The 55,918-nt window shown below is 66.8% G+C and carries 55 protein-coding genes and 1 pseudogene (1 of these 56 cut by a window edge); 36 read left to right on the forward strand and 20 right to left on the reverse strand.

Translation table 11 applies throughout. The features are described 5' to 3' along the window. Both AB0313_RS15625 and AB0313_RS15630 read left to right on the forward strand, forming a co-directional pair. A pseudogene (locus AB0313_RS15625) lies at positions 1–109 on the forward strand (sugar phosphate isomerase/epimerase); the annotation flags it as partial. A 10-nt stretch (positions 110–119) separates the two neighbouring features. Continuing rightward, positions 120–986, forward strand: coding sequence for a biopolymer transporter Tol (locus AB0313_RS15630; RefSeq protein WP_366306640.1), 867 nt, complete (start codon positions 120–122; stop codon positions 984–986). Here AB0313_RS15630 and AB0313_RS15635 read toward each other — a convergent pair. From AB0313_RS15635 to AB0313_RS15645, 3 genes are all read right to left on the reverse strand, one after another. Further along, positions 983–1,855, reverse strand: a complete 873-nt coding sequence (locus tag AB0313_RS15635) for a glycosyltransferase family A protein (RefSeq protein ID WP_366306642.1) — start codon at positions 1,853–1,855, stop codon at positions 983–985. The genes AB0313_RS15630 and AB0313_RS15635 overlap by 4 nt on opposite strands. A 224-nt stretch (positions 1,856–2,079) precedes the next feature. Then, the gene (locus tag AB0313_RS15640; protein ID WP_307305306.1) at positions 2,080–2,445 is read right to left on the reverse strand and encodes a hypothetical protein; all 366 of its coding nucleotides are present in this window, start codon (positions 2,443–2,445) and stop codon (positions 2,080–2,082) included. 69 nt (positions 2,446–2,514) lie between these two features. Continuing rightward, positions 2,515–3,414, reverse strand: coding sequence for an SDR family oxidoreductase (locus AB0313_RS15645; protein ID WP_366306644.1), 900 nt, complete (start codon positions 3,412–3,414; stop codon positions 2,515–2,517). Between the two features lie 225 nt (positions 3,415–3,639). On the opposite strand from AB0313_RS15645, the gene AB0313_RS15650 reads away from it, so the two are divergent. Next, entirely contained in the window at positions 3,640–4,161 is a 522-nt protein-coding gene (locus AB0313_RS15650) for a DUF6328 family protein (RefSeq protein WP_307305300.1), read from the forward strand. Between the two features lie 225 nt (positions 4,162–4,386). On the opposite strand, the gene AB0313_RS15655 is transcribed toward AB0313_RS15650, so the two are convergent. The 4 genes from AB0313_RS15655 to AB0313_RS15670 all read right to left on the reverse strand — a co-directional run bounded on the left by AB0313_RS15655 (position 4,387) and on the right by AB0313_RS15670 (position 8,037). Then, positions 4,387–5,511 (reverse strand): glycerate kinase, encoded by a 1,125-nt coding sequence (locus AB0313_RS15655; protein ID WP_141944567.1) that lies wholly within the window; start codon positions 5,509–5,511, stop codon positions 4,387–4,389. 100 nt (positions 5,512–5,611) lie between these two features. Beyond that, entirely contained in the window at positions 5,612–6,421 is an 810-nt protein-coding gene (locus tag AB0313_RS15660; protein WP_366306647.1) for an SDR family oxidoreductase, read from the reverse strand. An 18-nt stretch (positions 6,422–6,439) separates the two neighbouring features. Continuing rightward, positions 6,440–6,880 (reverse strand): hypothetical protein, encoded by a 441-nt coding sequence (locus tag AB0313_RS15665; protein WP_366306649.1) that lies wholly within the window; start codon positions 6,878–6,880, stop codon positions 6,440–6,442. 380 nt (positions 6,881–7,260) lie between these two features. Beyond that, the gene (locus AB0313_RS15670) at positions 7,261–8,037 is read right to left on the reverse strand and encodes a class I SAM-dependent methyltransferase (protein WP_366306733.1); all 777 of its coding nucleotides are present in this window, start codon (positions 8,035–8,037) and stop codon (positions 7,261–7,263) included. A 183-nt stretch (positions 8,038–8,220) separates the two neighbouring features. On the opposite strand from AB0313_RS15670, the gene AB0313_RS15675 reads away from it, so the two are divergent. From AB0313_RS15675 to AB0313_RS15685, 3 genes are all read left to right on the forward strand, one after another. After that, positions 8,221–9,894: an ATP-binding protein gene (locus AB0313_RS15675; RefSeq protein WP_366306651.1), complete on the forward strand. Its 1,674-nt coding sequence runs from the start codon at positions 8,221–8,223 to the stop codon at positions 9,892–9,894. 20 nt (positions 9,895–9,914) lie between these two features. Continuing rightward, positions 9,915–11,465 carry an EAL domain-containing protein gene (locus AB0313_RS15680; protein ID WP_141944575.1) on the forward strand — a complete coding sequence of 517 codons (1,551 nt, stop codon included), beginning with the start codon at positions 9,915–9,917 and terminating at the stop codon, positions 11,463–11,465. Between the two features lie 171 nt (positions 11,466–11,636). Continuing rightward, positions 11,637–12,698, forward strand: coding sequence for an EAL domain-containing protein (locus AB0313_RS15685; protein ID WP_366306653.1), 1,062 nt, complete (start codon positions 11,637–11,639; stop codon positions 12,696–12,698). A 68-nt stretch (positions 12,699–12,766) separates the two neighbouring features. Here AB0313_RS15685 and AB0313_RS15690 read toward each other — a convergent pair whose 3' ends face one another. Continuing rightward, positions 12,767–13,003, reverse strand: a complete 237-nt coding sequence (locus AB0313_RS15690; protein WP_141944578.1) for a DUF6480 family protein — start codon at positions 13,001–13,003, stop codon at positions 12,767–12,769. A 137-nt stretch (positions 13,004–13,140) separates the two neighbouring features. Here AB0313_RS15690 and AB0313_RS15695 point away from each other — a divergent pair, with 137 nt between their 5' ends. After that, the gene (locus AB0313_RS15695; protein ID WP_366306655.1) at positions 13,141–13,578 is read left to right on the forward strand and encodes a hypothetical protein; all 438 of its coding nucleotides are present in this window, start codon (positions 13,141–13,143) and stop codon (positions 13,576–13,578) included. Here AB0313_RS15695 and AB0313_RS15700 read toward each other — a convergent pair. The 3 genes from AB0313_RS15700 to AB0313_RS15710 form a co-directional block, all read right to left on the reverse strand. After that, complete coding sequence (locus tag AB0313_RS15700; protein WP_307305278.1) at positions 13,575–14,387, reverse strand: glycerophosphodiester phosphodiesterase; 813 nt, start codon at positions 14,385–14,387, stop codon at positions 13,575–13,577. The genes AB0313_RS15695 and AB0313_RS15700 overlap by 4 nt on opposite strands. Positions 14,388–14,427: 40 nt before the next feature. After that, positions 14,428–14,691, reverse strand: coding sequence for a hypothetical protein (locus AB0313_RS15705; RefSeq protein WP_141944586.1), 264 nt, complete (start codon positions 14,689–14,691; stop codon positions 14,428–14,430). A gap of 118 nt (positions 14,692–14,809) precedes the next feature. Beyond that, a complete protein-coding gene (locus AB0313_RS15710; protein ID WP_366306657.1) occupies positions 14,810–15,628 on the reverse strand; it encodes an HAD family hydrolase in 819 nt (272 codons plus the stop codon). A 117-nt stretch (positions 15,629–15,745) separates the two neighbouring features. On the opposite strand from AB0313_RS15710, the gene umuD reads away from it, so the two are divergent. Both umuD and AB0313_RS15720 read left to right on the forward strand, forming a co-directional pair. After that, positions 15,746–16,177, forward strand: coding sequence for a translesion error-prone DNA polymerase V autoproteolytic subunit (gene umuD / locus AB0313_RS15715; RefSeq protein WP_366306659.1), 432 nt, complete (start codon positions 15,746–15,748; stop codon positions 16,175–16,177). Between the two features lie 44 nt (positions 16,178–16,221). Continuing rightward, the gene (locus AB0313_RS15720; protein ID WP_366306735.1) at positions 16,222–17,502 is read left to right on the forward strand and encodes a Y-family DNA polymerase; all 1,281 of its coding nucleotides are present in this window, start codon (positions 16,222–16,224) and stop codon (positions 17,500–17,502) included. An 82-nt stretch (positions 17,503–17,584) separates the two neighbouring features. Here AB0313_RS15720 and AB0313_RS15725 read toward each other — a convergent pair whose 3' ends face one another. Next, on the reverse strand, positions 17,585–17,731 hold the full coding sequence (locus AB0313_RS15725; protein ID WP_141944604.1) for a lmo0937 family membrane protein: 147 nt from the start codon (positions 17,729–17,731) through the stop codon (positions 17,585–17,587). Between the two features lie 287 nt (positions 17,732–18,018). Here AB0313_RS15725 and AB0313_RS15730 point away from each other — a divergent pair, with 287 nt between their 5' ends. Beyond that, positions 18,019–19,197: an ABC transporter substrate-binding protein gene (locus tag AB0313_RS15730; RefSeq protein ID WP_141944606.1), complete on the forward strand. Its 1,179-nt coding sequence runs from the start codon at positions 18,019–18,021 to the stop codon at positions 19,195–19,197. Between the two features lie 132 nt (positions 19,198–19,329). Here the strand turns inward: AB0313_RS15730 and AB0313_RS15735 are convergent, their stop codons facing one another. Further along, positions 19,330–20,298, reverse strand: a complete 969-nt coding sequence (locus AB0313_RS15735) for a carbohydrate kinase (RefSeq protein ID WP_366306737.1) — start codon at positions 20,296–20,298, stop codon at positions 19,330–19,332. 15 nt (positions 20,299–20,313) lie between these two features. Continuing rightward, on the reverse strand, positions 20,314–21,111 hold the full coding sequence (locus AB0313_RS15740) for an alpha/beta hydrolase (protein ID WP_366306661.1): 798 nt from the start codon (positions 21,109–21,111) through the stop codon (positions 20,314–20,316). Positions 21,112–21,279: 168 nt separating this feature from the next. On the opposite strand from AB0313_RS15740, the gene AB0313_RS15745 reads away from it, so the two are divergent. The 8 genes from AB0313_RS15745 to AB0313_RS15780 all read left to right on the forward strand — a co-directional run bounded on the left by AB0313_RS15745 (position 21,280) and on the right by AB0313_RS15780 (position 29,637). Continuing rightward, positions 21,280–21,927, forward strand: coding sequence for a cyclodeaminase/cyclohydrolase family protein (locus tag AB0313_RS15745; RefSeq protein ID WP_366306663.1), 648 nt, complete (start codon positions 21,280–21,282; stop codon positions 21,925–21,927). Between the two features lie 232 nt (positions 21,928–22,159). Then, entirely contained in the window at positions 22,160–23,425 is a 1,266-nt protein-coding gene (locus AB0313_RS15750) for an ABC transporter substrate-binding protein (RefSeq protein ID WP_307305261.1), read from the forward strand. Continuing rightward, on the forward strand, positions 23,425–24,318 hold the full coding sequence (locus tag AB0313_RS15755; RefSeq protein WP_366306666.1) for a sugar ABC transporter permease: 894 nt from the start codon (positions 23,425–23,427) through the stop codon (positions 24,316–24,318). Before AB0313_RS15750 ends, AB0313_RS15755 begins: the two co-directional genes overlap by 1 nt. After that, positions 24,315–25,154: a carbohydrate ABC transporter permease gene (locus AB0313_RS15760; RefSeq protein WP_366306668.1), complete on the forward strand. Its 840-nt coding sequence runs from the start codon at positions 24,315–24,317 to the stop codon at positions 25,152–25,154. Before AB0313_RS15755 ends, AB0313_RS15760 begins: the two co-directional genes overlap by 4 nt. A 41-nt stretch (positions 25,155–25,195) precedes the next feature. Beyond that, on the forward strand, positions 25,196–26,278 hold the full coding sequence (locus AB0313_RS15765; protein WP_307305254.1) for an ABC transporter ATP-binding protein: 1,083 nt from the start codon (positions 25,196–25,198) through the stop codon (positions 26,276–26,278). Next, positions 26,275–27,633: a glycogen debranching protein gene (locus AB0313_RS15770; protein ID WP_366306670.1), complete on the forward strand. Its 1,359-nt coding sequence runs from the start codon at positions 26,275–26,277 to the stop codon at positions 27,631–27,633. Before AB0313_RS15765 ends, AB0313_RS15770 begins: the two co-directional genes overlap by 4 nt. A gap of 27 nt (positions 27,634–27,660) precedes the next feature. Further along, complete coding sequence (locus AB0313_RS15775) at positions 27,661–28,860, forward strand: ROK family transcriptional regulator (RefSeq protein ID WP_366306672.1); 1,200 nt, start codon at positions 27,661–27,663, stop codon at positions 28,858–28,860. 36 nt (positions 28,861–28,896) lie between these two features. Then, positions 28,897–29,637, forward strand: coding sequence for an SDR family NAD(P)-dependent oxidoreductase (locus AB0313_RS15780; RefSeq protein WP_366306674.1), 741 nt, complete (start codon positions 28,897–28,899; stop codon positions 29,635–29,637). A 98-nt stretch (positions 29,638–29,735) separates the two neighbouring features. Here AB0313_RS15780 and AB0313_RS15785 read toward each other — a convergent pair whose 3' ends face one another. Genes AB0313_RS15785 through AB0313_RS15795 form a run of 3 tightly spaced genes read right to left on the reverse strand, consistent with a single transcriptional unit; the run spans position 29,736 to position 33,250 of the window. Next, positions 29,736–30,701 (reverse strand): ribokinase, encoded by a 966-nt coding sequence (locus AB0313_RS15785; protein WP_141944645.1) that lies wholly within the window; start codon positions 30,699–30,701, stop codon positions 29,736–29,738. Next, positions 30,698–32,128, reverse strand: coding sequence for an MFS transporter (locus AB0313_RS15790; protein ID WP_366306676.1), 1,431 nt, complete (start codon positions 32,126–32,128; stop codon positions 30,698–30,700). Before AB0313_RS15790 ends, AB0313_RS15785 begins: the two co-directional genes overlap by 4 nt. Then, on the reverse strand, positions 32,129–33,250 hold the full coding sequence (locus AB0313_RS15795; protein WP_366306678.1) for a nucleoside hydrolase: 1,122 nt from the start codon (positions 33,248–33,250) through the stop codon (positions 32,129–32,131). A 160-nt stretch (positions 33,251–33,410) separates the two neighbouring features. Here AB0313_RS15795 and AB0313_RS15800 point away from each other — a divergent pair, with 160 nt between their 5' ends. From AB0313_RS15800 to AB0313_RS15865, 14 genes are all read left to right on the forward strand, one after another. After that, complete coding sequence (locus AB0313_RS15800; RefSeq protein WP_366306680.1) at positions 33,411–34,457, forward strand: LacI family DNA-binding transcriptional regulator; 1,047 nt, start codon at positions 33,411–33,413, stop codon at positions 34,455–34,457. Between the two features lie 47 nt (positions 34,458–34,504). Next, complete coding sequence (locus AB0313_RS15805; protein ID WP_307305230.1) at positions 34,505–35,611, forward strand: RelA/SpoT domain-containing protein; 1,107 nt, start codon at positions 34,505–34,507, stop codon at positions 35,609–35,611. A gap of 10 nt (positions 35,612–35,621) precedes the next feature. Continuing rightward, the gene (locus tag AB0313_RS15810; RefSeq protein ID WP_307305228.1) at positions 35,622–36,599 is read left to right on the forward strand and encodes a hypothetical protein; all 978 of its coding nucleotides are present in this window, start codon (positions 35,622–35,624) and stop codon (positions 36,597–36,599) included. Between the two features lie 74 nt (positions 36,600–36,673). Further along, the gene (locus AB0313_RS15815) at positions 36,674–37,726 is read left to right on the forward strand and encodes a D-2-hydroxyacid dehydrogenase (RefSeq protein ID WP_366306683.1); all 1,053 of its coding nucleotides are present in this window, start codon (positions 36,674–36,676) and stop codon (positions 37,724–37,726) included. A 17-nt stretch (positions 37,727–37,743) separates the two neighbouring features. Next, on the forward strand, positions 37,744–38,481 hold the full coding sequence (locus AB0313_RS15820) for a fumarylacetoacetate hydrolase family protein (RefSeq protein WP_366306685.1): 738 nt from the start codon (positions 37,744–37,746) through the stop codon (positions 38,479–38,481). Positions 38,482–38,575: 94 nt separating this feature from the next. Next, positions 38,576–39,373 (forward strand): IclR family transcriptional regulator, encoded by a 798-nt coding sequence (locus AB0313_RS15825; RefSeq protein WP_366306687.1) that lies wholly within the window; start codon positions 38,576–38,578, stop codon positions 39,371–39,373. A 158-nt stretch (positions 39,374–39,531) separates the two neighbouring features. Continuing rightward, complete coding sequence (locus AB0313_RS15830; RefSeq protein ID WP_141944660.1) at positions 39,532–40,881, forward strand: MFS transporter; 1,350 nt, start codon at positions 39,532–39,534, stop codon at positions 40,879–40,881. 72 nt (positions 40,882–40,953) lie between these two features. Continuing rightward, positions 40,954–41,454 carry an NAD(P)-binding domain-containing protein gene (locus tag AB0313_RS15835; RefSeq protein WP_366306689.1) on the forward strand — a complete coding sequence of 167 codons (501 nt, stop codon included), beginning with the start codon at positions 40,954–40,956 and terminating at the stop codon, positions 41,452–41,454. Between the two features lie 252 nt (positions 41,455–41,706). Next, complete coding sequence (locus AB0313_RS15840; protein ID WP_141944661.1) at positions 41,707–42,342, forward strand: ANTAR domain-containing protein; 636 nt, start codon at positions 41,707–41,709, stop codon at positions 42,340–42,342. A gap of 141 nt (positions 42,343–42,483) precedes the next feature. After that, positions 42,484–43,524 (forward strand): LLM class flavin-dependent oxidoreductase, encoded by a 1,041-nt coding sequence (locus tag AB0313_RS15845; RefSeq protein WP_366306691.1) that lies wholly within the window; start codon positions 42,484–42,486, stop codon positions 43,522–43,524. 237 nt (positions 43,525–43,761) lie between these two features. Further along, complete coding sequence (locus AB0313_RS15850) at positions 43,762–45,510, forward strand: L-lactate permease (protein WP_141944665.1); 1,749 nt, start codon at positions 43,762–43,764, stop codon at positions 45,508–45,510. Next, positions 45,507–46,952 carry an FAD-linked oxidase C-terminal domain-containing protein gene (locus tag AB0313_RS15855; protein ID WP_366306693.1) on the forward strand — a complete coding sequence of 482 codons (1,446 nt, stop codon included), beginning with the start codon at positions 45,507–45,509 and terminating at the stop codon, positions 46,950–46,952. The genes AB0313_RS15850 and AB0313_RS15855 overlap by 4 nt, the downstream gene beginning before the upstream one ends. A 93-nt stretch (positions 46,953–47,045) precedes the next feature. Next, entirely contained in the window at positions 47,046–49,229 is a 2,184-nt protein-coding gene (locus AB0313_RS15860; RefSeq protein ID WP_307305208.1) for a malate synthase G, read from the forward strand. Beyond that, complete coding sequence (locus AB0313_RS15865; protein ID WP_141944671.1) at positions 49,226–49,654, forward strand: heme-binding protein; 429 nt, start codon at positions 49,226–49,228, stop codon at positions 49,652–49,654. Before AB0313_RS15860 ends, AB0313_RS15865 begins: the two co-directional genes overlap by 4 nt. Positions 49,655–49,723: 69 nt before the next feature. Here the strand turns inward: AB0313_RS15865 and AB0313_RS15870 are convergent, their stop codons facing one another. After that, entirely contained in the window at positions 49,724–50,428 is a 705-nt protein-coding gene (locus AB0313_RS15870) for an FCD domain-containing protein (protein ID WP_141944673.1), read from the reverse strand. A 102-nt stretch (positions 50,429–50,530) separates the two neighbouring features. After that, complete coding sequence (locus AB0313_RS15875; protein WP_141944675.1) at positions 50,531–50,920, reverse strand: YgjV family protein; 390 nt, start codon at positions 50,918–50,920, stop codon at positions 50,531–50,533. Between the two features lie 224 nt (positions 50,921–51,144). On the opposite strand from AB0313_RS15875, the gene AB0313_RS15880 reads away from it, so the two are divergent. The 3 genes from AB0313_RS15880 (at position 51,145) to AB0313_RS15890 (ending at position 54,497) form a co-directional block, all read left to right on the forward strand. Then, positions 51,145–51,594 carry a helix-turn-helix transcriptional regulator gene (locus AB0313_RS15880; protein ID WP_366306696.1) on the forward strand — a complete coding sequence of 150 codons (450 nt, stop codon included), beginning with the start codon at positions 51,145–51,147 and terminating at the stop codon, positions 51,592–51,594. Then, a complete protein-coding gene (locus AB0313_RS15885; protein WP_141944679.1) occupies positions 51,591–52,010 on the forward strand; it encodes a VOC family protein in 420 nt (139 codons plus the stop codon). Before AB0313_RS15880 ends, AB0313_RS15885 begins: the two co-directional genes overlap by 4 nt. 93 nt (positions 52,011–52,103) lie before the next feature. Next, on the forward strand, positions 52,104–54,497 hold the full coding sequence (locus tag AB0313_RS15890) for an excinuclease ABC subunit UvrA (protein WP_366306698.1): 2,394 nt from the start codon (positions 52,104–52,106) through the stop codon (positions 54,495–54,497). Positions 54,498–54,509: 12 nt separating this feature from the next. On the opposite strand, the gene AB0313_RS15895 is transcribed toward AB0313_RS15890, so the two are convergent. Then, on the reverse strand, positions 54,510–55,472 hold the full coding sequence (locus AB0313_RS15895; RefSeq protein WP_366306700.1) for an alpha/beta hydrolase: 963 nt from the start codon (positions 55,470–55,472) through the stop codon (positions 54,510–54,512). Between the two features lie 61 nt (positions 55,473–55,533). Here AB0313_RS15895 and AB0313_RS15900 point away from each other — a divergent pair, with 61 nt between their 5' ends. Beyond that, on the forward strand, positions 55,534–55,918 hold the 5' portion of the coding sequence (locus tag AB0313_RS15900; RefSeq protein ID WP_366306739.1) for an MOSC domain-containing protein. Its footprint extends 188 nt past the window's final position; the window shows 385 of its 573 coding nt (coding positions 1–385); it begins with the start codon at positions 55,534–55,536; its stop codon lies off the right edge, out of view.

Consider the following 55,918-nt stretch of genomic DNA (forward strand, 5'->3'; position numbering starts at 1 on the left):
CGGCATGGACCGCCTCCACGGCGCCCCCGAAGCCCTCGCAGCCCTGAAGAAGTACGACTTCCCCGCCTCCCAAACCAGCTTCGACGCCGCCTTCAGCAGCAACGACTGAGCTCCCCGCCATGCGCAGCCTCCGCCCGGGCCAGCAATGCGAGGTGTGGATCGCTTCGGCCAACGGCCAGCGGAATCTTGTATACGCTTCAAGGAATATGCTCTTTGAAGCGCCCAACTGGACCCTTGACGGGCACGCACTGATTCTGAACGGCGGCGGCAAGCTGTGGCGGCTCAGCCTGGCGGATGGCGGCCTCGCGGAGGTTCCGCTGACCGGCGTCCCCCACCTCAACAACGACCACGTCCTCGCCCCGGACCGGAGCACCATCTTCCTGTCCGGGGAGGACGGCCACATCTACCGGGCGCCCCTTACGGGCGGTGCAGCCACGCGGATCACGGACGACGACGGGTCCTTCCACTTCCTGCATGGCATCAGTCCCGATGGTGGGCGCCTGGCGTACGTGGACATCGAGGGTGGGGACTTCACGCGGCCGGGGCGTCTGCGGACCATCCCCGCGGCCGGCGGTCCGGCCCGCAGCGTGGATGTGGGGGCCGGCCACTGCGACGGCCCCGAGTACTCGCCGGATGGAGACTGGCTGTACCTCAACACCGAATCCTTCAGCACGGCGCCCGGCCACGCGCAGCTGGCGCGCGTCCGCACGGACGGCAGCGGATTCGAGCGGCTCGCAGAGACTGCCAGTGTGGACTGGTTCCCGCACGTCTCCCCCGACGGCCGCCTGGCCAGCTACCTCCGCTTCACGGCTGGAACGCAGGGCCACCCCGCGGACCTGCCGGTTGAGGTCGTCCTCGTTTCCACCAATGACTGGACCACTCCGCTGCACACCTGGCCGGTCTTCGGCGGCCAAGGCACCCTCAACGTCAACAGCTGGTCGCCGGATTCCCAACGCTTTGCCTTCGTTGCGTACCCGCTGCGCTAGGGTGTACGGGCCGACTCCTGGCCGAGGACGACGTGGTGCGCCTCCACGCGCCGTTCTATCACCGTCGTGGGCGATTCCAGGTGGACCGCACCGGACGGCAGGATGCCCGCACCGCCGTACCGTTCCATGACCTGCCATTGGGCCACCACGTCCTCGCCGGCATGGTCGGCCGGGAGGCTGGCCCAGAAACGGAACCCCCCGGCGTCGTTCAACGCCTCTCTCCGGTACAGCACGCAGCCGCCCAGCCATGCCACATGGTAGGGGACCCATTCGCCGGGCTGCAGCGACAGTTCGGCGCTCAGGTGGCTGAGGTTGGCGGCGCTGTGCAAAGGCCACTGTTCGAATTCCCGGGTGCCCGGGCGGACGCGCTCGGGGGTCACCGGGCCGTCCCATGGCCGGAACGGTGCCGTCTGTTCCGGCCTGGGGTCACCCAGGAAGGACAGGCCCTGCGGCGCCATTCCCACAAAGCCGCACTGGAGCCGGTCGAGCGCCTGGCTCAGCCGGGCCAGGGCACCGGGCTCCAGCCAGACGTCGTCATCCAGGAAGAGGCACTGGTCCGCGGTGGACTGCTCCAGCAGGAACTGCCGGTGTTCGGCCAGGCCGCGGCGCGGGAGGTGGCGCAGCAGCGTGACGGGCCGTCCCTGCGCCTCAAGCACCCGCACCATGGCGGCGGCTGCGGGATGTTCCCAGGCGGGCTGGCCTGCCGACTGGTCGCTGATGACGACGGCGAACGTGGGCCCGGACTGCGCGGCCAGTCCCGCGAGGGTCACGGCGAGTTCGGCCGGCCGGTTGCATGTGGGAACCAGGACGTCCACGTCCACGCGGTCCGGCCGGTCCAACCGGCGCGCCCACTGCTCCGAAGATCTCATGCCACAGGCCACCTTCCCGGGGTTCGACGCCGGCGCCGACAGGCAGCATGGGGTGGCAGCTGCTGCCGGTTGCCGGCGAATTGGTTTCGCCTCTTCCGTACCCAGCCGGGCGGGATGTATGCCCTCCCCCCGGCGCAGGCAGCCGGCTGAAGCCCCGTTACAGCAGAGGCCCCCGCGTCCGCTGCCCGGGGGCAGCAGAGCGGGGGCCCGTGGGCCAGGGCGCCTTATCCGGCGTCGAAGCTTTCGTCGTCGTCGTTGGGTGACTTCTCCTGGGGAAGATCGTTGCCGCTGCCGTCCGGAATGCCGGTGGCTTCCTGCCCGGACTCGGACGACACGGGAGCCGAACCCTGGGAATCGTCGTTGGACTCATCGATTTCCGCTGCGCTGGAGGGAAGGTCCATATCGTGCGGTACGGGCTGCTGACCCGCTCCGGCCTGCGGCTCGTTGGTGTCCGCGCCGGGCGACGAAGTGCCGCCGCTGGACTGCTTGCCCTGCCCGCCATGGGTCCCCGCCGCCTCCTGCTCCGCGGTGGGGGTCCCGTAGCCGCCGGGGGCCGTCTCGGGTTCAGCCTGCTGGTTTTCCTGCGTCATGCTTCCTCCTGTTGTGCGTTGCCGATATTGCTGGTCTGGTGATGGTGCCGGATAGTCGTTCCGTCCTGCCTACAGTCCCTTGCCGCCGGTGACCGGCAGGACGGCGCCGGAGATGTAGGAGCCGTCCTCGGATGCCAGCAGTACATACGCTGCGGCGAGTTCCGCGGGCTGTCCGGCCCGCTCCAGGGGCGTGTCCTGCCCGAAGGACGGTAGCTTGTCCGGCCACTCTGTGGCGGGAATCAGGGGTGTCCAAATGGGGCCGGGCGCCACTGCGTTGACGCGGATCCCCTTAGGTCCGAGTTCCTGGGCCAGGGCTTTGGTGAACGCCACCTGGGCCGCTTTGGTCATGGCGTAGTCGATAAGCCCCGGTGAGGGGTTGAAAGCCTGGATGGAGGCGGTGGTGATGATGGAGGCCCCCGCCTTGAGGTGGGGTACGGCCGCCCTGGCCGACCATAGCAGCGAGTACAGGTTGGTGCGGAAGACCCGGTCAAATTCCTCGGTGGGAAGCGTCTCCAGGCTCTCACGGTTCTTCTGGTACGCGGCGTTCAGCACCAGGACATCGAGGCGCCCGAATTCGGAGACGGTCTCGTCCACAATGCGGGTGCTGAATTCCTCCTCGCGTCCGTCGCCGGGAAACAGGAGCACCCTGCGTCCGGCTTTCCGGATCCATTCCGCCGTGTCCTGCGCGTCGTCTTCCTCCTCCGGCAGGTAGGAGATGGCGACGTCGGCCCCTTCCCTGGCGAAGGCGATCGCCGCGGCTTTGCCGATGCCCGAGTCGCCGCCCGTGATCAGCGCGGCCTTGCCCTCGAGCTTGCCGTGCCCCTCGTAGCTCAGCTCCCCGTGGTCCGGCTTGGGGTCCATCGGTGCCGTCAGCCCGGGCTGTTTTTGTTCCTGTTCCGGAAACGGCCCCGAGTGGTAGCCGCCGCGCGGATCTCCCGGCTGGTCTTTCTGCTTTTCCGTGTCGCTCATGGTCCGCCCTGCCTGTGTCGGTTGGAAAAAGCCCGTGGGTTGGGAAGAGCACCACCGTGCTCCGGCCCTTTGAAGCTATCCCGATGTGGAGCACGTCGTCCACCACTCCGGGTAATAATCAGTAAACTTATCAAATGTTGTAGGAGGCGCAACGGCTGGCCTTGTTTCTGGGTATGGGAGGAGTAGAAAGAAGACCTGGACGGGGCCTGAAAGGGAGGAAGACCGATGTCCGAAGTCGAGGACTACACCGGCCGTACGGGACGGAATGAGACCCGTGAAGAGCAGCTGGACCGCAACTGGGCGGAACTGCTGCAGGAGCTGCGCGTGCTCCAGACCGGGGTGCAGATCCTGGCCGGCTTCCTGCTGACGCTGCCATTCCAGCAGCGGTTCGAAAAGCTCGACGACTGGGAAGTCGGCCTCTACCTGGCCAACGTAGTGATCGCCGCGTTAACCACCGCCTTCATCCTCCTCCCGGTCAGCGTGCACCGCCGGCTCTTCCGCAAACGGCTCAAGGAAATGCTGGTTTCCAGCGCCGACACCATCACCAAAATTGCCCTTGGCGGCATCGCCCTGCTCAGCGCCGGAACTGCTGCCCTGGTGTTCGACGTCGCTGCCGGACGGTCCGCCGGGGTCGTGGCGGGAGGAGCGCTCCTGGGCGTCATGGTGGTCTTGCTGGTCTTTGTCCCGCTTCGACTGAACAGACTGGCCACCGGAAGGGTCCTTCCCACGGCCGGGGAGAAGGAGTGAGGATACGTAAACGGGCCAGGGAACACGGCCTGCTGCTGGCCAACGCAGGCCTGGTCCTCGCTTTTTTCGTTGGGATGGCCACGTAGGCGGTCCTGGTGGGTGCAGCGGTCCACCTTCGGGAAAAGGGGTCCCCTGAATCGAAGCCTGTCGCTGAACCCCACTGCGGAACCGGCGCCGAAGGCGCGCCGACGCAACACCACCATCGTGGGCTGGCGACCCCGCCTGCTAGGCGCCTTCGAGTACCTGGCTTGTGGCCCAGGCCAGGTACTTGCCGGCGTTTGCCACGGCGTCTTCCGGGCTTGAGGCGACGTCCAGCAGCTGCGCCGCGCCGACCACACCGTGTCCGGCGAGATCCTCAAGGGTCACCAGGATCCTGCCCGCCACCACGATGACAGGAATGCCCCGTTCACGGGCCGCGTCGGCGAGCGCGATCGGGGCCTTTCCGGTCAGCGACTGCGAATCCATGGACCCTTCGCCGGTGATGACCAGGTCTGCCTGGTCCAACTGGCCTGCCAGACCGGTCAAGCCGGCCACCAGCGCGAAGCCGCCTTCCAGCGTGGCATTGGTAAAGGCAAGGAACGACGCCGGGAAGCCGCCGGCGGCGCCCGCACCGGGGACGTTCACGTCCCGCCCCGTTGCTTCCCGCAGCACTGATGCCCAGTTGCGAAGCCCGGCGTCGAGCATTTCCACGGCGTCCTGGTCCGCCCCCTTTTGCTGGGCGAAAACGTGCGCGGCGCCGGTTGGCCCGTACAGGGGGTTGCGTACGTCCACGGCAATGCGGAAGGTGGCGGCGGACAGCCGGGGGTCCAGGCCCGTCGTGTCGAGGGCGACCACGTCGGCCAGGGAACCACCGCCCAGGGGCACCACGTTCCCGGCGGAGTCCAGGGGTTTCAGGCCCAGGGCCCGCAGGGCGCCGCTGCCGCCGTCGGTCATGGCCGATCCGCCCAGGCCCAGGACGATTTCGGTGGCGCCGGCGTCGAGGGCGGCGGCGATGAGCTGGCCGCAGCCGTAACTGTGTGCCCGCAATGAGTTGGCCGGGGTCGGCTCCATGTCGGCCAGACCGGACGCCTGGGCTGTTTCGATAACCGCCGTGACCTTGCCGCCGCCTGCTTTGTGGATGGCCCAGGCAGCGCCGACGGGGGCCAGGATGGGTCCCACCACGGCGTTCAGCCGCTCTTCGTAGCCGGCTGCGACGGCCGCTTCCAGGGTGCCCTCGCCGCCGTCGGCAATGGGGAACTGGGTGGCAACGGCGTCCGGGTACACCCGCAGCGCGCCTTCGGCGATGGCCGCGGCAGCTTCAGCTGCGGTGAGGGACCCCTTGAACTTGTCCGGGGCGATAAGAATGCGCATGCTCTCCATCATGCCAGCCGGACCAGGGAAAGGGCTTGCCGGATCCGCGATATGGACCTGCGGCCTGGCGTCCGGACCGGAGCCAGGTTCCGGCGCCCCCCTACGCTTCGCGCCAGTCGTTGCTGGTGAGGTGCGACCCTGCCTGCGGGCCCATCTGCAGCATCCCGCCGTCCACCACCCAGGCCGCTCCGGTCACATAACTGGACGCCGGCGAGGCGAGGAACGCTATGACGTCGGCGATCTCGCGCGCGTGCCCGGGCCGTCCGAGCGGCACCCCAGGCCGCTGCGTCGTCGTGGGGTCCTGGTCCTCCTGCCCCGTCATGGGGGTGGCGATCTCGCCCGGGGCCACGGTATTCGCCGTAATGCCGTACTGCCCCAGCTCCAGTGCCAGCGTCTTCATGAGGCCGCCCAGGCCATGCTTGGACGCATCGTAGGCGGTCGATCCCACGCGGGGCTGGAACTCGTGCACGCTGGAGACGGCCACCAGCCGGCCGCCCCGTCCGGCGTTGACCATGCGGCGTGCCGCTGCCTGCAGGCAGATGAAGGCGCCATTGAGGTTCGTGTCCAGGATCTTCATCCAGTCCTCGATGCCCATATCCAGGAATCTTGTGCTTGCACCGGTGCCGGCGTTGTTCACGAAGACATCGAGGCCCCCCAGTTCCCCGGCAAGCTCGTCGATTACGCCCGCGGCCTCCCGGAGTTCGGTGGTATCCAGGCGGCGGACCACCGCTTTGCGGCCCAGGCCGCGGATTTCCTCCGCCGTACCTTCCGCACCTTCCTTGTCTGAGTGCCAGGTGACGCCAACATCCATTCCGGCGCGGGCGAGTGCCACGGCGGTGGCCTTGCCGATTCCCGAGTCGGAGGCGGTGACAATGGCGGTGGTGGGGGCAAAGTCGCTGGTGTCCGGCATGGCGGGCCTTTCGATGGGTTAGGCCGGGCGGCGGAGGTCGTCCTGGTAAGGCTCGTTTTCGGTGTCGGGAGCGGAACGGCGGACTGCCGCCTCCCCGGAAGCTTCAGGGACGGCCATCAGGGGGACTGCGAAGGTCACCACGGGGCGGCCAGCGGGGTCGTCCGCAGACCTGATGGTGAGGCTCCTGGTGCCGGGCGGCACCGACGGGGTAAACACCTGCAGGTTGCGGGACCCAAGGGTGGCCGAGTCCTGCAGCCGGTATTCAGTCCCGAAGTGGTCCTGCAGCACAAGGCGGGGTTGGGGCGCGCCGTCCGAGGGCAGGTGGATGTTGACCACCAGCCCGGAGGCCCACACCTCCACGGACAAAATGGTGAATTCGGTGGCGGAGGTGACGTGCCGCCCATAGGTGGGGGGCAGCAGCATCCGGCGGAGTGCGCCGGACGGAATGAGATTGCTCATGGTATTTCCTGAAGGTCATGCGCCTCGGCGGGGGGCTGCGGAGCCGAAGATAATTCCGGCGCCTGCCAAACGCTGGGGCGCGGGTGCGGCTTGGGCTTCTTCCGGGTTGGGGTCCTCCACCCGGAAGAAGTGGATTGGCGCCGTCGCTGCGTTGTTCCTGGTGGATGAAGTTGGGTTTTGCGGGAGTTGCCGTGTCAAACCATGTCCTCCCGTGATGTACGCGGCCCCCTCTCACCCATCAACTAGTAAGTCTACTTACCATGGAGCCTCCAGCCACGGCCCCCTGTCAAGGGGAACAAGGGTGGTCTGCGGCGTGCCTGCGGAGAGATGGGCAAAGTGTGCGGCAATGGACGGAGCCGGGTGCACCGGGCGTCTTCCGGTTAGTGGCGGGGGCGGACCACGGCGTAGTAACCGGGCACCCGGTCCTGTCCCGGGACACCGGTCATGGGGTTGGTTTCGATGGCCACCTGGCCGTCCTCAAGGAGTTCCCAGTCCGGCGCCGGGAACGCGCGTTCGCGTTCTGCCGGACCGAAGTGCCCTGGCATGGGGAGTCCTCGGATGGCCAGTTCCAACGGTGCCGGAATGCCGCGCGTGCTGGCGCCGAGGTGCGAGACATATTCCACAGGGTTGCCATGGAAGTTCGTTTCAGCCATGAAGACTGTGCCGCGGCGGCCCGCAAGCTGCAGCAGGTTTTCCACCAGCGCCACCTGGTGGGCCGGGTCAAGGACGTGCAGGACGCCCCGGATGAACACATTGCCTCCGTCGGCAGCGGCCTGGATGGATTCCGCCAGTGCCGCGCCCGCGCCCGCTGCCGTCATGTCCCGCGCTTCGTAGGTGGTGTTGCCGGTCCCCTGCGGCTCCGCGGCGGCCCTTGCAACCGCGTGGGGTGAGACATCCACGCCGATGACCCGGGGAAAGATCCCGGCGAGCGCCCGGGTGAAGCTGCCATGGCCGCAGCCTATGTCCACTACGGGAAGCGCGGGGTCAAGGTGGCGCAGCAGGGTGTCCTTGTAGCCAAGGAACTCGTGGTCGCTGCCCGAGTCCCACAGGACCTCACCGCCGGGCCCGGTAGTACTGATGCCAGCCCAGTACTTGTCCCACGCCTTGTGCCGGTCCTTCGGGGCGCGCCGCGACAGCCTGACGAGCTTGGGGATCATCAGGTATTTCTGCCAGGCGGAGGACGTTGACTTTGCTGCGGACACGGGTCAAATATATGTTCCCTCCCCGGCCGAAGCTGCACCTTGGGTTACGTTTACGGCGCGCCACATCCCGGGTTGATGCCAAGGGAGATGCCCGGCGGGTCCAACGAAGTGGACCCGCCGGGCACGCGTCCCCCTAGAATGTACTCAACTGGGAGGGAAGGGAGCACTGTGACGGCTGCGCCGAGTGACGTCCGCCTGCCCCGTACCGCTGTTGTCGCCGATCCCGACGCCGGCCGGCTCGCCGCTAACGCACAGGCGCTGCGCAACGCCGGGTACACCGTCCTCGAAGCAACCGACGACCCTGGCCTCGCTGGCCTGCTGGCCGCCGTCGAGCCTTCCGTTATCGTCGCGGACGCCAGCTTGTCCTCCGTCCGGTCCAAGGCCCCGGTTCTGGTGATGGTGGACCTGGACAACCCGAAGGAGATCGCCGCCGCCAATCCACCCGGCGTCCATGACTGCATCACCAAGCCGCCGGCCCCCAAGGAGCTGGTGCACCGGGCATCCGCCCTCATCGACCAGGTCAGGCGGCGCAGCGCCTCGCGGCAGGAGGCGGAAGGGCTTCGCGAGCAGCTGCGTGAGGTCTCCGCCGCCGTCCGCGCCACCAACGATCCGCAGGAGATCGCCAACCACGTGGTCTCCGGGTTCGGCCGGACCTTCAAGGCAGACCACGTTGTCCTGGCCACTTTCGAGGACCACAGGGTCCCGGTGATCAGGGCGGCGTGGCACAGGCGCGGCCTGGCCGCGCTGCCGCCCGAGGCCCTTCCCGGCGAGGACACGGCCCGCGCCACGGCGGACGCGCTCTGGGCAGGGACGGAAACACTCTCCGCGGACGGGACCGAGACCGGGTCCCTGGCATACGACAAGCCTGTGTCAGCGATCGCCGGCGCCGCTTCCACGCTTGCGGTGCCCATCGGTGAGGGCAATTCCTCCCTGGGCATCATCTGGATCGCTGCGATGGACCGGACCCGGACGTGGTCAAGCGCCGAGCTGGGGCTGATCCAGCACGTGGCCGGCAACGCCGCCTACGGGCTCATCCAAAGCCACCTGATCAGCAGCCAGCAGCAGGTGGTCAAGCAGCTGCGGGAACTGGACAAGGCCAAGACCGACTTCCTGGCCACGGTCAACCACGAACTGCGCACACCGCTGACCTCGATCATGGCGTACCTGGACATGATCCAGGAGAGCACTGAGCATCCGGTGTCCAGGGAAGTCCACCAAATGCTGGACATCGTGGTCCGCAACACCGAGCGGCTCCGGACCCTCATCGAGGACATGCTCAGCGTCTCGCGGGGCGGCCTGGACACCCTGGAGATGCATCTTGCGCCGGTGCGCCTTGGCCGGACCCTTGACCTGGTGGCCGCGGCCCTCCGACCCTTGGCCACGCTCCAGAACGTGACCATCGACGTGGAGCCGGTACCGGAGGATCCGGAAATCCTTGCCGACGAAGTGCAGCTGCAGCAGGTGTTCACCAACCTGGTGTCGAATGCCATCAAATTCACGCCCAGCGGGGGACGGATTGCGGTGGGCAGCGAATCCCATGCCACCCCGGACGGGTCCAAGTGGGCCACCGTGCGGATCTCCGATACCGGCATCGGCATCTCGAGCGATGAGATCAACCACGTCTTCACGAGGTTTTACCGCGCATCGAACGCCATGAACGGCGCCATCCCCGGCACCGGGCTGGGCCTCGCCATCTCCAAGGACATCGTGGACCGCCACGGCGGCCGGATCGACGTCGACTCCACCTTGGGCACAGGGACCACGGTCACCGTCAGCCTTCCCCTTGGCACCGACCGCGCCCTGGCCAACTAGGCGTCAAAGGAGGAGTGGCGGTGTTTGCCAACGACGACCCCCGGCTGTCCCAGCTGCTGGAAGGCATAGTCCGGCTTGCCTCCGGCGACCTCAACTCCCGCATTGAGGTTTCCCCTGCCCGGGATGAACTGGATGCGATCATCATGGGCACCAACCTGCTGGCCGAGGACTTGCAGGTCATCTACGAGGAACTCGAGCAGCGGGTCCAGGTGCGGACCCAACTCCTGCACGAGGCGCACCTCGAGATGCAGAAGATGGCCATGCAGGACCCGCTGACGGGGCTCGCCAACCGGTCCGCGTTGATCGAGGCCCTCCGCACTGCCCTCGGGTCCCGCTCCGGAGCGGACGGGGAACCGGGGCAGGACGGCCCGGCAATCCTGCTCATGGACCTGGATGCGTTCAAGTCCATCAACGACAGCCTGGGCCACACCGCCGGCGACCAGGTGCTGGTGACCGTAGGCGAAAGGCTGCGGACAGCGGTGCGGGTGTCCGACGTCGTGGCCCGCCTGGGCGGCGACGAATTCGCCATCGTCATGCCGTCAGCGTCGGCGGACCAGGCTGCCATCGTGGCGCACCGTATCCTTGCGTCCCTCAACGATCCCATCGAGCTGCCGGGCCGCAGCGTCCGCTGCGGCGCCAGCATCGGACTGAGCGTGGGAAGCGACGGCCAAAGCCCTGAGGACATGCTGATGGAGGCCGACGTCGCCATGTATGCCTCCAAGGCGGAAGGACAGAACAAGCTGCACCGGTTCGAGCCGGCGCTGCTGCTGATGCGGCGGCTCCGCAGCCAACTGGTCGATGACCTGCGGGCCGCCATCAGGAATGATGCGCTGAGCCTGCACTACCAGCCGGTGGTGGAGCTGGAGACCGGACGGATCGAAGGCGTCGAGGCCTTGGTCCGCTGGGACCACCCCACCCGCGGCTTCATCATGCCCGACGAGTTCATTCCCCTGGCCGAAGAGGCGGGGCTGATCTCCGAGCTCGGGCTGTGGGTGCTCAGGACGGCCGTGAAGCAGCTGCGGTCCTGGATCGACGCGTCGCTGGTGGACAGCAGCTTTTCCGTCCGCGTCAACATCTCCGCCACGGACCTGCAGAGCCTGCAGTTCATCGAGGACGTGCGGAACACCCTGCAGGAAAACGGCGTGCGGCCCCAGCAGGTTGTCCTGGAGCTGACGGAAGTGGCCATCGTCAAAGGCAACGAACTCGACCGCTATTCCCTGGGCGGCCTCCGCGGCCTGGGCGTGGGCATCGAGATTGACGACTTCGGCACCGGTTACTCCTCCATCAGCTACCTTCGCCGGCTGCCCGTTGACCGGGTCAAGGTGGACAGGTCGCTGATCACCGGCCTGGAAAGCGATCCCAGCCAGCCGGCCCTGGTGGCTGCGGTGCTGCAACTGGTGCGGGCATGCGGCCTGGAAGCCGTTTGGGAGGGCGTTGAAACGGCGGAACAGGCGGAAATCCTGCGGGACCTTGGCTGCCGCAGCGCGCAGGGCTACTACTTCAGCCGCCCCGTTCCGCCGGACCAGATCCCGGAACTGCTTGCTGACCAGCAGGAAAGCGCTGACCAGTAACGCAAAACTACTGCGCTTTTGGAGCCGCCGTTATACGATCAGCGTGCGGTGTCAGGGTTTTTCGCCGCCGCGGAATTCAGTTCTGGCAGCACCGTACTTTTATAAGGCGTTTGGAAATTTGAACATTATTGGGCCATGGGGTCATTACTTCGTCAACTGGGGGCGTCGCTAATGTCGGTTCGGGTACAGGCATGGGGAATTATCGCCGCTGTCCTGGCGGATACGGATCCTGCGGGAGCCGCCGTGCGGCAGCGGTTGAGCAACAGCCTCGACGAGAATCCGGGCGTGCCTGAACGCGCCCTGCTGGAATATCTCTTGGAGACCCGGCGCAGCGAGGCGAATACGGCGGATTCGTTGGAAACGGCACGCGACATCCGCCTTACGCCGCCCGCACTGCCGCCCCAATTCGCCGAACAGGTGGACGCGATCCGCAGTATGTCGCGGATCAGTGCCCTGCTCGAAAACCAGATGCTGATGACAGCATTCCAACCCATTTACGGGCTGGAGGGAAAAACGGTGGTCGGCGTGGAAGCCCTCTCACGCTTCGTCAGCGACGACGGCGCCACTGCTGAACTTTGGTTTGCCGAGGCCGCGGCGGTGGGCCTCGGGGCAAACCTTGAATTTTCTGCCCTCGGATCCGCGGCAGCTGCTGCCCGCGGCCTGCCGGAAAACCTATATGTCTCACTCAACATTTCCCCCACGTCCTGCACGGATCCGCGGCTTCCGGAACTGTTCGAGCACATTGACCTGTCCGTTGACCGGGTGGTTCTGGAATTGACCGAGGACATTCCGGAAGAGGAGTACCTGCAGTTTATTTCCGCCATCAATCCGCTGCGGGAGCAGGGGCTGCGGATCGCTGTTGACGATACCCACACCGGGGCCGGCGCACTCAGCCGCATGCTCCACCTGCGCCCGGACTTCCTCAAGGTGGGCCGCAACGTCATCGGCGACGTAGACAAGGACGGACTCCAGCGTGACCTGGCCGCCTGCCTGGTGGACTTCACCGACCAGATCGGCATCACCCTGGTGGCCGAGGGCATCGAGACGGTGGGCGAGCTGAAGACCCTGACTGAGCTGGGCATCAGCGCCGGCCAGGGCTTCCTGCTGGGCAGGCCCTCAGTGCGCCCGGAGGACTGGGCGGCCTGGAACACGCGCCTTGACCTTGATGGCTTGGAGCGTCAGTTGGCGGGCCCGGGCAGGTCACGGACCGGCCGGGGCAAGAAGACTTCCTAGGAATCAGCGCACGGCAGGGCGGGAACGGCGTGCGGCAGGCGCGCCGCCCCCTCCCTGGCCTGTAAGGGCTATTCGGAGTGTCCCTGGTCCCTGCTCATCTGGTCCTCGGCCGGCGGGGTCTCGCCGGGAGGCACTCCCCCGCCCGGCTCCAGACCGGTGACATTGCCTTCCGCGGGGTCGGGGTTGGGTGAGCCGCCCGCCTCGCGGCTTCGCTGTTCGGCCAGGTGCGGCTGCGCCGCGCCCACATTGTCCTTCCCGGGACGGTCCGGGTTGGCGGGGTCGTTTTCGGGATGGTAAGTGCCCATGTTGCTCTTCCTTCCTCTCCGGCTGTGGTTGGATTCCCCAGCACTGGACTAATTGTAAGCATGCTGATAATTCTGGAGGAGTAGGGCCGGGACGCCGCTGGGGCGCGCCGGCATGCGATGTCGGAAGGAGCAGTCACATGGGAATCGGCGACAGCATCGGCAAGGCAGCGGAAAACGCCATGGAGGACCTGGCCGGGACGTCCAAGCCGACCGAGAAGATGGACGTGCCTGATCCGGCGGACCCCAATGACGACGTGGAGGTCCACTCGTCGCTCAGCGAAGGTTCGAACGCGATGGAGGCGGAGAAGCAGAAGGCCCCGGGCCTCAAGGCCGGCGCCGCCCCCGCGCCGTTGTCCACCAGCCCGCTGGGCGGGGACGTCGACGAGACCGACAATGACAGCGCGCACAACGACAGGACGGACGACGGCGGACTGGCCGGCGACGCGTCGGCGCCCACCGGCGGCGGGAGAACAGCGGCTGGACCGGCAGGACTTCCCGACAGCAATCCTGACGAGTTGCGGGCAGACCCCACCGAAGGAGACGCGGATCCGTCCACCAGCACGGGCCGGGGTTAGCCCTCCGGCCCGTGGGGCCACTGGCCCCGGGCAAGCAGCACGTCGCGGAGCAGGTCCGCCCGGTCCGTGACGATGCCGTCCACGCCCAGCTCCAGGAGCCGGTGCATCTCGTCCTCCTCGTTGATGGTCCACACGTGCACCACCAGGCCCAGGTCGTGGGCCCGGCGGAGGAAGCCCCGGGTAACAACGGGGAGCCGCCCATAGCGGACGGGAACCTGCAGCGCATGAACATCCCGCAGCACCCGCCGCATCAGGCGGCGGAACACCGGGCGGGGAAGCGCCGGGCCCAGCAGGGTGAAGAGCGCGTTTGAACCCACTCCCGCAGAGGAGGCAACAGGGCGGCTGAGCAGCTTCAGCACCGCCCGTCGCCGCCGGTCCGAGAAACTGGTCACCAGAACACGGTGGTGCACCTGGTGCCGCTCAATGGCGGCCGCCGTGCTGCGCACCGACCCCCAGTCCTTGACGTCAAGGTTCAGCCGGGCCTCTGGCAGCCCCGTGACCAGTTCGTCAAACGTGGGAATGGGCTCCTGGCCGCCGATCCGGGCCTTGGCCACCTCCGTGTGCGGCAGCTCCGCCACCCGGCCGCTGCCGTCCGTCACCCGGTCCAGGCTCTCGTCGTGGAAAAGCAGCAGCACGCCGTCGGCCGTGGTGTGCACGTCCGTTTCGAGGTAACGGAATCCCAGGTCCACGCCGGCCCGGAACGCGGCCATCGAGTTTTCGAGCCCCTCGGCAGAGAACCCGCGGTGGGCCATGGCGATGGGAAGCTGCCGCCCGGCGTCGTCGGGGTGCTGGAAGAAGGGCAGGGTCACACTGCGAGCGTACTCCGCCGCGCGGGCCCGGACCCCGCCGTCAGTCCCGGCATGCGGTCTCGCGGCAGGCCACGATGTCGACGCCGTCGCTGCAGTGCAGCATGGTCCGGCCGCGGCCGCCGTCGAGGTGGACCCACACAGCGGTGTGGTCCGGCGTAACGGTGTCCACCACGCCACCTGCTTCAAACCCGGGCGAAAACAGGACCCGGACGCGGTCACCCTGCCGCAGCTGCTTCCAGTGCGGGGCGGGCGTTGCCGTGCCCAGCGGCGCATTGGCCGCGTGTTGCCATGCATTCCTTGCCATTATTACCCCCTTCGAGCCGGCGGGAGGCTGCCGGCCCTGCACGCTTCACGCTACGGCGGGAAGGTAAACGCCAGGTGAGCGCAGGCTGTGAAGTTGGCAACGGGCACCAGGCGCGGGGTCAGGAGAACTGGACGCCCAGGGAAGCGAGCCTGGCCTCCAGAACCTGGGCCACGCCGTCGTCGTCAAAATGCGGCGCCCGCTGACCCGCCGCCCTGATGGCCTCCGGGTGTCCGCTGGCCATCGCGTAGCCGTGGCCCGCCCAGCGGAGCATTTCGATGTCGTTGGGCATGTCCCCGAAGGCCACCACGTCGGCGGCATCGATGCCCAGCCCGGACGCATATTCGGCGAGCGTGACTGCCTTGTTCACCCCGGGCAGCGACAGTTCCAGCATGGCGACGCCGGGCGAGGAGTGGGTGGCAGCGGCCAGGTGCCCGACGGCGGGAGCCACCTCGGCGAGGAAGTCGTCCGGCGTTCCCTCCCGGACGATGGCGAGGAACTTCACCACGGAGTCGTTGTCCGTGAGCGTGTCCGCCAGCGGCGCCGGGGTGAATTCGGCAAGAAGCTCGCTGGACTCGTTTTCGATGAAGCCCGGTTCCAGGTGGAAGCCGGTCAGCGTTTCGGCGGCGAACAGCGCGGCCGGCCGGAGCGCCTTGATGATGCGGCGGGCTTCCATGACGGTATCGGTGGGCAGGGTGCGGGCAGAGACCAGGCGGTTGGCCTCGAGGTCCCAGACCACAGCTCCGTTGGAGCAAATCACCCGCCCCGTGTGGCCCAGCTGCTCTTCCAGCGGGTGCAGCCATCGCGGCGGCCGTCCCGTGACGAAGACAAGTTCGACGCCGGCATCCCGGCAGGCGTGGAAGGCGCGGATGGTGCGGGGGCTGATCTTTCCGTCATGCCCAAGGATTGTTCCGTCGATATCGCTTGCAACCAGCCGCATCCTGCAAGTCTACGGGGGCGTGGGCGCCCCCATGGTGGCAGTTCGCGGAAGACTGCCCGTTGTCAGCCTCCGGGGCTACACTGAACTATCGAACATATTTTCGAATAAGGGTGTGTTGTGGGCGTTATTATCGGTCCCCGCGTGATAGAGGCGGGCGCCTCCTTGTTTTCGGTGCTCATCTCGCCCGTGCCGGTGGCGGCAGGCTTTCCGTCCCCGGCCCAGGACTACTTCGACGGCCGGATCGACCTGAACGCACACTTGATCAAGGACATCACCAGCACCTTCGTGGTGCGGGTGACTGGCGACTCCATGGAGGGCGCCGGCATCAGCGACGGCGACGAACTGATCGTGAACCGGGCGCTCGAACCCAGGGACGGATCTGTGGTGATCGCGGTACTGGACGGTGAACTAACCGTCAAACGCCTCCGCATCACCGGCAGCGGTGTGGTGCTGCAGGCAGAGAATCCCAAGTATCCGGACATCCACGTGCCCGCGCTGTCCGAGCTGACCGTCTGGGGCGTGGCCACCAGGTGCCTGCACCATGTCTGAGGTACGGGGTCCTCGGGAGCAGCGGCATGGCTAGGCCGGCCCCCATGCGGCAGATGCCGCAGATTGCGCACGTGGACGTCAACTGTTTCTACGCCTCCGCGGAGCGGGCGTTCGACCCCTCACTGGAGGGGCGTCCGCTGGTGGTGCTGTCCAACAATGACGGCTGCGCCGTGACGCGCTCCCCGGAGGCGAAGGCACTGGGCATTGCCACCGGCGAGCCCTGGTTCAAGCTTGCGCCGCGCGCCGAAGAATGGGGGCTGGTGGCAAAATCCAGCAACTACGAGCTTTACGGGGACATCAGCGCCCGTGTCATGGAACTGCTGGGCAGGTATTCGGCCTGGCTGGAGGTGTACAGCATTGATGAGGCGTTCCTGGGCGTCAAAGGAGACACCGGGCAGTTGCTGGCCCTGGGCGCCAGGATCAAAGAATCCGTGCGCCGGCATGTGGGGGTGCCTGTTTGCGTGGGCATCGCCCCCACCAAGACCCTTGCCAAACTCTGCAACCAGTGGGCCAAGAACAATCCCGCTTTTGGCGGCGTCTGCGTGTGGGAATCGGTCCCGGCCGAGGTGCGGGAGGGGTTGATGGGCCGGCTGCCCGTCGATGAGGTCTGGGGCATCGCCGGCCGGCTCAGCAAGCGCCTGAACGTATTGGGGATCTTCACCGTCCTGGACCTGGTCCGCGCGGATCCTGTCATGATCAGGGACAGGTTCTCCGTGGTGCTGATGCGAACCGTCCTGGAACTGCGCGGCACACCCTGCATCCCTATGGAGGAGGAGCGGATCGGGCGCGACCAACTGATCTTTTCCCGCTCCTTCGCCACTCCCGTGACCACCTCTGCCGGCCTGCGCGAGGTGTTAAGCATCTACGCACAGCAGGCGAGCGCCCGGCTGGCCAAACACGGGCTGCAGGCGAAAGTGCTGACGGCCTTCGCGGCCACGTCGCCCTTCCGGAATCATGAACAGGCCTACCCGTCGGTGTGTGTTCCGCTGCCCATGCCCACGGCGGATCCACTGCTGCTCACCAAGGCGGCGCACGCGCTGCTGCCCAAAATCCGGGAAGGACTCAAGTACGCCAAGGCGGGCCTCATGCTCACCGACCTGCGGCCTTCAGGAAACCAGCCGCCCCTGGCGCCGTTCGAAAACCGGCACGAGGCACGCGGCATCGGCCCCCTGCTCGACGACGTGAGCAGGCGGTTTGGCCGCGGCTCCATCGGCCTGGGGCACGCCGGTATCAGGTCCGGCCTGGACTGGACCATGAAACGTGGGATGCGCTCGCCCCGCTACACCACGCACTGGGACGAACTCCCCCTGGTCAAGGCGGCCTGAAAACAGCAGGTCCCGCCGCCGGCGCACTGCCAGCGGCGGGACCTCGTTACTGCCGGAACCGTCGCGTCTTGACGCTTCCTGCCTAAACGCGTCGCCGGGCTGTGACGAAGTGGAAGATCAGGACGATTACTGCGATGACCAAAAGAATGTGAATGAGGCCGCCGCCGATGTTTGCCAGCAGTCCGAGAAGCCAGAGAACAGCGATGATAATGGCGATCCAAAGCAACATGAGAGTCTCCTTGACTAGTTTTTCAAAATCCCCATGTCGGGCACGTACCCACCAAAGCGGCAGATAAATCACCCCCAGCGAATCAGGAAGAGTACCTGACCACGTGCGCCACTGATTCCGGCGCCGTAGCAGCCCCGATTCAAGACGTCCCGCGACGAATTTTGACGCCCCGCAACGCCACGTTGAGCCTTCGCGTCCCCGCGTGAACCCCTGCGACACCGGCGATTGTGGGGCCGCTCGACGCTCCGTAACCTCAACTCAGCATCCGCCCCAGCAAAGGATTCCCCATGGCAAACCCGCAGGACAAGACTTCCCAGAACCAGCAAAGCTCCACCCGCATCGTCGCCGGCGGGTCCGGCAAGCCCAAGCGCTCGGCCGGCCTGAAAATTGGCATTGCGGCAGCCGTCCTCGCCCTCATTGGCGGGGGCGCCGCCGTCGCCTCCGCCGTGAACAGCGGGACACCTGCAGCAGGCCAGGACGCCGCCCAGCCCGGTACTCCTGCCGCCGAGCTGAAGCTCGGCTACTTCGGCAACGTCACGCATGCTCCGGCCCTGGTGGGCGTCAGCAAGGGCTTCATCGCCGGCGAGCTCGGCAGCACCAAGCTCAGCACCCAGGTCTTCAATGCCGGTCCGGCCGCCATCGAAGCGCTGAATGCCGGGGCCATCGATGCCACCTACATCGGCCCCAACCCGGCCATCAACTCGTTCGTGAAGAGCCAGGGCCAATCCATCAACATCATCGCCGGCGCTGCGGCGGGCGGCGCGCAGTTGGTGGTCAAACCGGAGATCACCTCGGCCGCGGACTTAAAGGGCAAGACCCTTGCCTCGCCGCAGCTGGGGGGCACCCAGGACGTTGCCCTCCGCGCGTGGCTGTCCTCGCAGGGGTACAAGACGAACGTGGACGGCAGCGGCGACGTTGCCATCAACCCCACCGAGAACGCGCAGACCCTGAAGCTGTTTCAGGATGGAAAGCTCGACGGCGCGTGGCTGCCCGAGCCTTGGGCGTCCCGCCTGGTGTTGAACGCCGGCGCGAAGGTGCTGGTGGATGAGAAGGACCTGTGGGACGGCTCGCTGTCCGGCAAACCGGGCGAGTTCCCCACCACCGTCCTGATCGTGAACCAGAAGTTCGCCGCCGACCACCCGGACACCGTCAAGGCATTGCTGAAGGGGCACGTGAAGGCGGTCGAGTGGCTGGACAAGGCATCAGGCTCCGAGAAGGCCACCGTGATCAACACAGCCCTCAAGGAGGCCGCCGGCGCGGAGCTGAAACCGGACGTCATTGACCGCTCCCTGAAGAACATCGTGTTCACCGTGGACCCGCTCGCCGGAACCTACCAAAAGCTCCTCACGGACGGAGTCACGGCAGGGACCACCAAGCAGGCCGATATCAAGGGCATTTTCGACCTGCGGGCCCTCAACAGCGTCTCGAACGGGAAGACATCCGCCGCCGGGCTCGGCAAGGAATAGCCCCTACACCCGTCGATTGCTCCCGACAGGCTCCCAACCTTCGCAAGCTCAGGCCGGGGCCCTCGCCGGCGGGGCCCCGTAGTTGTCCTTTTGGGTCCGCAAAACGGCAGGTACGGAGCAATCGATGAAGGCTTAGGCCTCCTTCGCAGCCTCATGCAGCTCGGTCCGGGTTGGGGGGTTGGCGCCGGGCCGGGACACGGTCACGGCGGCAGCCCGGGCGGCGTGCTCCAGCAGTTCGGCCAGCCCTTCAACCGGCAGTTCCCGCAGGTCCTGCCGGTTCTGGGCACCGTCCAGCTCCCGGTCCACCAGGCCGGACAGCAACGCCGCCATGAACGAATCGCCCGCCCCCACGGTGTCTGCGACGTCAACTTTGGGCGCAGGCACGGAAGCTTCGCCGGCCCGGCACACACCCCAAGGGCCCTCTGCGCCACGGGTGACCACCACCATTGCCGGCCCCTCGTCCCCACCGAGCGCGAGCCACTTGCGTGCCGAATCCAGCACGTCCTGCCCGGGATACAGCCAGGCGAGGTCCTCGTCGGATGCCTTAACCACATCGGAGAGCACCACGAATTTCTCCGCCTGCTGCCGGGCATAATCCACGTCCGTGATGATGCTGGGCCGGCAGTTGGGATCAAAGCTGATGGTGGCGGAGGGGTGGGCATGTTCGACGGCGGCCAGCACCTCGGCCGCGCCGGGCTCCAGCATCGTGGCAATGGACCCGGTGTGGAGCAGCGTGGTGCCCTGCAGCATGAAGCCAAGGCGGTCCGCCAGGCCCGGGAGCTCCCAGGCGAGGTCGAACGTATAGGTGGCCGCGCCGTCGTCGTCAATCAATGCCGTGGCCACGCTGGTGGGCAACTCATCCGGGGGCAGCGGCAGCATAACTGAACTGGAGCGCAGGTGGGCGGCTACGGAGTCACCGTAGGCGTCCCGGCCGTAGCGCCCAACGAACTGCACCGGGTGGTCCAGCCGGGCCAGCCCCACCGCAACGTTGAGCGGACTGCCGCCCACGTGGGCCTGGATTCCAGAAGCACGCTGGACAACGTCAACAAGGCCTTCGCCGATCACTGTGAGCATGGTCATACTCTGCCAGAAAGAGGGCAGCGTCAGCAGTTCGTGTCAGCCGAGCAGGCGCCGCGCCCGTTCCCGGCACGTCAGATAGGCCTCGGCGCCCACATCGATCAGGGAGAAGTGGTCGCCCCGCACCATGACCAGCTCCGCCGGCATGGGTCCGGAACGGCTCGCGTCCACGTACGTGGTGGACATGCTCAGCGGCACGTCCACATCCTCCCTCGCGTGGACGGCGAGGACGGGTACGTCCAGTGGGAGCGCGGCCATGGGATCAGCCATGCGGTGGCGCCCGGCAAATTCCGACGACGGGCCGCCCAGCAGGTTGCTCACGGCGCCGTCACTGAGGTTCAGCCGTTCAGCTTCGGCCAGGTTCAGCACACCGGACTGGCTCACCACGCCGGTGAGGCGGACACCGTCGCCACGGCTTTGCAGCAGGCCACCCTCCGCCGGCCCCAGCCCGGCCAGCCGGTCCCGGCCAGCGGCCCACACCGCCAGGTGGCCGCCGGCCGAATGGCCCAGTGCCACTACTTTGCCCAGATCCAGTGCGTGGGGTTCTGCGAGCCCGGCGAGCCGGTCGATCCCGGCCAGAACATCCTGGAACGTACCGGGCCACCCCCCGCCGTTGCCCGCGCGCCGGTACTCAAGGTTCCACGCCGCCATGCCGTGTTCCGCCAAGTCCCTGGCCAGCGGTTCACCCAGTTCGGCTCCGTACCTGGAGCGCCAGTAACCACCGTGAATCACCACCACCACGCCCTGGTGTTTCCCGCCGGCAGGCAGCTCCGGCAGGAACAGTTCGCCCCACTGGCTGGGGTCCGGACCGTACTGATACCTATGCCGGTGCACCATGTGCAGAGACTACAGGGGCGGCGGGGGTTAGGCTGGCCCGGTTTTGAGACCGGCAAGCGGCGGGAGCCCCGGGTTTTCGGGGTCCCGCCATTGAAAGCTGGGCCAGTCTGCGCGGGGCGTGCCATGACCGTGCGTTTAGGCCCCCTCGCTGGTGGGCACGGTTTCCCCATGGATAAGGCTGAAGTAACCACCCAGGGGTCAACGGTCGAGGAATGGACGCGGGCACTGGCAGAGTCCACAGGTTCGCCGGGCGGCGGAGCGGGGACGGGGGTCATGCTGGCCGTGGCGGCGTCCCTCACGTCCATGGTGGCCGGCTACAGCGGGGACGACGGCGGCGAGCCGGCAAAGATACGCGCGCGGGCGCAGCAGTTGCGCCGCGAGGCCCTGCACCTGGCTGATGAGGACGCCTCCGCCTCCAAGGCGTTTGGTGCAGCTTTCCGGCTGGAGCCCGGCGACGGGCGCGACCAGGCCATCCGGCGTGCATCGCTGGAGGCCGCGGCCTCCTCAGCGGTCCTGGGCGACCGGGCCATCGGGGCCATTGACGACCTCGCCTGGCTGGCCACCAACGGCAACCGCGCGCTGGTGGCCGACATTGTCGTAGCGTTCGGCGCCCTCCGCGCTGCCGTGGCGGGCGCACGCACCAACGTCAGCTTCGACCTGGGATCGCTCCGGTCCGCCGGCGCCACCCTGGAGCAGGTCCGGACACAACAGCCGGACCTCTGGGCCGCCGTCGAAAAACTGGGCGGCGCCATGGACCGCATCGACGAACTGACCGCCGCCATCGATGACCGCGCCGCCCCGACGGAGGCCGGCTGATAAAGACCCGAAGGTAGAGCCCGGTGCCGTCACGGCGCCGGGCTCTTTCATGCCCGCGGCCACTTCTCCCCCGCCAAGGGTTGACACCCACGGACTTATGTCTAATGCTTAAACGAAAGTTTGTGCAGTGGCGCACATCCGATGGGAGCAGTCAATGAACGACCCGAAATCACGGCCCCGCCACGGGGCTGTTTCCCGAAGAAACCTCCTCCTGGCGGGGCTGGGAACCGCCATGTCAGCCCCTTTTCTCGCATCCTGTGCGGGGTTTGATACCAGCGGCGCATCAGCAGGTCAGGGCACCGTCGGGTTCCTTTCCACGCAGTTCACCCCAGTGGAGGAAAAACAACGCTACGAAGCGGTCCTCAGGAAATTCGCGAAAGTCCCCACCGCCTACAACTCGGTGGACCCCGGTGTTTTCGCCTCCACGGTGACCTCGCAGGCGGGCGCCGGCAACGTGAAGACCTCCCTCCTGGGTGGACTTCACGGCGAACTGGCCCCGCTGGCCGGCTCCCTCGAAGACGTCGATGGCCTCCTCAGGGATCTGTCCGGGCGCGGATTCACCAAGGAAATGCTCGACCTGACCAAGGTGGGCGGTTCCACCTCCCGCTACGTCCCCTGGATGCAGGCAACCTACGTGGTGGCCGTCAACAAAAAGGCCCTGGAGTGGCTCCCCGCGGGCGTGGACGTCAACGACCTGACGTATGAGGGCTACCTCGCGTGGGCCAAGTCCGCCAAACAGGGAGCGGGCCGCCCCGTCTTCGGAATGCCGGCCGGCCCGAAGGGCCTGCACCACCGCTTCTACCAGGGTTTCCTGCTGCCCAGCTTCACCGGCGGGCAAATCACCACGTTCCGAAGCCAGGATGCGGTGGGCGCCTGGGACTACATGCAGGAACTGTGGTCCGTGATGGCCCCGGCGTCCACCAACTATGACTACATGCAGGAGCCCCTGGCCCGGGGCGAGGTGCTGGTGGCCTGGGACCATGTGGCCCGCCTGGTCAATGCCCCCGCCGACAAACCGGACGACTGGCTCATGGTCCCCGCACCGCGCGGGCCCAAGGGACGCGGGTACATGCTGATCATCGCCGGGATGGCGCTGCCCAAAAACGGCAAGGACCGTGACCTCGCAGAGAAGGCCATTCGCGCCCTGACCGAACCGGCCGCGCAGATCGAAACCCTGCGCAGCAACGCCTTCTTCCCCGTGGTCCAAACCGAGCTTCCCTCAGACTTGACGGGGGCCATCGCGCTCGAAGCCGCCGCAGTGCGCCGCCAGCAGCGCTCCGCCGGGGCCCTCCTGGCTCTCCCGCCGGTAGGGCTGGGCGCCAAAGAAGGCGAAGTGTCCCAAATTTTCAAGAACTGCTTCCAGCAGATCTGCCTGGAAACCCGGCCCGTCCAGCAGGTCCTGGATACGCAGGCCACACAGCTCAACACCATCCTGAAGGGCCTGAACATTCCCTGCTGGGCCCCCGATCCGATCTCCACCACGTGCGAGGTAGCGTAATGGCTGTAGAGGCACCCCCCACCCCCGCCGCAACAGCGGCACCACCGCGGCGGCGGAAAATACCTCCCGCCGTCCTGTTGATAGCGCCCTCGGTAATCTTCATGGCACTGCTCCTGGGATGGCCCGTCGTCCAGGGAGTACTGCAGGCCTTCAGGGACGACCAGGGTTTCACCCTCGAATTCGTCACCCGCATGGTCCAGGACCCCTACTTCTGGCCAGCGGTCCGCAACACCCTGTTGCTGATCGTGGTGATGATTCCGCTGCAGTTCGCCCTTGCCATCGCCATGGCCCTGATGCTGCGCAGCAACCCGCGGCTGCACAAGGTCCACTTCTTCGTCTGGGCCATCCCCCTGGCACTGAGCGACCTGGCGGCCGGCCTGGTATGGCTCGCGATCTTCAACGACCGCGGCTACCTCAACTCTGTCCTGTCCTGGTTCGGCCTGCAGGGCACCTCCTGGCTGGCCTACGACAACCAGACCAGCATGTTCATCTGCGTCCTCATCGCCGAGCTCTGGCGCGCCACGTCCCTGGTGCTGATCATCGTGGTGGCAGGACTGCAGGGCATCCCCAAGGACTATGACGAGGCTGCCCAGGTATTCGGCGCCACCTTCTGGCAGCGCCTCCAGCACGTGACGCTGCCGCTGCTCAAGCCCAGCCTCCAGGTGGCGCTGATCCTCCGGACCATCCTTGCCTTCCAGACCTTCGCGGTGGCCCAGGCACTGACTGGCCAGAACTTTCCCCTTGTGGTGGGTGAAACCTACCGCTGGTACACCGGGCTGCAGAACCCCAACGTCGCTGCGGCACTGGCACTCGTCATCCTCGTCGTGTCCATGCTGACGTCGATCTTCTACCTGCGGGCTCTCCGCGACAAGAACCAGGGAGGGCTCCGATGAGCACCACTGTGGACACCACGCCCATTGGGCGTCGAAAGCGGAACCGGATCCTGCTGCAGGCGGCGTGCATCGCCGTCTCGCTCTTCATGCTGATCCCCATCTACCTGATCTCGCTTGCGGCGCTATCCAGCCGTGAATCGCTCAACGAGTTCCCGTTGTCGCTCCTCCCCACCCATTTCTCGGTCGAAACGCTCAACGCCTTCCTCGGCTCCACCGGCATCTTCGGAGCACTCGGCAACTCGCTGATTGTTGGCGCCGGGACCCTCCTGCTGTCAGCGCTGATCGGCGTTCCCGCGGGGTACGCACTGGCCCGGTTCACCTTCCCCGGCAAGGACCCGTACCAGCTGTTCCTGCTCTTCACCCGGGCCCTCCCCATCGTGGTGCTGTCCGTTCCCCTGGCCAGGCTCTTCCTGACGGTGGACATCTATGACACGACGTACGCCGTCATCCTGCTCCACACCGCGCTGGCGGTGCCCACCACCATCCTGATCTCTGCCAGCGTCTTCCTCAGCGTCCCCATCGACGTCGAGGAAGCTGCCCGGCTGTTCGGCTGCTCACCGCTCGGGGCGTTCGGCAGGGTGGTGCTGCCCATGGCACTGCCGGGCCTCGCCGCGGCGTCGATCTTCACCTTCGTCATGTCCTGGAACGAAGTGCTGGGCGCATCCATCCTCACCCTCGACCACCGCACCCTTCCCGCGCAGGTCCTCAGCTCGCTGTCAGACTCACCGCTCGCGTACAGGTTCGCCGGGGGCTTTGCCCTGGTCATCCCGTCCATCATCTTCATTGCCCTGATGCGCCGCTACCTCACCAACATGTGGGGCTCAACCATCCGCTAGGCCCTCCAGGCCCACCACCCACTCTTTCGAAGGAGCCCATCGTGGCTGACATCCAGATCTCCAACCTCGTCAAAACCTATCCCGGCGGATCAGAACGCGCGACGGATGACGTGTCCCTGTCCATCCGTGACGGTGAGTTCACCGTCCTCCTCGGACCTTCCGGTTGCGGAAAGACCACACTGCTGAGGATGATCGCCGGGCTCGAACTGCCCGACTCAGGTTCGATCTCCATCGGCGGCCGCGACGTCACCTACCTGCCGCCCAATAAGCGCAACCTCTCCATGGTGTTCCAGTCCTACGCCGTCTTCCCCCACCGGAAGGTCCGCTACAACATCGGATTCGGGCTGAAGATGGCCAAGGTGCCGGCGGATGAAATTGAACGCAAGGTGCAGTGGGCGGCCGATCTTCTCCAGCTGGGCCCGTACCTGGACCGGCTCCCGGCCAACCTCTCCGGCGGCCAGCGGCAGAGGGTTGCCGTGGCGAGGGCCATCGTCATGGACGCCGATGTACTGCTCATGGACGAGCCGCTGTCCAACCTCGACGCCCTGCTCCGCCTGACCTTCCGCTCGGAACTGAAGAAAATCGTCCAGGACCTTGGGACCACCACGGTCTACGTCACGCACGACCAAAGCGAGGCGCTTTCCCTGGGAGACCAGGTGGCCGTGATGCGCAAGGGCCGGATCGCGCAGCTGGGTGACCCGCTGGACGTCTATGACGCCCCCGCGGACCGGTTCGTGGGCGGCTTCATCGGTTCCCCGCCGATGAACTTCCTGGACGCCGCAGTCAGCCACGACGGCGGCACGCTGGTCCTGGGTGAACAGCAGCTCATGGCCCCTTCCATCCTGCGTTCCTTCGCAGGCAAGGACGTCCTCCTTGGGGTCCGTGCCGAAAACGTGGCAGTCAACAGCACCCGCTCTTCCGGCGATGTGGCCGCCACTGTCCTGGTGGTGGAACCGATGGGCTCCACCACCCTGCTCACCGTTGAGGTGGACGGACACCCCCTCAAGGTGCAGGCGCCGCCCACCTTCAAAACGGCACCCCACCGGACTGTCTGGCTGGGCTTCGCACCGAACACCATGCGCGTCTACGACCGCGAAACGTCAATGGCACTGGAGGCCTCATGAACCCGACCCGCTCCCTGTCCATGGAAGAACTGCGCTCAGCCGCTGTTGAAGTCCTCAAGGTCAACGACCTGGGCACCATGACCAGCGCCGCCCCGAACCTGTACCCCCACATGTGGAGCTGGGACGCGGCCTTCGTTGCCATCGGGCTTGCCCGCACCAGCGTCCCCCGGGCCGTCACGGAACTCCGCAGCCTCCTCAAAGCGCAGTGGTCCACGGGCATGATTCCGCACATCGTGTTCAGCGACAACGACACCGGATACTTCCCGGGCTTCGACCGGTGGGGCACGGAAAGTGCGGCGGCGCTGCCCGAAGGTATCCGCAGCAGCGGCATCTGCCAGCCTCCCGTCCACGCCATCGCACTGCGCCACATCGTTGACCGCGGGCGGGAAAACGGCGGCGAAGACCAGGAGGTGGCCGAGTCGTTCCTGGCGGAGTCCTTTGACGGGTGGCTGGCATGGCACCGGTGGCTGGCGGCAGTCCGCGACCCCGACGGCGTTGGGCTCGTTGAAATCCACCACGGCTGGGAATCGGGTTTCGACAACTCACCCCGGTGGGACGGCCCCTACTCACGGATCGTTCCGGGACCCGTGCCGGCATTCACCCGCAGGGATGTCCTGCACGTGGCAGACGCCAGTGAACGGCCCGACGACGACGAGTACACCAAGTACCTGTGGCTGGTTCAGCAGATGGCCGAGGTCGGGTTCGATGACGCCGCCGTGCAGGACGTCGTCGATTTCCGCGTCCGCGACGTCTTCTTCTCCGCAATCCTGGCTGCGTCCAGCGATGTCCTTGCAGGCCTTGGCGATGAGCTCGGCCGGGAACACGAGGCCGGCGAGCTCCGGGCCATGGCGGCCCGGTTCCGCGCAGGTGTCGCCTCGACGGTGGACCCGGAGACCGGGCTGGCGCGGGACTACGACGTGCTGGCCCGGGAATGGATTGGCACTGAGACGGTTTCCGGTTTCGCGCCCCTCGTGGCAGGCGGCGACCCCGCCCTTCTGGCAGCCCAGCGGGAACTCCTGCGCGGACCGCGGTGGATGGGCTTCCCGGGCCTGCGCTTCCCGCTGCCACCTTCCACATCCCCTGCCAGCGATGCCTTCCGGCCCCGGACCTACTGGCGCGGCCCCGTGTGGCCCTTCCTCAACCTGCTCCTTGGCTGGGCCTGCGCCCGCGATGGTGAGGCAGCGCTCTTCGAGATACTGAGGTCGGCCTCCCTTGAACAGCTTTCGGACCTGCAGTTCGGCGAGTACTACGAGCCGTTCACGGGAGAACCCCTCGGAAGCCTCGCCCAGGCATGGACCGCGGCTGCGGCCCTGGAATGGGTGGGGTCGTATGAGGGGAACAACAAGGCGAAGTAGGCTGGGGAACCGGGAAAGGGGGCCGGAGTGACGGTTGAAAGAGTGCCTGCGGGACTGGTTGGGGCGACGTCGCACGGGCACCTGCTGGAACTTATCCGCGCCGCGGACGGACTGTCCCGGCAGCAGCTCCTGTCCACCACCGGCATGTCACGGGCCACCCTGTATGAACGGCTGGACACGCTCACCCGGCGTGGCTACATCTACGAGGCGGAGCCGCTGGGTTCCACCGGCGGGCGTCCGTCACGGAAGATCCGCTTCGAAGACAGGGGCAGGGTGGTCCTGGCGATCACCCTCGGCCAGACCCACGGCACAGTAAGCATCGCCGATACCGTGGGCAGGCAGCTGCGCTCCTTCACGAAAACCCTGGATGTCAGCGACCCCGCCGAGTCCGTCCTGGGCCCGTTGATCCAGGAAGGGCAGGCGCTGTTGGCCCAGGGGAAGAATGAGACGCTGCTCGGTATAGGTGTCAGCCTCCCGGCTCCCGTGGAGGCGGGTACGGGGCACGTCCGGCACCCCACGACCCTCCCCGGCTGGGCAGCGGACTCCGTAGTAGCAGCGGTCAACGCCTCTTGGGACCTGCCCCTCGTCGTCGAGAACGATGCCAGGGCAGCCGGCCTGGGCGAGCGCAGGAGCGATGCCGAGACCGTGGTCTACGTGAAAGTGGGCACCGGCATTGGCTGCGGCATCGTGGTGGAGGGTTCCATCCTCCGGGGTGCCCACGGCGCGGCGGGGGACATCGGACACATCCGGATGACTCCGGACGGTCCGCTGTGCCGGTGCGGCCGCCGCGGCTGCCTCGCGGCCTACAGTTCAGGCAGGGCACTCAGTGAGAAGCTCAGCGCACGGGGCTTCAAGAACATGGCAGCCATCCGCGCCGCTGCGGGGGCGGGTGATCCTGCGGTGCTCGGGGCCCTGGAATCGGCGGCGGAAGCGCTGGGCAGCGCCCTGGCCGCCACGGTCACAACGCTCAACCCTGACCGGCTGGTCCTGGGAGGGGAAGTGGGATCCATGGACTTTTTCGCACAGCAGGTGGGAGAGCGCGTCCTCGCCGATGTGGTGGACCGGATCGGCGAAGGCCTGGTGGTGGAAACCGGGCACCAGGAAGACGTTGCTGCCTGTTCGGGGCTCGCTACCCTTGTGATGCGGAAGATTTTCGCCCCGGGAGCTGTGGACCAGGTGTTTTCAGAAGAAGCAGTCCGCACGGCATCCGGCAACCCCCGGCGGTAGCAGGCAGGACATCCAGAAGCGAAAGCAGGTCTGCGCATGGCACGCGTCTTGATCACCGGATCCACTGACGGGCTGGGCCGGGCGGCAGCGGCCTCGCTGGTGCAGGCCGGCCACGAGGTGATCGTGCACGCCCGGTCCTCCCGCCGGCTCCCCGCGGTCCAGCACCTCCTGGACCGCGGTGCGCAGTGCGTCGTCGGCGACCTTGCCAACCTGGAGGAGGTCCGGCAGCTAGCGGACCAGGCGAACGGAATCGGCGGTATCAGCGCCGTCATCCACAACGCAGGCGTGCTGAACGGCCCTGCACTGCTGCCGGTCAATGTCGTCGCCCCGTACCTGCTGACCGCACTCATCCCCGGTCCGCGCCGGCTGGTCTACCTCAGCAGCGGGATGCACCGGGGCGGCGACACCGGACTGGACGCCCTGGATTGGACCGGACGCACGACGACGGCCTCCTACTCCACCACCAAGCTGCACGTCACCGCGCTCTCCGCAGCGGTGGCCCGGCTGTTTCCTGACGTCACCAGCAACGCCGTGGACCCTGGCTGGGTCCCCACGCGGATGGGCGGGCGGTCAGCGCCGGACAGCCTGGAACTGGGCCACCGCACGCAGGAGTGGCTGGCCACCAGCGATGATCCGGCGGCGCTGGCCAGCGGCGGCTACTGGTACCACCAGCGCCGGCAGACGCCGCATCCGGCAGCCCACGACTCCCAGTTCCAGGACGCCCTCCTGGCGCAACTCGCGGAACACACCGGAGTTACCCTGGACGCGCTGCGCTGACCCCGTCGACTGCTGAGTACTTGTCGTTTTCGCGCCCGATAACGACAAGTACGGAGCAATCGATGGGGTTTTGTGCCGGTACGGTGCAGTGGATGGGGTTAGGAGGCGCTGAGGCGGCGTTCGACGTCGGCCGCTTCCGGGTAGGCCGCCTGCGTCCCCTTGCGCGTGGTCGCCATGGCCGCCGCAACGGAGGCGAACGCAGCGGCATCCGCGAGCGCATCGCCCGCTGCCAGCCGGACGGCAAGCGCCCCGGTGAAGGCGTCTCCGGCACCGGTGGTGTCCACGGCACGCACCTCGGTGGGCTGGACAAAGGTGACGCGGGCGCCGGCAGGTGCACCCGCGTCCAGCACCACGGAGCCCTTCGACCCCAGGGTCACCAAAACCTGCCGGATCCCGCGGCCGGCGAACCGGGAGCACACCGCATCCCACTCCGCAGCGGGGGCACCGGCACCGGGCACGTCCGATCCCAGGAACAGCGCGGCCTCGTGGGCGTTCACCAGCAGGACGTCTGCCAAACCGGCCAGGGCTGACGGGATCTCCGCGTAGGGCGACAGGTTCAGCAGGACCTGTGCGCCGGCGTCGTGCCCTGCCTGCGCGGCCGCCAGCACCGTCTCCATGCTGACCTCCAGGCAGAGGCTGACGACGTCGGCCCCCTCCAGGACGTCCGCAGCGCGGGTCACGTCGGCGGGTGACAGCGTCCCGTTGGCGCCGGCGGAGATGATGATGTTGTTTTCGCCGCGGGCATCCACGGCGATCACGGCAACGCCGGTGGGCTCCCTGGAAGTGCGCACATGGCTGACGTCCACGCCTGCCCCGGCGACGGAGGCCTCGAGCATGTTGCCGTTGGCGTCCTCCCCCACGGCACCCACCAGGCTGACGTGCCCGCCCAGGCGTGCCGCGGCGACTGCCTGGTTGGCACTCTTGCCGCCCGGGTTCACAGCGAACCCGTTTCCGTGCACCGTCTCGCCGGGCTTCGGCAGGCGGTCGCAGTAAATGGTGAGGTCGGCGTTGAGGGAGCCGACGACGACGATCCGGCCTGGGTGCCCAACGCCCGCGCTGCTCATGCGGCCACCTCCGCCTCAACCGGCTTGGGGATCAGCAGCGACGCGGCGAACGCAGCGACGGTCAGCGCCAGGCCCACGAGGACGACGGTCAGGTAGGAGGCACCCGCATCGCCGAGGGCCGACGTCGCCACCAGCACGGCGGGCAGGATCAGGAAGCTGAGGCCGGCGCCGAGGTTGAACGCGCCGGCGTTCATGCCGGGCAGGAAGCCGGGGTTGCCGGCGGGCGAGAGGACAACGCCGAGTCCGTTGAGCATGATGTTGACGGTACCGGCGTACATGATGCCCAGCAAGACCGTACCGAAGATCATCAGCGGCAGGCTGTGCAGGCCCAGGAACGCGATGACTGCGAGCGCGGCGATGCTGCCCAGGAGCCCGATGCGCAGCACCTTGGTGTAGCCGAGGACCGGGGCCAGCCTGCCGCTGAGCGGACCCACCAGCCAGCCGAGCAGGGCGTACGGGGTGAGGATGATCAGCGACATCTCGGTGGGGCCGACACCGAACCCCGGCGAGGCAGCCTGGACGTAGGCGGGAACGATGCCGTTGATGACGGCGAAGATGCCGGTCATGGTCAGCGTGGTGGTCAGCAGCGGGGCCCAGGTGGAACGCTGGCGCAGGTGGACGGTTTCCACCATGGGCTGCGCGGCGCGCTGTTCGGTGCGCCAGAAGGCAAGGAACGCGACGGCGGAGACAGCCACCAGCGCCAGGCCCAGCATCAGCGTGCCTGAGTTGAAGCCTCCCACCAGCTTGGAGCCTTCGTTCAGGGCGGTCAGCAGGGCACCGACGGCCACCACGATGAAGAACACGCCCAGCCAGTCCATGCGGGTTCCTGCGGCGGGCCTGCTTTCGGAAGCGAGGAACACGATGAGGGCTGTGGCCGCGGCGGCGAGGACCACCATGAGCCAGAAGATGCTGCGGAAGCCGTAGTGCTCGGCGAAGTAACCGCCCACGAAGGAGTCCACGCCGGCCACACCGCCATTGACGGCGGTAATAAGGCCCATCAGCGTGCCGTACTTGCGGGGGTTGCTGACGGCGGAGCGCAGCATGATGAGGCACAGCGGGACGGTAGGTCCGCTGACGCCCTGGATGATGCGGCCCACGAAGAGCCAGGTGATGTCCGGGGCGAGCGCGGCGATGACGGAGCCCACGGCCATGAGCAGCATCATGCCCACCAGGACCTTCTTGCGGCCCACGATGTCGCTCAGGCGGGGCAGGAACAGGGAGAACAGGGCGGCGGCGGTGAAGAACCAGGTCTGGGAGAGGCCGATCAGGGCCTGGTCCGCCTTGAGTTCCTGGCCCATGGTCACCAGGGCGGGGCTGAGCATGGAGGCGTTGAGCTGGAACGCCACGCAGGCGGCCAGCAGGGCGGTCATGAGGGCGGCGATGGTGCCGCGGCCGGTCTTGGTTTCAGCCATGGTTGCGGTGGCCATCTACTTGACCCCTCCGGCGGTGAGGCGGGCACTTTCCGGGCGTACGACGTCGGCCGTGCTGCCCTGGGTGCCATCCGCGCCTCCGCTACTCCCGGCGTCGTCCGCCTTGGTATTGGCGCCCGGCTCACCGATGCGGACCAGCGCATCGGTAACCAGGTTCCAGAACCGTGCGTGGTCCAGGTCCACGGCCACGCTGGTGTGGCAGTCCGCGGGTGCCGGGGCGCGGAAGTCGGCCACGGTCATGCCCAGGGTGAGCGTGCCCTGCAGCTCGATGTTGACGGGGACCTTGCGGGTGCTGACGATGCTGGGGTCGATCACGTAGGCCACGGCGCAGGGGTCGTGGACGGGCGGGAAGTCGAAGCCCTGGGCGTCCTTGTAGGTGTGGGCGAAGAAGTCCATCAGCTCGGTGACGAACTTGGCGGGGCCGGTGCCGATGGCGGCGATCTTCTCCACCACCTCCGGGGTGGCCAGCGCCTGGTGGGTGAGGTCCAGGCCCACCATCACCACCGGCCACTTTTCGTTGAAGACGATGTGGGCGGCCTCGGGGTCGATGATGATGTTGAATTCGGCCACGGCGCTCCAGTTGCCCACGTGGTAGCCGCCGCCCATGAGGACCACTTCCTTGACGCGTTCCACGATGCGCGGTTCCTTGCGGGCGGCCATGGCGATGTTGGTGAGGCCGGCGGTGGGGACGAGTGTGACAGTGCCGGGCTCGTGCGCCATGACGGTGTCGATGATGAGGTCGACGGCGTGGCGGGGGTCCAGTTCGATGGTGGACTCGGGCAGTGCGGGGCCGTCCATTCCGCTGTCGCCGTGGATGTCCGGCGCGGTTTCGATGCTGCGCACCAGCGGGCGGGGGCAGCCGGCTGCGAAGGGGACCCCGGTGATGCCGGCGATGGTGCCGACGGCCAGGGCATTGCGGGTGACTTTTTCGAGGGTCTGGTTGCCCACCACCGTGGTGACGGCCAGGAGTTCGATGTTGGGGTTGCCATGGGCCAGCAGCAGGGCCACGGCGTCATCGTGGCCGGGGTCGCAGTCCAGGATGATTTTCCGGGGTTCTGGTGAACCCGTCCGGTGCTGGCTCGCTTGGGGATTTGGTTCCACGATGGTGCTCCACGTCATTGGGGCCTGCCGGGGCAGGGGTTTTGAGTATTCCGGGAGGAATCATGGCAGGGTTGTGTTGCCCGCGTCAAACGCTTGACGTCCGTCCCGCATTGTCCCACGTCAAACGCTTGACGCCTTGCCCTGCCTGGGGCTGCCCGGCGGCGGCTAGGATCGGAGTATGGATTCCGGGGAACAGGTGCAGCAGCGGGCGCGGCCCCGGCGGGTGACGGCAGCCATGGTTGCTGCGCGGGCAGGGGTTTCCGTGGCCACGGTGTCGCTGGTGGCCAACGGCAAGACGGCGGGCCGGGTGTCCGAGGACAACATTTCCCGCGTGCGGGAGGCCATTGCCGAGCTGGGCTACGTGGTGGACGGGATCGGCAGCTCGCTGGCCCGCGGGGTGAGCTCCATCGTGATCCTGGTGGCGCCGGACATCTCCAACCCGTTCTTCGCCAAGGTGATCGGCGGGGTGCGGGAATCGCTCGGACCCACCTACCAGCTGCTGCTGTCCGTCACCGAGTCGGGCGAGTTCCCCAAGGCCGACGACGTGCGGAAGCTGATGTCCCTCCGGCCGGCAGGGCTCCTGGTGGACGCCCCCAACGCAGGCTTCTTGGCCGACCTTTCAGTGGGCGGCCCGCTGGTCCTGCTGGATGCGCCGGGCCTGGCATCCGTCGCCCCGGCAGTCAACCTTGACGTTGCCCATGGGGCCAGGGAGCTGGCTGCGCACCTGGCAGGGGCCGGCCACCGGCGGGTGGCCTACCTGGACAGCATTACGGGGACGGAGACCTTTACCATCCGCCGGGAAGCATTCCTGGCGGAGGCCGCGGCGCGGGGTATGGCCGTGGATCCCAACCACATTCCCGCCACCACCATCGACGTCGGCGAGGCGGCTGCTGCCTTCGCCGCCGCCTGGCCGGAGTGGCAGCGCCAGGGGGTGACCGCCGTCGCCTGCGCCACTGACACGCACGCCTATGGTGTGCTGCAGGAAGCCCGGGTGGAGGGGGTCCGCATTCCGGAGGAGCTGGCGGTGGCCGGCTTCGACGACCTGCCCTACTCAGCCACCAGCAGCCCGGGCCTGACCAGCGTCCACCTGCCCGCGGAGCTGCTGGGGCTGAAGGCCGGAGAGCAGCTGCGCCGGCTGATGGAGGGGCAGGCGCTGGAGCAGGAGGAGCTGACACTGGAGAGCTCGCTGGTGGTACGCGGCTCCACCGTGGCCGCCGCAACCTAGGGCCTTCGTGCCCGGCCCGTGTCGCACCCCGGCCGTAAGCTGGGATTATGCCGAGTAACTGGGAAAGCCTGGACGCGCCGCTGCGTGAGTCTGTGCAGCACAACGTGGAGATCTATGAGCGCGTCCGGCCTGCCCTGAAGCTGGTGACCCGCGACGTCCTGCTGACCCTGCGGGACATGTTGAAGGACAGCGAGGTGACGCCGCTCTTCGTCACCGGCCGCACCAAAACAGTGGAATCCTTCAAGGAAAAGATCTCCCGCACGGAGGAACCGCTGGAGCCGGGTGGACGCAGGCTCCTGAAGTTCCCGGACCCGTTCCGCACCCTCAATGACATGGTGGGCATCCGCGTCATCACCAAACTGCCGGCGGAAAACGCCGTGGTGGCCAACATCATCAAGCGGCAGCGCCAGGTTTTCGACTGCCGTGGGGACCGGGAGAAGGACATCGGGTCCATCGAGTCCGGTACCTATGGGTACTCCAGCCGGCACCTGATCCTGCGGACCATCCAAAACGAGGCCGTCAAGGAGTACCAGCAGGTCTTCAACCCGGACGTTCAGCCCAACGGCAGCTACTTTTTCGAGTGCCAGATCCGCACCATTTTTGCCCACGCGTGGAGCGAGATTGAGCATGACATCCGGTTCAAGGCGGAGGATCCGCGCGCCTGGACGCCGCACTTTGACCGGCAGTTCACGGCCACCGCGGCCATGCTGGAAACGGTGGAGACGGCCTTCGCGGACCTGCACGAGCGGTATGAGGAAGTCCGCAGCTACTGGGACATGGACGGCGAGGGGGCAGCGCCACTCACGCCCAACCGGATCCGCGACGTCTGGCGTACCCTGCTCCCCCACGTGGACCGCAAGGTGGACGATGACTGGGGCTGGGCGGCGGAACTCCTCGCCGCGCACGGGCTGAACCAGACCATGCAGCTGGCCGGGCTGCTGAACGCCAACCGCATTACTGAAGTGCGCAAGGCCCTGGACCACCGCTACTCCCCCGGTCCGGACCGGCTGCTGGACGACCTCCTGCTCTGGCAGTACGGCACAAGCCATGTGGACCTGACCGCCGAGGCGCCCGACGTCGTCCCGCACCCCCGGCGCGACAGCCTGCTGCGGCGGCTGCGGCAGATCGAGCGGTACAGGATGACGGCGAAGTAGGGCTTTGTTGTTGAAACCCACGCAGGTGGTTCTGTCCGGTTTCGGTCCGGTGGGGCAGGCCTTTGTTGCTGCGGTATCGGCGCATGATTCCTTCCTGGAGATTGCCGCCATCCGGGGTCACGAGACGGAGGTCTTCCTTGCTCCCGGCTCCGCCGTGCCGGAGCGCTCCTCCTGGGCGCCGTTGCGGCCAATCGAAGAGACGCTGGCCCTTACCCGGGCTGACGTCCTGGTCCAGGCACTGCCCTCCTCGCCTGAAGCTCACTCGCGCGTGTTGCAGGAGGCGATTGTTGCCTTGAGGAGCGGCGCCGACGTGGTGACAGCGACCAAGAGCCACGTCCTCAGCCATTGGCGCGACCTTGAACGTGCAGCGGACGAAGGCGGGAGCCGCATCCGCATCTCCGGAGCCACGGGCGCGGCGCTTCCCACGGCCGACACCGCCCGTGTAGCACTGAGGGGCATGGGCTGCACGGCTATGCGGGCCTGTCCGAACGGAACCTCCAACTTTGTGTTGGATGAACTTGCCCGTGGTGTTGAACTGTCCGCCGCGGTGCTGGATGCGCAGCGGCGCGGCATCGCCGAGGCGGACCCTTCCGCGGACCTGTCCGGGAAGGACGCAGCCACGAAGGTGCGCCTCATTGCAGGGCTCCTGTGGGACTGGGACGTCTCCCGGATTGCAGTAGAGACAGAGCCGATCGACTCCACCACGCCTGCCAGGGCTTTGGCCGTGGCCGCTCGGGGACTGCGCCTCCGCGCCGTGGCCAGCGCCTCCCTGGACCAGCCCATGGCGGTCAGGGTGCGGCTGGAGGCAGCGGCACCGCCGGACCCGCTCTCCTCCATCACCGGCCCGGAAAAGGCGATGGTCTTTAGGTGCCCCGAAGCCGGCGACATCACGGTCCAAGGCGGCCGGTCCAGTCCCTTGGGGGCCGCACTGGCAACGCTGAAGGACGTATCCAACCTCGCAGGGACAAAAGCCACCGGCTTTCGATAAGGAGCCAAGTAAGGAGCACAAAGCCAGCAAGAGTGCTGTTCATTATATCGAACTCCATCCACTATGCTGTACGCATGACTTCCACCAAGACCGTGGCCATCGCCGTCCCGCTCGAAGCCGAGCTTGTGGACCAGATCCGTGCCGTTGATCCCTCCGTTACCATGCTCCACCAGCCGGAGCTCCTGCCGCCCGAACGCTTTCCGGCCGACCACGCCGGGGATCCCGCCTTCCAGCGGACGGAGGAACAGGAGGAACGCTACTGGGCCATGCTCAACAGCGCCGAAGTGCTGTACGGATTCCCCAACGAAAACCCTGCAGGCCTGGCCCGCATCGCCCGGGAAAACGCCAGGCTGCAGTGGGTCCACGCCATGGCTGCCGGTGCAGGGGGAGCCGTGAAGGCGTCCGGCCTTGACCAGGACATCCTGCAGAAGTTCAAAATCACCACGTCAGCAGGAGTGCACGCCCTGCCCCTCGCGGAATTCGCCGCGATGGGCATCCTGAACGGCTTCAAACGGACCGCAGAGCTGGCCCAGGACCAGGCCGCCAGGAACTGGCCCAGCCTACGCGTCCCCACCCGCCTGGTGAACGGGTCCAGCCTGGTGGTCAGCGGCCTGGGGGAAATCGGACTGGAAACGGCCCGGATTGCCAGCGCCCTGGGTATGAAGGTCAGCGGCACCAAACGCAGCGTGGGACCCATCGACGGCATTGAGCGGGTGGTGGACAACGCGGAGCTGCCGGCCCTACTGGCCACGGCAGACGCCGTCGTCAATACGCTGCCGGGCACCGCCTACACGGAAAAGCTGTTCAACCGCGGGATGTTTGCCGCCATGAAGCCGGGAACCATCTTCGTCAACGTGGGCCGCGGAACCGTGGTGGACGAGGACGCCCTGCTGGAGGCTCTGGACAACGGCCAGGTGGGCTACGCCTGCCTGGACGTCTTTGCCATCGAGCCGCTGCCGCAGGACAGCCCCCTGTGGAACCACCCCCGGGTCATGGTTTCACCTCACACCTCGGCCCTCAGCGCCGCGGAAAACCGCCTGATCACCGAGCGGTTCTGCAGCAATCTCCGCACCTTCCTCGACGGCGGGGACCTCCCCCACCTCGTGGACACGGTCCACTTCTACTAGGACGGGGCGGAAAAGCGATGCGCATCGCCAGAATCAGGACCGCGGAGGGTGCCCGGCATGCAGTGGAGCGGGACGGCATGTGGCACCACGTTGTTGACCCCTTTGAGGAGCCCTTTCAGTACACCGGTGGCACCACCGCGGACAGCGAGGCCATATTCCTTGCCCCGGTAGAACCCAAAGTAGTGATCGGCATTGGCCACAACCGGACGCTGAACAACCACCCCCTGCCCATCCAGGCGTGGCACAAGTCGGTCCACACCGTGGCCGGCCCCGGTGATGCCATCGGCGCGGTCCGGGACCAGGGAACGGTGAACGCGGAGGGTGAGCTCGCCGTCGTCATCGGCAGGACATCAGCAAACCTGACCGCAGAGAACGCGCTGGACCACGTCCTGGGCTACACCTGCGTCAACGATGTCACCAACGTGGACCAGAACCTGGTGGATGAGCGGAACTTCCAAGGCAAGGCAGGGGTCAACTACACACCCTTGGGCCCCTGGATTGAAACCGGACTTGCGGATCCCGGCCAGCTGGCCATCGACGTCTACGTCAACGGGAGGGCCAAGGCCACCTCCGGGACGTTCAACCTGCCCTCCACCGTGGTGGACTGCCTTATCTACGTCACCGAGTGGCTGACCCTTGAACCGGGCGACGTGGTGATGACCGGAGCGCCCGCCACAGGGGTCGCCATCGAACCCGGGGACCGCGTGGACGTCGTGGTGGAGGGCGTTGGCACCTTGAGCAGCATGGTGGCCTGACGGCGAGCAGCCGAGGCCGCCGGGGCACTTATGATGGATTGCGTTCAGTTGACTGAACGATCAGCGAAGTCCGCCCGGCGACCTAAGGAGAATCATGGCCGATTCCCATGCCCCCGCTTCACCCGAAAAGCCGGGAGCCGCGTCGCCTGCGCCGGCAGTCACGCGGGCAGCTGCGGTACTGGACGCCCTTGCCGCCTCTGCCACCGGCCGCCTGACACTGAGCGACCTCTCGCGCGAAGTGGGGATCCCCAAGTCATCCACCTCCAACCTCCTGCTGGCCCTGGAGGAGGCCCGCCTGATCAGCAGGCAGGGTGCCGAGTTCACCCTGGGCCGCAAGCTGGTGGAACTGGGCGCCGCCTATCTTGGCCGGATGGATGAGGTCCAGGAGTTTTACCGGTACTGCGAACAGGCCTCGGTCCTTTCCCGCGAGACCGTCCGGATCGCCATGCTGGACGGCGCCAACGTCATTTACCTCGCCCGGTACGAGGGCCATCCCGCAGTCCGCCTCACCTCCAACATCGGTGACAAGATGCCGGTATCCCTGTGCGCGGTGGGTAAGGCGCTGGTAGCCCGGCTCAACTGGCACGACATCGAGGAAATGTTCCCGGACGACGCCGAACTGCCGGTCCTCACGCCCAAGTCCCTGCGGACGGGCGCTGAGCTGAAGACCCAGCTGAGGGAAATCCGCGAACAGGGCTTTGCCTTCGAGGATGAGGAGTCCACCACCGGCGTGGTGTGCCTCGCCGTCTCCGTTCCCACCCGCGGAGCCCACGGCCCCAGCCTGGGCCTCTCCGTGACGGCCCTCAAGGCGACCTACACCCCGGAGCAGGGCGCCCAGATGGTCAAGGAACTGCAGGAGCTGGCCCATTCGCTGGGCAACCCCATGGGATAGGCGAACACCGCGCCGCCGGCATTTTGTTATTCAAAACCTAAAACTATTGCCAGTCGTTCAGCTTGCTGTATTGTGTTCAGCATAGTGATCGACACAAACGGTGTTGTCACTATGCCACCAGGCCAACGGGGGCCTGGAGCGCATTAGAGGGAGTTCTCGTGACAACTCGTACTAACTCACCGCAGGCCACCACGGACGGCGCCGTCGTCGATCCGGACCAGCTGCGAAGGGCAACACTTGCCAGCTCCGTGGGATCCGCCCTGGAGTACTACGACTTCTACATTTACGGCCTTGCCTCGGCCCTCATCTTCGGCCCGCTGTTCTTCGCGCCGCTCGGCGAGAGCGGAGCCGTCATAGCCTCCTTCGCCACCTACGGCGTCGGGTTCGCGGCGCGTCCCTTCGGCGGCGTGGTATTCGGCCATATCGGGGACCGCTTCGGCCGCAAGATGGTGCTGATCCTGACCATCGGCCTGATGGGCCTGTCCAGCTGCGCCATCGGTCTCCTGCCCACCTTCGACCAGGCAGGAATGCTGGGAGCGGTACTCCTGGTGACGCTGCGCATCCTGCAGGGCCTGGGCGCCGGCGCCGAGCAGGCAGGCGCCACCACCCTCATCTCCGAGGTAGCCCCGCGCCGCCGTCGTGGTTTCTTTGCCTCGCTGCCGTTCGTTGGCATCCAGCTGGGCACCCTCCTCGGTGCAGGGACTTTCGCCCTGATGGCCCTGGCGGACAAGCAGCTCCTGCAGGGCTGGCTGTGGCGCGTTCCGTTCCTGGCCAGCATCATCCTGATCATCATTGCCATCTTCATTCGGCTCCGGCTCAAGGAGACCCCGGTCTTCCAGGAACTGGAGAAGCACAAGGCCGTGGTCAAGAACCCGGTAGGCCAGATCTGGAAACACTCCAAGAAGAACGTGCTGGTCGGCATTGGCCTCCGCATGGGGGAAAACGGCAACTCGTCCATCTACTCCGCGCTGCTGGTGTCCTTCATCAGCATGCCGGCCGGCGTTTTTCCGGGTGACAAGTTCATCGGCCCCACCGGCCTGCTGATTGCCGCAGGCTTCGCAGCGGTGCTGGTGGTCGCCTTCGGCGCCCTGTCCGACCGCTACGGCCGGGTTCCCGTCTACCGCTACGGCGCGCTCTTCCAGGCCGTCATCGCCCTGCCCGCCTTCTACCTGGTCACGCTCGGCAACGTCGCCCTCGTCTGGGCGGTCATGGTGGTAGGCATCGCCCTCGGCGTGCAGTCCATGCTCGGCCCCCAGTGCGCCCTGCTCCCGGAACTGTTCGGCTCCCAGCACCGCTTCACCGGAGTGGCCCTGAGCCGTGAGCTCTCCGCGGTGCTCGCCGGAGGCTTCGCCCCAATGATCGGCGTCGCGCTGCTGGCAGCCACCAACCATTCCTGGCTGGTACCCGCGCTCTACTCGCTGGTCCTGGCGGCGATCTCGTTCGTCACCACGTTCTTCACTCCGGAAACGAACGGCCGCGACCTGGTGGTCGTTGAGGACGCCAGGTGACCAACGACGCCGGTCCCTCCACAGCCACGGCGGGTACCACCCGGCGCGTCGGGTTCGTAGGGGCTCGGGCTCATGGGCGCTCCGATGGCGGCGAACCTGCTCAAGGAAGGCTGGCAGGTCAGGGGATGGAACCGCTCCCCCGCCGCCGTCCGGGACCTTGAGCAGCTCGGTGGGACCGGCGTCGAACACGTCGCGGAGTTGCGTGAGGAACCCGTCATCATCTTCATGCTCCCCGATCTTCCGTTCATCGAGGAAGCAGCGGCGGGACTCCTCGAAGCCTGGCGGACCGCGCCCCCCGCGCCGGGAACACTGCTGGTGGTAATGAGCAGCGTCTCACCCGTGGCGGTCCGGGCGTTTGGCCGCGCCGTGGCCGACGCAAGCGACGGGAACGCCTCGGTGCTGGACGCACCGGTCAGCGGAGGCACGGACGGCGCGCGGCGGGGCCGCCGAGCTTGCGGCGAAGGGCTACACCCCCACCGGGCCGGCGAAGTTCATGCACAAGGACCTGTCCTTTGTGCTGGAAGCGGCGGGCAACGCCGGAGCCGCCGCGCCATTGGCTTCCGCCGGCGTTGACCTCGACGCGCAGCTGGTGGCGCAGGGCCTGGGGGACCTGGGCCTGGCTGTGGTCCGGCAGGCAATTGCCAATCTGGCCCGGCTTTAAGCTGCATTACCCCGGAAACCCGGGTCCCGCCGTCGTAAGGGTCCTAAAAGTGGGCCAGCCTGGCACCGCTTCGTCGCTTCGAAAGGCGCCACGGCTGCTATATCCTGTTCTTTTCCCGTCCGGGCCAGGGGAAGGCAGGACACAGCACGTCGAATGGCCCCGTAGTGACACCCAGCAACGAATTTTCCAGACCCGCCTCTGGCAACATAGCGCGCGAAGATTTCCTCGACTGCCCCACCGGGCTCGTGGAGTACTACTTCGACGAGGGCGTTTTCCACTGGTCGGACAGCCTGTACCGTATGTACGGCTTTGAACGGGGCGACGTGGTCCCGTCCATGGAAATGGTCTTTCCGCACCTCGAGCCTGAAGACCGGCCAAGAGTCCAGGCCTATTGGGACCACGTATCGAGCGTCGGCGGCCCCTCATCCATCTACGTGTCCATCCGGGACCGCAAGGACCGCCAGCACAAGATGCTTTTCTCGGCGGACCACATCCTCGACGGTGACACCCCGATCGGCGTCTGGGGTGTGGTGGTGGACCTCACCGAGTCGATCCACACCGACCGGCACCAACTCGCCACGGAGGCGGTGGCCGCGTCGGCCCTCAACCGGGCGGTCATTGAGCAAGCCAAGGGCGTACTGATGGGACGCACGGGCATTGATGCGGACAAGGCCTATGCGCTCATAAACCAGCTGAGCCAGGACACGAACCGCAAGGTCTACGCCATTGCACATGACATCGTGGAACGCGCAACCACCCGTGCGGGGGATCCGACCAACAGGGACCATCCGCTGCTGTAGGGCGGACCGGTTGCGGGCGCTTCTGGCAAACGCGGGCGGCGGTGACATATTGCGACATGTCCCCGGGCACCCGCACATGGCTGCGCCTATTCTGGGGACGAGCCACGCCTTGTTGCACATCCCGCCCTGCCGGAGGAAGCCATGCCCCATCCCGCACTCCCCCTTCGCAAGCTTGGATTCCTCACCATCGGCTTGTTCGATCCGGCAGATCCTGCCGCCGGCCATGAATCCACGCTGCAGATCATCGGACTCGGCGAGCGGCTGGGCTTCGACAGCGCCTGGCTGCGCCACCGGCACCTCCAGTTCGGAATCTCCTCACCGGTTGCGGTCATGGCTGCCGCCAGCCAGCGCACCTCCCGGATCGAGCTTGGTACGGCCGTGACCCCGTTGGGCTGGGAAAACCCGCTTCGGCTGGCCGAGGACCTGGCCACTGTGGACCTGCTGGCCGGGGGACGGATCAACCCGGGGGTAAGCGTGGGCGAACCGATGAACTATGACACCGTGAAGCATGAGCTGTACCCGGACACAGCAGAGCGTGAAGACTTCAGCTACGCCCGCGTGGAACGGCTTGGCCGCCTGATCGCCGGGGAAAAGGTCAGGGAATTCTCCGGCAAGCAAGGCGTGGTGGAGGAATTCTCCAACCGGGTCGAGCCCCACTCGCCCGGTCTCCGGGACCGCCTCTGGTACGGGGCCGGAAGCACTAAATCGGCCGTCTGGGCCGGCGCCCACGGCTTCAATCTGCTCTCCAGCAGCGTGATCTTTCCGGACAAGGACCAGGAACCGGACTTCGCCCTCGTCCAGCAGTCGCAGATCCGCGCCTTCCGTGACGCGGCTGCCGCCGCTGGATATTCCGGGGCACGGGTTTCGCAGGGTCTGGTGGTGATCCCCACCGACTCGGCGACTGCGGCGCAGCGGGAGAAGTACCAGCAATACGTGAACGAACGCACCCCCCGCACTGCTGCTCCGCAGGGGCCAAGGGGCATGATGTTCGCCCGGGACCTGATCGGCACCAGCGAGGAAATCACGGAGCAACTGTACGCCCACGCCGGCTTCCAGGAGGTGGACGAAGTGGCGTTTGCACTGCCGTTCAGCTTCGACCACGGGGACTACGTCCAGATCCTGACCGACATCGCCGGCAAGCTGGGGCCCGCCCTGGGGTGGGCTCCTTCCCAAGCGGGGTAAGGGCGCCCAGCCGCCAAGGTTGGTGCGGTGCCCTCGGGGGACAGACGGCGGAAGCTGTTGTCCCGCAGCCCAGACAGCGCTCCTGTCCCCCCGCAAATGGACGTTTTGCGCAAATGTGGACTGACCACTGTGGACTGACCATTGACCGAGAGTCGGTCCCAGCCTAGTATCGTGCCATTACGCTTTCCGGAAAGTGGAAACCCCCTTCCATTCTTGTTGCAGACAAAGGAGTCTCTTGTGACAGCGTTCCAACAGATTGTCGACCCCCTGGGGTCGCTCGCCCTTGCAGCGGTGCTGGCGGCCCTCCCCCTGATCCTGCTCTTCATCCTCCTCGGAATCTTCCGGACCAAAGCTTGGAAGGCGGCAGTGGCCAGCCTGGCTTTGTCCATCCTGCTGGCGGTCGTCGTATGGAGGATGCCGGTTGGCCAGGCCCTCAGCGCCACCGCCGAAGGAGCGTTCTATGGTTTCTTCCCAATTCTCTGGATCCTGATCAACGCCCTGTGGGTCTACCGGCTGACCACGGAAACGCGCTGGTTCGGAGTGCTCGGTGCAACGATCAGGTCCGTCTCCGCCGACCTTCGGATCCTGACCATCCTGATCGCGTTCTGCTTCGGGGCCCTTCTTGAGGCCCTCGCCGGCTTCGGCGCCCCGGTGGCAATCACGTCCGGCATGCTCATGGCGGCGGGGATGAAACCCCTCAAATCCGCGGCGGTTTCGCTTCTGGCCAACACCGCACCCGTTGCCTTCGGCGCCATGGGATCGCCCGTCATCGCCCTGAGCGGCGTCACCGGCATCCCGCTGGCAACCGTTTCGTCCATGGCCGGACGCCAGACGCCGTTCCTGGCCCTCATTGTCCCGCTGCTGCTGGTGTTCATCGTCGATGGCAAGCGCGGTGTCCGCCAGACGTGGCCGGCCGCCGTCGTGGGAGGCGTGGTGTTCGCCATCGTCCAATTCCTTACGTCGAACTTCTTTACCGTCGAACTCACGGACGTCCTCGCCGGCATTGTCGCCACCGCCGCCGTCTTGCTGCTGCTGCGCGTGTGGAAGCCCGCCCAGACGATGACTGGTGACGAATCCGGGGCCGTGGACGGGGAAACGGAATCCATTGCGCTGGCCACGGGGACCGCCTCAGTCAGCCGCAGGGCAGGTGCCACAATGGTCGACGGCGGGAGGACCGGCGAAGCGGCGCGTCCCAGTCAGGCCGGCCTGGGGCCAGCAGGGGAACCGGGTGTTTCTGTGCGCCCGTCGCCCCGTGAGATCTGGATGGCGATAGCGCCTTACCTCGTGATCATCGCCGTCTTCTCCCTCTCCCAAATACCGGCCGTCAAGTCCTGGCTGACTGCTGCGGGCGGCTTCTCGTTCAGCTGGCCGGGGCTCGACGTGGTGGGATCCAATGGCAAGCCTGTCTCCTCACAGACCATGCGTTTCGACCATCTCAAGGCCACCGGAACGCTGCTGCTTATTTCCGGCCTCATCACCCTGGTTCTCTACCGGATCCGCTTCGGCGCGGGCGTAAAGATCTACGTCAAGACCCTTTCGATGCTCAGGTGGACGATCCTGACCGTATGCTCCGTCCTGGCCCTTTCGTTCGTCATGAACCTCTCGGGGGAGACCGGAACCCTCGGCGTTGCCCTTGCCTCTACGGGCGGGATCTTCGCCCTGATCTCCCCGATCCTGGGTTGGATCGGCGTGGCGCTTACCGGCTCGGACACCTCCGCAAACTCGCTTTTCGGCCAGCTCCAAGTCACCGCGGCGTCGCACGCCGGCCTTTCACCGGTACTGATGGCGGCCACCAACTCTTCGGCTGGCGTCCTGGGCAAGATGCTCTCCCTGCAAAATCTTGCCGTAGCCGCGGCCGCTGTGGGCATCGACGGGCTCGAAAGCACCCTGTTCCGCAGGCTTCTGGGCTGGAGCGTCGCCCTCCTGGCACTCCTCACCATCCTCGTCCTGCTTCAGACCAACGTCCTCGCATGGATGGTGCCGTGAGCACCCGTCCGGCCCCATCCGCTCCCCTCCAAAACGATCCGGAAAGTCCCATCATGACCGTTCACACCGCCTCCCCCGCCGCGCCCACCTCCTCGCCGACAGCGGCAGTGCTGGGAGCACACCCACAGGCCACCACGGACGCCGATGCCCGCAAGGCCGCAGCCACGGACCGTTCCGGCTATATCCCGTCCACGCTTCCCGACGGAGTGGTCGTCGCCCGGGGGGTTGATGACGTCGTCGAGGCCCTCCGCCTCGCCCAAGCCCACGGCGTCCCCGTTGTCCCGCGGGGAGCGGGTACCGGCCTCGCCGCCGGCGCCAGCGCACACGAAGGCGAGATCGTGCTCGATGTCTCGCGGATGAACCGCATCCTTGCCATCGATCCCGTGGAGATGACTGCCATCGTCGAACCCGGGGTAATCAACGCGGAGGTCAATGCTGCCGCAGCCCAGCACGGGCTCTTCTACGCCCCCGATCCCGCAAGCACCGCGATCTGCTCGATCGGCGGAAACATCGCCACGAACGCAGGAGGTATGTGGTGCGCGAAGTATGGCGTCACCCGGGAATCGGTGCTGGGGCTGGTTATTGTGCTGGCAGACGGACGCATTCTTCGGACCGGCAGGAAGACCATCAAGGGCGTCACGGGCTATGACCTGAACGCCCTCTTCATCGGCTCCGAGGGAACCTTGGGCGTGGTCGTCGAAGCCACGCTTCGCCTGCGCCCCAAACCCGTGCGCACGGAGACCCTGGCAGCCTACTTTGCCGACATCGAGGCAGCCGGCCGGGCCGCCTCCGCAATCACTGCGGCCCGCATCCAGCCGTCCATCCTGGAACTGATGGACGGGCCCACTCTGGAGGCCGTGGACCTGGCTGAGGGCACCAAGCACCGCGAGCTCGGCGGAGCCTTCCTCCTTGCCCAGACTGACGGCTACGGTGCCCACCTCGAACTCGACGAGATTGTGCAGGCGATCAGCCCATACGCAACTTCGATCCACCGGGCCGCAGATGCAGTGGAGGCCGAAGCCCTGGTCAAGGCACGGCGGGACGCGATCCCAGCCCTGGAAAAGCTTGGGCGCGTATCGATCGGCGACATCGCGGTGCCCCGGAACCGCCTTGCCGAGGCGTTCACCGGGCTCGAAGACATTGCCGCCCAGAGGGGAGTGCGGATTTTCAGCGTTGCGCATGCAGCTGACGGCAACCTCCACCCGATGCTCGTCGTCGACCCCCACGAATCAATCACGGAGGGGCCCGCGAAGGCCGCGCTTGGGGACATGTTCCACCTCGCCCAGCGCCTCGGCGGCACCTTGACCGGCGAACACGGCGTAGGACTGTTGAAGCGGGAGTGGGTCGGCGAGGAGATCGGCGAAACGTCCCGGTCCCTGCAGCAGGCCATCAAGGGCGTCATTGATCCCGCGGGAATCCTCAACCCCGGCAAAGCCATTTGACATGGCGTGCCCTGAGCACCGGCCAAGAACACCCCCGCCCGCCCACCACACAAATTTCCTTAACACCGAACTCTTTAAGAGGAGCAACAAATTATGTCGTCGCACGTGAAGACAAATGGACTCAGCGTCGCGGGAGGACTCTATTCCTTTGTCCAGGATGAGGCACTCCCCGGCACCGGGATCGAACCGGAGGCCTTTTGGGCAGGGGCGGCAGCCCTTATCGGGGAGTTTTCCCCGCAGGTTCGGGAACTGTTGGAAACACGGGACCGGCTGCAGGAGCAAATTGATGAGTTCCACGGCGCCCAGCCCGGTCCGGTCGACCCTGACGCGTACGAGGCTTTCCTCCGCTCGATCGGTTACCTGGTCGACGAACCGGAAGACTTCAAAATCACCACCGCCCGCGTGGACCCTGAAATAGCCTCGGTCTCGGGCCCTCAGCTGGTCGTGCCGCTGCTGAATGCACGCTTCGCCGCGAACGCGGCCAACGCCCGCTGGGGTTCCCTGTACGACGCGCTTTACGGCACCGATGCCATCGACGAGGCGGAAGGGCGCGAGCGCACCGGCGCCTACAACCCGGTCCGCGGTGCTGCCGTCGTCGCCCGCGGCCGCCACTTCCTCGATGAGAACACCCCTCTGGCGGAAGGGTCGCACGCAGACGTCACCGCGTACCGCGTCGTCGATGGCATCCTGGTCGCCGAGAACGCCCATGGCAGTACGGGCCTGGCCGAACCTTCCCAGTTCGCCGGCTACCACGGGACCGGGCTGGAGCCGGACGCGGTTCTGCTGGTGCACCACGGGCTGCACATTGAGATCCAGATCGACCGGAGCCATCCCATCGGGGCGGGTGACGCCGCAGGCGTGAAAGACATCGTCCTTGAGTCGGCTGTCACGACGATCATGGACCTTGAGGACTCGGTGGCCGCAGTGGACGGCGAGGACAAGGTGGCAGGCTACCGCAACTGGCTCCAGCTCATGCAGGGAACCCTCACCGCTGAGGTTGAAAAGGGCGGGAAGACCCATGTCCGGCGGCTCAACCCCGACCGCGTCTATACGGCTCCCGACGGATCCGGACTGACCCTCCCCGGCCGTTCCTTGTTGCTGATCCGCCAGGTCGGCCACCTCATGACCAGCGACGCCGTCCTCGACGCGGACGGCAACCCAGTGCCCGAGGAGATCCTCGACGCGCTCTTCACCGGCCTTGGCTCCGTTCACGACCTTCGCGGACCACATGCGGGGAGCAATTCCCGGACCGGGTCGGTCTATATCGTCAAGCCCAAGATGCACGGGCCCCATGAGGTAGCCGTTGCATGCGCCCTGCTCGCCCAGGTGGAATCCGTCCTGGGCCTGGACCCGCTCACGCTCAAGATCGGCATCATGGATGAAGAGCGCCGCACTTCCGCCAACCTCAAGGCCTGCATTTGGGAGGCCCGGGACCGGGTTGCGTTCATCAACACAGGCTTCCTGGACCGCACCGGCGATGAGATCCACACATCGATGCTGGCCGGACCGATGGTCCGCAAGGCGGACATGCGCTCCACCAGCTGGATCAAAGCCTACGAAGACGCCAACGTCGACATCGGGCTCGAGTGCGGCTTCGCCGGCCGGGCGCAGATCGGCAAGGGCATGTGGGCTGCGCCGGACAACCTGGCGGACATGCTGGAGCAGAAGATCGCCCACCCCCTTGCCGGGGCTGACTGCGCGTGGGTCCCGTCCCCCACTGCTGCGACCCTCCACGCCATCCACTACCACCAGGTCGACGTGGATGCCCAGCAGGCGCAGCTCGGTCACGAACGCCGCTCCACGCTGCGGCAGCTGCTCACCATTCCCGTGGGAAATCCGGCTGAATGGGACGCCGACTCCCGGCGCAACGAGCTGGACAACAACATCCAGAGCACCTTGGGCTATGTCGTTCGATGGGTCAACGCCGGCGTCGGCTGCTCCAAGGTCCCCGACATCCACGGCACGGCGCTGATGGAGGACCGCGCCACCTGCCGGATCAGCTCACAGCACATTTCGAACTGGCTCCTTCACGGCGTCATCACTGAACAGCAGGTGGAGGACTCACTGCGGCGCATGGCCGAAGTAGTGGACGCACAAAATGCCACCGACCCGGACTACCTGCCGCTTGCCCCGTCCTTCAGCAGCGAAGCGTTCCTGGCGGCCCGTGAACTCGTGCTGGAGGGAGCGGCACAACCCTCCGGCTACACCGAGCCAATCCTCCACCGGCGCCGCGAAGCGCAGAAGCACACCACCGACCTCGCCAGGAGCGCATCATGAGCCTGAACCTCGACACCGCCCAGTCCATCATCGCCGAGGCCCTCGCCGCCGGACAGCAGCACGGCTTCAAGCCACTGACCGTCGTCGTACTCGACCCCGGAGGGCACGTTATTGCCGCGGCGAGACAAGACGGCGCTTCCAACAGCCGCTTCGAAATCGCCCACGGCAAGGCGTACGGCGCACTCGCCCTGGGCATGGGCTCGAGGGCGCTTATGGAACGGGCTGAGCAGCAGGCCTACTTCATCGCTGCCGCAGCCGCAGCCATCGGCGGACGCCTCATCCCCGTCCCCGGCGGAGTACTCGTCCGCAGCAGTGAGGGCACCATCCAAGGAGCCGTCGGGATCAGCGGTGACACCTCGGACAACGATGAGACGGCCGCATCCAAGGCCATCCAGGCGGCAGGGTTGACGGCACAAGTAGCCTGACCCGCACTGCACTGCTGGAACCCAGCCCCCTGGAGACTTCCTCTCCAGGGGGCTGGCGCGTATCCGGGCTCAGATGGCCTTCCCGTAAAACCATTCAATGTGCTCACGGACCAGACGCGCTGCCAGAACCCCGTCCCGGGCCTCGACAGCGTCGAAGATGCCGTGGTGGTGGGCCCGAAGGACGTGCACCACCTCTTCCCACGCCCCCTGCCTGACAGCGGCGTCGCTGATGTAGTCGCGGATCGCCTCGCGCATCGATTCCATCATGGTGCTTACGACGACGTTGCCGGCCAAGGCGCTCAGGGCGACGTGGAATTGGGCGTCCAGGAGGGTGAATATCTGCGAGGGCAGGCCGTCGTCGTCCATCGCCTCAAGCAGCCTGCGTGCGTCGTCGATTTGTTCAGGAGTCCATGGTGCGGTTGCGGCATGCTCAAGGGCCCACGTCTCAGTCATGGTCCTGGCCTCGACGATGTCCTTGAGGGGGAGCTGATGGCTCGCGACGTGCATGCGCAGGGCTCCGCCGAGGGCCGATGACGGGTTCGAGACCACAATGGTCCCTGAATTGGGCCCCGAGCCCGTCGCCGAACGGACCACGCCCATCACTTCGAGCGCCCGGATGGCGTTGCGCACGGAGGCGCGTGAAATGGCGAACTGTTCCGCGAGCGCACGTTCACCGGGCAACCTGTCACCGAGCTTGAGGGCCCCGGAGCGAAGGCTCTCCTCCACATGGCGGAGCACGGCATCATGTGCCCGGGCGGCGGTGAATTCAGACATAGACCAATCATGCCGCAGCGGAGTCCCGGAGAAGGTCCCGCGCAGCCGATTGGGCTGACGTCCGGGGTAGTGATTCCCCGCGCCGGACCGCCGCCGGCCGCCCTAAAGGGCCAGGCGCGGCCCGTCGGCCAGGACGGGAGCGGAACCAACAACCGGGAGGGCCTCGGTCAGGGCCTCGACGACGGCCAACTGGCCGGTGGAATCAGGAACGCCGGGGTACTGGACATGCGCAGCTTCGGCAGGCTCGGCGGCCGTCTCCTCCGAGCGCATGCGGACAAGCGCCACTGCCGAGATGAGGAACCAGGCCACATTGGTGACCACGGAGGGCCAGGCCTGATGCAGGGTGCCGTTGAGAATGAAGGCCACAGAGCCGAACAGGTTTGCGGTCTGGAAGCCCTTGCCGGCCTTCAGCCAGCCCATGGAAACCGCGAGATATGCACTGAGTATCGCAACAGCGCCTGCCCAGCCGGCGATTTCCCACAGCAGTTCCATGGCGACCTTTCAAGGGTGCCCAGGCGCAGAAATGCGGGCAGGGCTTAAGAGGGTGGTACGGGTTGGTTTTCGCCGGGGCCAGGTTCCTCAAGCCCTGTTCGGGCGAGGACCTCATGCTGGCCGGCGGCATAATCATATCCTGCGTGCGGTCACGGTTTTTACCGCCGGACCGTGACGCTCCCCACGTCTGGACAAGACCCCCGTGGCGTAGCACCATCGGAGCTGTGACCAGCCGTCCTGCCTCCGATCCCTACCTGCGCGAACTGACCCAGCTGCGGCGCGTCAAGGACCGGATGGACCGCGAATACGCGCAGCCACTCGACGTCGAATCCCTTGCCCGGGACGTGCATATGTCCGCCGGCCATTTCAGCCGCCGCTTCAAGTTGGCGTATGGCGAATCCCCGTACAGCTACCTCATGACGCGCCGAATCGAACGGGCCATGGCACTGCTGCGCAAAGGCGACCTCAGTGTCACCGAGGTGTGTTTCGCCGTCGGCTGTTCCTCGCTTGGCACCTTCAGCACCCGCTTCAGCGAACTGGTGGGCATGCCCCCCAGCGCCTACAAAGCTGAGGCGGAACATTCGACGGCGGGGATTCCCGCGTGCGTGGAAAAGCAGGTGAGCAGACCGGTCAGGAATAGAGAAGCGTCCGCGGCGGCGGCGTTACTAGCATGACTGGCATGGACATCAACATTTCCTCGACTTTCCTCCCCGCCTCCGATCCGGAGGCCTCGGTGGCCTTCTACCGGGACGCCCTGGGCTTCGAAATCCGCAACGACGTAGGCAAGGGCACCATGCGGTGGATCACCGTGGGCCCCGCCGGCCAGAAGGACGTCTCCATCGTCCTGCACCCGCCGGCGGTGGATCCCGGGATCACCGAGGACGAGCGGCGCACCATCACGGAGATGATGGCCAAGGGCACTTACGCCACCATCGTCCTGTCCTCCCCGGACGTGGATGCCGCCTTCGCCAGGGTGGAGGCCACCGGGGCCGACGTGGTCCAGGAACCCATCGACCAGCCCTACGGCATCCGCGACTGCGCCTTCCGCGATCCCGCCGGCAACACCGTCCGCATCAACCAGCGGCCCTAGGCATATAAACAACAACGTATATAAGGGACGACGCCGGCGCCAGGCTGCGAGGGCAGCCTCCGGCAGGTGCCGCTCCATGATGAGGGGGACATTTTGAGCACGGACACCAGCACCGGCCCGGCAGCACAGGCCGGGGTCCATATTGCCGACAGCCACGACCTGATCCGCGTGCAGGGCGCCCGGGAGAACAACCTCAAGGATGTGAGCCTGGACCTGCCCAAGCGGCGGCTCACCGCCTTCACCGGGGTGTCCGGCTCCGGCAAGAGCTCGCTGGTGTTCGCCACCATCGCCGCCGAATCCCAGCGGATGATCAACGAAACCTACAGCGCGTTCGTCCAGGGCTTCATGCCGAGCCTGGCCCGCCCCGATGTGGACCGGTTGGAGGGACTGACCACGGCGATCATCGTGGACCAGGAGCGCATGGGCGCCAACCCCCGGTCCACCGTGGGAACCGCCACCGACGCCAACGCAATGCTGCGGATCCTGTTCAGCCGGCTCGGGAAACCCTACGTCGGCCCGCCCACCGCCTTCTCCTTTAATGTGCCCACCCGCAAGGCCAGCGGCATCATGAGCACCGAAAAGGGCGGCCGGGTGGAGAAGAACGTGGTCCGCCAGGTGACCTACCTCGGCGGGATGTGCCCGCGCTGCGAGGGCATGGGCAACATCAGCGACATCGACCGGACGGCCCTCTACGACGAGTCCAAGTCCCTGTCCGAAGGCGCCCTCACCGTCCCGGGCTACTCCATGGACGGCTGGTACGGACGCCTGTTCGAGGGGATGGGCCTGCCGATGGACAAGGCGATCGCCAAGTTCACCAAGAAGCAGCTGGACACGATGCTGTACGCCGAGCCCACCAAAATCAAGGTGGAGGGCGTCAACCTCACCTTCGAGGGCATCATCCCCAAGATCCAGAAGTCCATGCTCTCCAAGGACGTGGAGGCCATGCAGCCGCACGTGAAGCGGTTCGTGGAGCGGGCCGTCACCTTCGCCACCTGCCCTGACTGCGGTGGAACGCGGCTCACGCCGGAGGTGCTCAACTCAAGGATCAACGGCAGGAACATCGCGGACCTGTGCACGATGCAGATCAGTGACCTGGCCCAATGGATCCGCTCACTGGACGAGCCCTCGGTCCGGCCGCTGCTCGACGGGCTCCGGGGCCTGCTGGATTCCTTTGCGGAAATCGGACTCGGTTACCTCTCCCTTGACCGCCCTGCCGGGACCCTCTCGGGCGGTGAGGCGCAGCGGACCAAGATGATCCGGCACCTGGGTTCCTCACTGACTGACGTCACGTATGTCTTCGATGAGCCCAGCATCGGGCTGCACCCCCACGACATCGAGCGCATGAACACCCTCCTGCTTCAGCTGCGGGACAAAGGCAACACCGTCCTGGTGGTGGAGCACAAACCCGAGATGATCGCCATCGCTGACCACGTCGTCGACCTTGGCCCGGGCGCCGGGACCGGCGGCGGCGAAATTGTCTACGAAGGAGACGTCGACGGGCTCCGTTCCAGCGAAACCATCACCGGCCGCCACCTGGATGACCGCGCCCGGCTGAAGGATTCCTTCCGGCAACGGTCCGGGGCGCTGGAGGTGCGCGGTGCCTCGACTAACAACCTGCAGGACGTCGACGTCGATGTCCCGCTCGGGGTGCTGTGCGTGGTGACAGGGGTGGCTGGGTCCGGCAAGAGCTCACTGATCCACGGCTCGCTGGCTAAGCGCGAGGGCGTGATCGTCATCGACCAAGGGGCCATCAAGGGCTCACGCCGCAGCAACCCCGCCACCTACACCGGTCTGCTGGAGCCGATCCGCAAGGCGTTCGCGAAGGCCAACGGCGTCAAGCCTGCCCTCTTCAGCTCCAACTCGGAGGGTGCCTGCCCCACCTGCAACGGTGCCGGGGTGATCTTCACCGAACTCGGCGTCATGGCAACCGTGGAGTCCACCTGCGAGGACTGCGAGGGCCGCCGCTTCCAGCCGGCCGTCCTTGAATATACGCTCGGCGGCATGAACATCGCGGACGTCCTGGATCTGTCCGTGGACGCGGCCCTGGCGTACTTTGCGGACGGGGAGGCAAAGACACCCGCGGCGCACAAAGTCCTGGAACGCCTGGCGGACGTTGGCCTGGGCTACATCACCCTGGGCCAGCCGCTGACCACCCTGTCCGGCGGCGAGCGGCAACGCCTCAAGCTGGCCACCCAGATGGGGGAAGCCGGCGACGTCTACATTCTCGATGAGCCCACCGTAGGCCTGCACCTGGCCGACGTGGAGCAGTTGCTGGGCCTGCTGGACCGGCTGGTGGACGCCGGCAAGTCGGTCATCGTCATCGAGCATCACCAGGCGGTGATGGCGCACGGTGACTGGATCATCGACATTGGCCCGGGAGCAGGACACGACGGCGGCAGGATCGTTTTCGAGGGTACGCCGGCCGAGCTGGTGGCCGCGCGTTCGACGCTCACGGGGCAGCACCTGGCAACGTACGTCGGGCGGTGATCCTCCTGGGCCTTAGAGGCGGCCCAGGAAGCTGACCATGGCTGCCGCGATCTGCTGCTGGGCGGCCGAGCGGCTGATGCCGGGTTCGCCATCGCCGGGCTGAACGCCGTAGTCGCCGAAGAACGCGTGCACGCCTCCCTGGACGGCGGCGAATTCCGTGTCCGGGGGCAGGAGTTCCCGCGAGGCTTCGATCTTGTCCGGCGTGCTGAGTCCGTCCTGGGTGCCGGAGACGGACAGGACGGAGAGACCGCCCCGACCGCGCAGTGATTCCACCGGGTAGGAGGCGTACAGCACCAGGCCCGTGACGTCGGCGTTCTTCAGGGCGAATGACGACGCGGACACCCCGCCCAGGGAGTGGCCGCCCACCGTCCACGTGGTGATATCCGGGTTGTCCGTGATGGCAGCGCGGGCCTGGTTTCCGTCCAGGAGGCTGAGCCCCAGGGGTTCCTTCAGGATGACCACCCGGTACCCGGCGCCGACGGCAGGCGCCAGGATGTCCTGGTAGGCCCGGGCATCCACCCGCGCCCCGGGGTAGAAGACCAGTCCCTTGGTGGTGGTGCCTCCGTCGGGTGACATGGTGATGGCGGTGGTGGACTCGGTGACGGTGAGGTCCGACCTGGGCCCAGCCTCCGCCGTCGGACCCTGCTCATACGTAAAGGGGTTGAGCCAGGCGAGCGCGGCGGCGAATGCCAGGACGGCCGCCCTGCCGGCCCATGCTCCCACGGCCCGGACAGCGGAGCGCGGCCGGGGGATATCGCGGCGGCGCCAGAGCAGGACTGCCCATACTGAACCGGCGGCAGCCGCGGCCAGGAGGAGGCCCGGGAGCAGCGGGTGGCCGTGCAGGACGGCCGGGTTCCCCGCGAGCATCCACAGCGCAACCCCCATCAACGCGGCGGAGCATGCCGCCGACACCCAGTAGAGGGCCGTCCGTTTCGTGGGCGGCGCGCCGGCACGCCCGGCAGCTGAGGTCTCCATGGTTCCTGATCCTGCCATCCGACGGCAGGATTTCAATGTCGGGCTGGCCTACGCTGGCCGTATGCCCGAAAAGTTCCGGTACGACGTCGACATCCTGCACCTGCTGGTCTCCCCCGCACACGCCTATTTCGGCCGAGGCCGGGACGGCGCCGCCGACGTCCCCACCACGGACGCGGAGCAGGTGGAGGTGGTGGCCGGCAAGGGCATCGTCGGGGACCGGTTCTTCGGCAAAGCCGCCCACATGGACGCCGCCGTCACCCTGTTCGCCGTCGAGTCACTGGAAGCCATTGCCGCGGACCTGGGTGCCGCGCCGTTCGATCCCCTGCTCACCCGCCGCAACGTGGTGCTGCGGGGCGCCCAGTTGGCGCCGCTGCTGGGGCAGGACTTCGCACTCGAATCGGGTGGCTCGGTGGTGCGGTTCCACGGCGGCCGGCACGCCCAGCCGT

Origin of the sequence: Pseudarthrobacter sp. NPDC080039, assembly GCF_040702335.1 — a bacterium.
Taxonomy (GTDB): Bacteria; Actinomycetota; Actinomycetes; order Actinomycetales; family Micrococcaceae; genus Arthrobacter; species Arthrobacter enclensis_A.

Excerpts from the sequence above, each read along its gene's own strand:
- AB0313_RS15630 (WP_366306640.1), top strand. The coding sequence starts at position 120 with ATGCGCAGCCTCCGCCCGGGCCAGCAATGCGAGGTGTGGATCGCTTCG.
- AB0313_RS15635 (WP_366306642.1), bottom strand. The coding sequence starts at position 1,855 with ATGAGATCTTCGGAGCAGTGGGCGCGCCGGTTGGACCGGCCGGACCGC.
- AB0313_RS15640 (WP_307305306.1), bottom strand. The coding sequence starts at position 2,445 with ATGACGCAGGAAAACCAGCAGGCTGAACCCGAGACGGCCCCCGGCGGC.
- AB0313_RS15645 (WP_366306644.1), bottom strand. The coding sequence starts at position 3,414 with ATGAGCGACACGGAAAAGCAGAAAGACCAGCCGGGAGATCCGCGCGGC.
- AB0313_RS15650 (WP_307305300.1), top strand. The coding sequence starts at position 3,640 with ATGTCCGAAGTCGAGGACTACACCGGCCGTACGGGACGGAATGAGACC.
- AB0313_RS15655 (WP_141944567.1), bottom strand. The coding sequence starts at position 5,511 with ATGCGCATTCTTATCGCCCCGGACAAGTTCAAGGGGTCCCTCACCGCA.
- AB0313_RS15660 (WP_366306647.1), bottom strand. The coding sequence starts at position 6,421 with ATGCCGGACACCAGCGACTTTGCCCCCACCACCGCCATTGTCACCGCC.
- AB0313_RS15665 (WP_366306649.1), bottom strand. The coding sequence starts at position 6,880 with ATGAGCAATCTCATTCCGTCCGGCGCACTCCGCCGGATGCTGCTGCCC.
- AB0313_RS15670 (WP_366306733.1), bottom strand. The coding sequence starts at position 8,037 with ATGATCCCCAAGCTCGTCAGGCTGTCGCGGCGCGCCCCGAAGGACCGG.
- AB0313_RS15675 (WP_366306651.1), top strand. The coding sequence starts at position 8,221 with ATGTACTCAACTGGGAGGGAAGGGAGCACTGTGACGGCTGCGCCGAGT.
- AB0313_RS15685 (WP_366306653.1), top strand. The coding sequence starts at position 11,637 with ATGTCGGTTCGGGTACAGGCATGGGGAATTATCGCCGCTGTCCTGGCG.
- AB0313_RS15690 (WP_141944578.1), bottom strand. The coding sequence starts at position 13,003 with ATGGGCACTTACCATCCCGAAAACGACCCCGCCAACCCGGACCGTCCC.
- AB0313_RS15695 (WP_366306655.1), top strand. The coding sequence starts at position 13,141 with ATGGGAATCGGCGACAGCATCGGCAAGGCAGCGGAAAACGCCATGGAG.
- AB0313_RS15705 (WP_141944586.1), bottom strand. The coding sequence starts at position 14,691 with ATGGCAAGGAATGCATGGCAACACGCGGCCAATGCGCCGCTGGGCACG.
- AB0313_RS15710 (WP_366306657.1), bottom strand. The coding sequence starts at position 15,628 with ATGCGGCTGGTTGCAAGCGATATCGACGGAACAATCCTTGGGCATGAC.
- AB0313_RS15720 (WP_366306735.1), top strand. The coding sequence starts at position 16,222 with ATGCGGCAGATGCCGCAGATTGCGCACGTGGACGTCAACTGTTTCTAC.
- AB0313_RS15725 (WP_141944604.1), bottom strand. The coding sequence starts at position 17,731 with ATGTTGCTTTGGATCGCCATTATCATCGCTGTTCTCTGGCTTCTCGGA.
- AB0313_RS15730 (WP_141944606.1), top strand. The coding sequence starts at position 18,019 with ATGGCAAACCCGCAGGACAAGACTTCCCAGAACCAGCAAAGCTCCACC.
- AB0313_RS15740 (WP_366306661.1), bottom strand. The coding sequence starts at position 21,111 with ATGGTGCACCGGCATAGGTATCAGTACGGTCCGGACCCCAGCCAGTGG.
- AB0313_RS15745 (WP_366306663.1), top strand. The coding sequence starts at position 21,280 with ATGGATAAGGCTGAAGTAACCACCCAGGGGTCAACGGTCGAGGAATGG.
- AB0313_RS15750 (WP_307305261.1), top strand. The coding sequence starts at position 22,160 with ATGTCAGCCCCTTTTCTCGCATCCTGTGCGGGGTTTGATACCAGCGGC.
- AB0313_RS15755 (WP_366306666.1), top strand. The coding sequence starts at position 23,425 with ATGGCTGTAGAGGCACCCCCCACCCCCGCCGCAACAGCGGCACCACCG.
- AB0313_RS15760 (WP_366306668.1), top strand. The coding sequence starts at position 24,315 with ATGAGCACCACTGTGGACACCACGCCCATTGGGCGTCGAAAGCGGAAC.
- AB0313_RS15770 (WP_366306670.1), top strand. The coding sequence starts at position 26,275 with ATGAACCCGACCCGCTCCCTGTCCATGGAAGAACTGCGCTCAGCCGCT.
- AB0313_RS15780 (WP_366306674.1), top strand. The coding sequence starts at position 28,897 with ATGGCACGCGTCTTGATCACCGGATCCACTGACGGGCTGGGCCGGGCG.
- AB0313_RS15785 (WP_141944645.1), bottom strand. The coding sequence starts at position 30,701 with ATGAGCAGCGCGGGCGTTGGGCACCCAGGCCGGATCGTCGTCGTCGGC.
- AB0313_RS15790 (WP_366306676.1), bottom strand. The coding sequence starts at position 32,128 with ATGGCCACCGCAACCATGGCTGAAACCAAGACCGGCCGCGGCACCATC.
- AB0313_RS15795 (WP_366306678.1), bottom strand. The coding sequence starts at position 33,250 with ATGACGTGGAGCACCATCGTGGAACCAAATCCCCAAGCGAGCCAGCAC.
- AB0313_RS15800 (WP_366306680.1), top strand. The coding sequence starts at position 33,411 with ATGGATTCCGGGGAACAGGTGCAGCAGCGGGCGCGGCCCCGGCGGGTG.
- AB0313_RS15805 (WP_307305230.1), top strand. The coding sequence starts at position 34,505 with ATGCCGAGTAACTGGGAAAGCCTGGACGCGCCGCTGCGTGAGTCTGTG.
- AB0313_RS15815 (WP_366306683.1), top strand. The coding sequence starts at position 36,674 with ATGACTTCCACCAAGACCGTGGCCATCGCCGTCCCGCTCGAAGCCGAG.
- AB0313_RS15820 (WP_366306685.1), top strand. The coding sequence starts at position 37,744 with ATGCGCATCGCCAGAATCAGGACCGCGGAGGGTGCCCGGCATGCAGTG.
- AB0313_RS15825 (WP_366306687.1), top strand. The coding sequence starts at position 38,576 with ATGGCCGATTCCCATGCCCCCGCTTCACCCGAAAAGCCGGGAGCCGCG.
- AB0313_RS15835 (WP_366306689.1), top strand. The coding sequence starts at position 40,954 with ATGGGCGCTCCGATGGCGGCGAACCTGCTCAAGGAAGGCTGGCAGGTC.
- AB0313_RS15845 (WP_366306691.1), top strand. The coding sequence starts at position 42,484 with ATGCCCCATCCCGCACTCCCCCTTCGCAAGCTTGGATTCCTCACCATC.
- AB0313_RS15860 (WP_307305208.1), top strand. The coding sequence starts at position 47,046 with ATGTCGTCGCACGTGAAGACAAATGGACTCAGCGTCGCGGGAGGACTC.
- AB0313_RS15865 (WP_141944671.1), top strand. The coding sequence starts at position 49,226 with ATGAGCCTGAACCTCGACACCGCCCAGTCCATCATCGCCGAGGCCCTC.
- AB0313_RS15870 (WP_141944673.1), bottom strand. The coding sequence starts at position 50,428 with ATGTCTGAATTCACCGCCGCCCGGGCACATGATGCCGTGCTCCGCCAT.
- AB0313_RS15875 (WP_141944675.1), bottom strand. The coding sequence starts at position 50,920 with ATGGAACTGCTGTGGGAAATCGCCGGCTGGGCAGGCGCTGTTGCGATA.
- AB0313_RS15885 (WP_141944679.1), top strand. The coding sequence starts at position 51,591 with ATGACTGGCATGGACATCAACATTTCCTCGACTTTCCTCCCCGCCTCC.
- AB0313_RS15895 (WP_366306700.1), bottom strand. The coding sequence starts at position 55,472 with ATGGAGACCTCAGCTGCCGGGCGTGCCGGCGCGCCGCCCACGAAACGG.